Source organism: Megasphaera sp. AM44-1BH, assembly GCF_003467125.1.
In the GTDB taxonomy this organism is placed as follows: domain Bacteria; phylum Bacillota; class Negativicutes; order Veillonellales; family Megasphaeraceae; genus Megasphaera.
In genome coordinates this window covers 1-42807 of record NZ_QSFA01000020.1, presented here as the reverse complement: position 1 = coordinate 42807, position 42807 = coordinate 1, and the positions used below count along the sequence as shown (strand labels likewise).

The window sequence follows — 42807 nt, the reverse complement described above, 5'->3', positions numbered from 1 at the left end:
CGCAAAGAGATTTAGCAGTTGTAAAACAGCTGCAAAAAACGTAAAATAAAAGATATAGAAAAACGTTTATCGTAAAGGAGGTGCCTGAAACCATGTACAATACCAGCGTATCGGTTCCACCGCCAAATACAAAAAGCACAGAAGATTATATGCGGATGATCAAAATCAATCCTTTTTCTCTGCAGCATATTCCCAATCCTACGGAAGAAATGAAATTGACGGCCCTGCGCGAAAACGGACTGGTCCTTGAATTTATCGATCATCCGACAAAAGAAATGAAACTAGTCGCTTTAAAAAATACCGCCAAAGCCATTCAGTTCATTCCCGATGCTCCCAAAGAGTTACTGGAACAGGCAGTGCACAAAAGCTGGACAAATCTGGCTTACATCAAACACCCACCGGAATGGCTCATTATGGAAGCCATCAGTCAATCGGGATGGGCCATCCAGTATGCAGAAAATCCCAGCGAAGAGCTGCAGATGGCTGCCATAGAGCAGAATTACGATGCCATCCGGTATATCAAACATCCGACGCCCCGCGTCCAGGCGGCCGCGGCGGCCATCAACTACACGGCCCTGCGCTATATAGACAAGCCTTCCTTTGAAGCCCAGTGTATTGCCATCGCCAATAACGAGCAGGCCATCCGTTTATTCGTCGATACGGATACAGAAACGCTGCTGACGTTTTTGAAAATCAATATTCTGGTCATCCGCTATCTGCCACGCAACCGGCTCGTCAGTAACGATGACCTGAAACGCGTCCTGAAAGAAACCTTATCGCGGGACGATGTCCCCGAAAAGTATGTACGGGACTTTATTGACTGCCGCCGTATCGAGACAGATTACGGCTGGAGTCCTGTAGACAAATTGTTATTTGTATATCGCTATGGAAGCCGGAAGGCCAAGCAGATTACCGTCGATGAGAAATTGAAGATCCAGTAAAAGTCACACCACATGCTTTAGGAGATACACCGTTTCTTCTTTACCATTTGCTGGTCATCGTTTATTATATTAGTATGTAGTAGGATATCATTTGTTACATCATATATTATTGTTTTATTAGATTTTATAAAGATAGGATGGAAATTTCATGAATTACAATGACACACTGCAAAGTGTAAAACTCGTTTTGGCCGCTCAGGCCGTTCCGCTTCTCATTGGTGAAACGGGGATTGGTAAAACCGCTCTGGCAACCGATCTGGCTGCAGAAAATGGATGGACACTCATCGATATCGATGGCAATATTTTAAAAGAAGGGGAAATCGGCGGCCTGCCTACCGTAGAAAACCGCACGACCGTCTACGCAATCCACCACAAACTGCGGGAAATCGATGAAGCTCTGGCTGCCGGTAAAACGGTCCTTCTCTTCATTGATGAAATCAACCGCTGTGAACATGCTGTACAGCAGGAATTGATGAACCTCATACTCAATCATGAAATCAACGGCTACCACCTGGATGAAAGCGTACGCATCATCGCTGCCATGAATCCGACCGATACCTACGATTATCAGACCGTAGAAATGGATGACGCCCAAAAGAACCGTTTCGTCTGGTTATATATGGAACCGGATTATATGCAATGGCTGGACTGGGCTGCCGCCAAAGGAATCGAACCACGGGTCATGGAATTTATTTCTACATTCCCAGACTACCTGTCCCAGCGCAATGAAGACGATATCAATGCCACACCGCGCAGTTACGAACGGATTTCCGATATTTACCGCATCTATGCCAAACATCCCGAATCCTATTCAAAAAACGTCTTTTTCAATGTAATCCGTGGTAATGTCGGAAAAGTCATTGCTGAAGAATTCGTCAATTTCATCCAGTCTGACGCACAGCCACTCGTATCCTATGCCGATGTATTTGCCGGTCCGTCTATGACAGCAGAAACAATCAGCAAAATCGAAAACGAATCCCATACCCGTCTGTATCTGGCTGCCAAAAATATCCTGCGTCAGCTCGACAGCAAACTCGCAGAAGGTGCCATCGATCCCGACCAGGCCATCGAACGGCTGGTGACATTCCTGCACTACTATCCGGTCGATCTCATGATAGGCGTAATGAAAGATATCCGCAACAATACGAAAGAAGTCGGAAAATACGCCCTCAAAAATGACCACTTTATTGATGCTTATTTTAAAACCTACGAAGCAATCGGGTGATTGTATTGGATAAACAACTCCGTACTGAGGCTATACTCCTCGACCAAAAACTCAATCTCTGGGCCGATAATGAAATGCGCCTTTCCGATAAAGCCTGTCGCGCAGAGGATCTGCCGGCAGACTTTGTCCGGGAATTCTTTGAATTTGTCAGCAAAATCAGCCTGAAACTCCTGGATGACAAAGATAATTTTTATGGATATTTCTTCTTCCAGATGGGAAAAGAAATCCGCCTTAACATCGGTTCTGCCACGGCGACGAATTTCAAGGGAGCAAAGTATGTCATGTATTTCAATCCCTTCATTTTCCTTCCCCTGACGATTGACCAGATGGGAAACTGCATCCGCCATGAAATCCTGCACATCGTCTTCCAGCACCTGCAGCGTGCCAAAGACCTGCAGGACCATTATAGCAAGCTGGCCCTGAACCTGGCCATGGATATCGTCGTCAACACCTATCTGCGTCCCATGCCCGATGACGCCGCTACGCTGGACTGGGTCAATCTGCAATACCACCTGTACTTGACACCGTTTGGTACATTGGAAGACTACGTACAGGAAATCCAGGAAGCCATCGACAAACGGGAAAAGACGACGACGGTTACCGATGAAGATAATACAGCTGATACGGATATCCTGACAAAATTCGATCCCCTGCGCACCCATGACGTCTGGAACGAATCGGATACGATAGACGCCCAGCTCCTGGGACGATTTACGGAAAAGTACGTCGATGCCGCAAGCCGGGGCAATCTTTCAGATCATATCGCCAATGCCATAGCCCAGATCAAGGACAGCAACCATACCCTTCCCTGGCATTTCTATCTGAAGAAATTGGCCGGTACCGTAGCCAGCGGCAACAAGAAAACGACGGCCCGCCGCAATCGCCGCCAGCCCGAACGGCTGGATCTGCGGGGGCAGCTGCGCAATTACAAGGCCAAAATCTATATTGCCCTCGATATCAGCGGCAGCATCAGTGACGACGAATTTAAACAGGCCATGGAAGAAGTCTTCCAGATTGTACGGGAATATAAGACAGAAATCACGATTATCCAATGTGATGATCACATCCGCAAAGTATACACCGTCCGGACAATCAAAGACCTGCAGGCACGTCCTGCCGGCCGGGGCGGCACCTGCTACGCACCGGTCATCGAATATGCCAATAAGCATAAAATAGACCTTCTTCTCTATTTTACCGATGGCAAAGGTGAAGACAAGCTGCGTACCGTTCCATCAGGCTACAAAATCCTCTGGCTCATTGGCGGCAACGGGGATGACCTGTCTCTCGACAACCCCTATGGCATTGTCAAACGGCTTCATCCGCTGGAAGAAGAAAACTCGGCTGCCGAATTCTTCTTTGTCGAAAAAGGCGGATATTCCATGAATAATCAGGAAGGAATCAGCCTGAATTTCTAGATGGAGATCTTTATACAGTTTGTGAAATTTATCCCAATTAGCGCATTTTGACATATACCGTTTATTATGTGCTGTATTTTCGAACGCGTTCGTAAATGCATATTTTGAATATAAAAGGTAATTGTGTATTCTGTTTAGGAAATGTTGGAGAATAAATATGAGTATTTGGTATAGAATTCCTTCAATTTTTACTTGCAAATCCATGTGAAAAAATGTACTATATACACATAGAGATTGTGAAATTTAGAACTCAACTTTTTCATCGGGAAAAGCGGCTCCCCTCACAATCCCCAAGCAACAGGATATAAATAGTGTTCATGTGGCAGATATTACATCTACTAACAGATATACTATTTTATTTGTATTCAGAAAGGGTGGTTTTTCAATGAAAAATGTAGTCATCGTAAGTGCAGCTCGTACTCCTATCGGCAGCTTCAACGGCCAGTTCAAAGACGTAACAGCTGTTCAGCTCGGTATCGTTGCTGTCAAAGCTGCTATCGAACGTGCTAAAGTTCCTGTAGATCAGATTGATGAAGTTATCATGGGTCATGTTCTGACAGCCGGCTGCGGCGAAAACACAGCCCGTCAGGTAGCTCTCCATTCCGGTATTCCTCAGGAAGTTCCTGCATTTACTATCAATAAACTGTGCGGGTCCGGTCTTCGTGCTGTATCCCTCGGCGCTCAGCAGATCGAACTCGGCGACGCTGACTGCGTAATCGTCGGCGGTATGGAATCCATGTCCAATGCTCCGTATGTTATCGCAAAAGCACGCCGCGGCTATCGTATGGGCAATGGCGTCCTCGAAGATACGATGCTCCGTGACGGCCTGGTTTGCACAGAAAATGGCTACCACATGGGCGTAACGGCAGAAAACATCGCATCCCGCTTTGGCGTAACCCGTCAGCAGCAGGATGAATGCGCTTACAATTCCCAGATGCGTGCTGCCAAAGCTCAGGCTGAAGGCAAATTCGACGCTCAGATTGTTCCTGTAACGATTCACAACCGCAAAAAAGGCGATATCGTCATCACGAAAGATGAACATATCCGTCCGGAAACCACAATGGAAGGCCTTGCTAAATTAAAACCGGCTTTCACAAAAGACGGCACAGTTACAGCTGGTAACGCTTCCGGTATCAACGATGCTGCCTGCGCACTGGTTCTCATGAGCAAGAAAAAAGCCGAAGAACTCGGTATCAAACCGATTGCTGAAATCCTTGACTGGGCTTCCGCAGGTGTTGAACCGGCTATCATGGGTACTGGTCCTATCCCGGCCTGCCATAAACTGTTCAAGAAGACCGGCCTCAAAATGGAAGACTTCGAACTGGTTGAACTGAACGAAGCTTTCGCAGCTCAGGCTGTATATTGCTGCCAGCAGCTCGGCGCTGACATGAGCAAAACAAACATCTATGGTTCCGGTATCTCCCTCGGTCATCCCGTAGGCTGCTCCGGTGCCCGTATCCTCACGACTCTGCTCTATGCATTGGCAGAACCGGGCCGCAATGGTTCCCGTTATGGCCTCGCTTCCCTGTGCATCGGCGGTGGCCAGGGTACAGCCGTAGCAATCAAAATGTGCGACTAATTCCGACTAGATGGTCTTAAAAAAGACAGTCACTTTATAGTGGCTGTCTTTTTTTCGAAAATTTTTTACTAAAAATGCCAAAAACGTCCAGGTTATACATTTCAAAAAATTATTATATCATTCTATTTTTTTATCGAAAAACCATTTAATTTTCATAGCAAACATGCTACAATGTACTAGCTTTAAAAAACGGGCTATTTTTTACAATACTATGACAATGGGGACGGCCTGATACGACACGCCCCCAGCCCTAAGAAAGAAGGACTGATAATGAAAACTTCACGTCGTAAAATGTCTTTGGTCCAGCTGACTTTTGTAGCAGCGGCCAACATGCTCGGTGCCGGTATCATCATGCTGCCGACGAAACTTGCCGAAGTAGGCACGATTTCGATTATTTCCTGGATTATTACTTCTCTCGGCTCTTTAGCCCTGGCACTGACCTTCGCCCGATGTGGTATGTTCTCTACCAAGCCGGGTGGCATGGGAGGCTATGCCGAGTATCGGTTCGGATGTCTTGGACATTTCATGACAAGTTATTCCTATTCCGTCTCTATTGTCATTGCAAACGTAGCCATTGCTATTTCAGCAGTCGGTTATGGCGCCGGTTTCTTCGGCGCTGAACTGACGCCGTTGCAGACATGTCTATATACCATAGCACTTCTTTGGATCGCTGCTGCACTCAACTTCAGCGGTTCACGCTACTCCGGCAAATTAAGCACCATAACTATCTGGGGAGCCATCATTCCTGTTTTGGGCATTTCCCTCATCGGCTGGTACTGGTTCGATCCCCAGCTGTGGGTCAGCTCGTGGAATCCGAACCAATTTGGTCTGGGAGACGCTATTGGCAATTCTATCGCCCTCACCCTCTGGTCATTCCTGGGATTTGAATCGGCAGCTGTCAATATGGATGCCGTAGAAAACCCGCAGCGTGCCGTCCCCATTGCGACGTTTGTCAGCACCGTTGCCGTTGCCATCATCTACGTAGCATCGACCAACGTCATTGCCGGTGTCGTTCCCAACAACGATATTCTCAATTCAAGCGCTCCGTTCGGCCTGGCTTTCGCCACCATGCTCGGTTCTACAGCAGGAAAAGCTGTCATGGGCCTCATGGTCTTCTCCTGTGCCGGTTCTCTTCTTTCCTGGCAGTTCACACTGGCCCGGGTCTTTAAAACAAGCGCCCAGCGCGGTCTGTTCCCGAAGGTATTTGCCAAGGTCACCGATGCCGATGTTCCTCTCAAAGGCATGATGCTCATCCTGGTCATGCAGAGCTTCTTATCTCTTATGACCATCAGCCCGACCCTGGCCGAACAATTTGAAAACCTCGCAAACCTGGCTGTCGTTACCAACGTTATTCCCTACATTCTCTGTTCTGCAGCCCTCAAATCCATTCTGGACACAGAAGGTATCTCCAATGCCCAGTGCAACCGGAATACGGCTTATTTCTTTGCCGGCGTTTCTATCATCTACTGCTTCTATGCCATGACCACACTGGATCTGCCCACCTTCCTCGGTGGCTGTGCCGCTGTCTTCATCGGCTGGATGACCTACGTCGTGCGTTTTGTCGTTATGAAGCAGCCATTTATGCATGAACAGCGGGTAAAAAGCTGAATATCTGTATGTACAAAAAAGCTGTCCAACAAAGGGCAGCTTTTTTGTATTTGTCTGCAATATGTGATTGGCAATAAGATGAGTCCCTATGCCTGGCTCCGGTGCAACCGGTTCCAGATAAGTGGAATGAGATTGCTGCAAGCCACGGCAGCTATGATAGAAATCGTTTCTCCAGCAAGAGGGACAAGCAGCGTCAGAATACTATTTTCCGATAGTGGCGTATGACCTACGACAAACCGGATATAGGGAGAAGCCGGCATATTGAGGGCCAGCCAGGCCAGACTCATACAGAGAATCCGTATGAGCTGAACGATACGGTCACCCGTTTTGGGAAATCGTTCTTTTGCAGGATAAAAATATAGTGCGAACGAAGCCAGAACAAAGGCGATGAGCAGGAAAACGCAAAGCCCGAGGAGAATAAAGACGCCAATGAGCGGCCCATCCAGATTCGTCGTGTCCAGTACAGGAAAGAAGCACATCGTCATAAACGAAAGGGGGACAGGCAGCGCATACAGCACCGGGTCGAGAAATTCCGACCAGGCATATTTCCTGCGCCGTTTTTTCCAGAAATCAAAGCCCCAGGCCAGCAGATTTTGTACAAGGATCGTTACGATCATCCAGCACGCATACAGAATGACCCGGCTATAGTAATTCTGCCATAGACTCGTACCTATCAGGCTGTCAAAAAAGCCTGTAATCAGCATAAGTCCTGTCAGGGCGCCATAAAAATACATCCCCGGGGAGGCATACAAGGTATATCCCTGATTTTTCACCTGGCGATGACGTTGTAACAATGGCACCGTCAAAGAACCCAGGGAAAAGACAAGAAAAGATAAAACCGTAAGAAATCCTTTATCAGAAACAAACGCCCCAAAAGGGACAGGAATCAGCCAGACGCACTGCCAGGCCAGATGAAGCCCATAGGGACGCCACGATGGGTTATTCATTTACACACTCTCTTTTCTGCAGGTATCATGAAACCGGCTCAGGACATAGGCTCCCAGCATAGTTGCACACAGTTCACCATACATGATACCGATAAAAACAATATCACGGCCGACTGTAGGCCATTCCCAGAAAGAAGATGTCTTCCATATCTGCCCCATAAAGGCACTAAATGCCCCTCCGACAGCTACCAGTACCAGCCAGGCAATGACAAAGCTTGTACGGCTGATACGGGCCTGTTTCAGGCCAAACGTCGCTTCTTTCGTGCCCACATAAGCCAGGGGAATCAGAAAGGACAGAGCCAGATGGGATATGAGCGCAACAGCCGCACTGGACCCGCTGTGAATCGTATAGGATCCAATGGGAATGGGAATAATAAAAAAGCTCATAAATACGCATTGACGGAAAATATCGCGCCACCAGCTCATGCTATCTGCCTCCTGAAAGAAAAGTCATTTACAGTTTAGTATACCAAATTTCAAAAAGAATGCCTAGAGTTGAATCTTATGGTATAATAAATAAACACATGTAAAAGAGACATACATTATTTTTTTGAATAGAGAAAGGTATACTCCCATGAAAACATTCCAGACACTCGGCATCACGCCGGAATTGACCAATCTTCTTCATATGCAGGGCATCAACGAACCGACGGCCATCCAGGCCCAGTCCATTCCTGCCATATTCAAAGGCCGCGACATTCTGGCCCAGGCCCAGACCGGTACAGGCAAAACGCTGGCTTTCCTCCTGCCGGCCCTGCAGCAGATCCGCACCGATTTATCGCGTGAACAGGTCCTGATCGTCGCACCGACCCGCGAACTGGCCAAGCAGATTGCCGACGTCGCCTCTTCACTGGCACCGGCTCTGTCTGTGGATGTCCTCAGCCTGATAGGCGGCAAAACAATCGAAAATCAGCTTCAGAAGCTCCATCGCCACCCTCATATTATTATTGGTACCCCCGGACGGCTTCTCGACCACTGTGGCCGCAATTCCCTCGATTTATCCCATGTCCGCCGGGTGATTGTCGATGAAGCCGACCAGATGCTCCAGTCGGGATTTCTCGAAGACATCGATACGCTGATTGCCATGACACCGGCCAGCAGGCAGCTGCTTTTCTTCTCTGCCACGATTCCCGATAAAATCCGCAGTCTGGCAAAAAAGCATATGACTCATCCACTGGTCCTCAATATCCTTGAAGGCGATACGATTGCGCTGGAAACGATTGAACAACGGATTTATATGGTACAGGAAGACAAGAAACTGGACCTTCTCTGCCAGATGCTGACCGACATGAATCCCTATCTGGCTATTGTCTTTTGTAATACAAAGGACCGCACGTCCTGGTTGGCCGGGGAACTCATTGCCCGGGGATTCAATATTGGTGAACTCCATGGCGATATGAGCCAGGGGCGGCGCAGCCAGGTACTGCGCGATTTCGCCAGGGCCCGCACCCAGATTCTGGTCGCAACTGATATCGCCGCCCGGGGCATCGACATCGAAGGCATCACTCACGTCTTCAGTTACGATGTACCCCACGACGTCGATTACTATATTCACCGCATCGGCCGTACAGGCCGTGCCGGCAGTGAAGGGCTGGCTATCATGTATGCTACCGCTGCCGACGAAAACTGGGTACGTCGTATTGAACACACCATAAAAGCGACAATCACCAAATACGCAGCCAATGGCCAGATACGGATCAAATCGAAAAACGAGGCGCCAAAGAAAAAGAAAGTATATAAAGACAAGCTCCCGGCCAGCACCTATCAGGCTACGAAGGGAAAACGCCACAAAACGCTCCATAAAGGTGGCGACAACCGGCGGCGCCGGAAAAAACAGTAAACCAGTAGTAAGTAAAAAACGGAATCATCCCTGCAAGACATCACACCTTGCAGAGATGATTCCGTTTTTTTCTAACAGGTTCCGCACGTTTCTGCCCCGTCATCATTCGTAAGGCCCAGTTGCCTGAGCATTACCATATCTTCGGCAATCGTCGTTCCCGATGTGGTAAGCATATTTCCCGTAATCGATGCAGAAGCGCCGCTCAAAAGAGCCGTTGCTCCATTTTCAGGCAACAACTTTCTGCCTGCTGCCAGACGGATATTGGCTTCCGGATTGATAAACCGGAAAAATGCAATCGTGCGCAGCACATCTTTCCCATCCAGCTGGGGACGGTTTTCCAGCGGTGTACCAGGAATCGGCATCAAGGCATTGACAGGAATAGACTGGATGCCTAATTCAGCCAGACTGATGGCCATATCAAGACGATCTTCCCATGTTTCTCCCATACCGATGATTCCGCCGGAACAAACGCATAAACCTTCCTTCTGGGCCAGGCGGATCGTCCGGATACGGTCATCATACGTATGAGTCGTGCAAATCTGGGGGAAAAACCGCCGTGACGTCTCGATATTATGGTGATAACTGGTCACTCCCGTTTCATGAAGCCGGTGCAGCTGCTTAGCCGAAAGCAGGCCGTGAGACGCGCATAAACCGATATGAAGAGTGCGATGCATTGTACGGTACACATCGAGAGCCCGTTCGAAATCCTCCCCTGCCAGGGCCCGTCCTGATGTCACAATAGCAAACCGGTTGGCACCAGCATCCTGATTGGCTCTGGCATTGGCAAGGATTTCTTCTTTAGGCAGAAACCCGTATTCCTCACAATCAGTATGATGACAAGCCGCCTGGGCACAATACTTGCAGTCCTCTCCACAACGGCCACTGCGGCCATTGATAATCGTGCAGAAATCGATATGATTCCCGCAAAAATGTTTCTGCAATACACCGGCCCCGTGCTGCAATTCTTCAAGAGGCGCCTGAAGAAATACTTGTAAATCATCACCCCGCTTGAACCGATAGCCGGCTAATACCTTTTCCGTTATTTCTGCAATACTATACTCCATTGTCTGCTTTTCCTTCCCATTATTATCAGACTGATATGACAACCTCTATTATACCCCCTTGCACTCTATACGTCAACTTATTATATACAACTTATTGGTTAACAATATGAAAATGCTATCACTTTTTGCTATTCGTTGCTATATATACGGAAAATCATCCGTTTCCTCGACAAAATATCCGACATTGCTATAGCCTGCATGGAACAAGCAACAAAGCTCCATCCAATGTGATTGAAAACAAACACATTGGTTGGAGCTTTGCTAAACACAAATGCACACACAGGAGCGGTGACTGCCAAAATGCCTTTCTACTGCTGAAGAATGTCTTCTTTTTTTTGTAGCAGTTCCGGATGACGCACCATATAACCTGTCAAATTCTTCCACGCCGTGCATTCATCTACATAGGGAATCGGTCCTTCACAAAGTTCATCTTCTTTATGATGATTTCCCAAAGGCTGGTAAAATTCATTTTCAAAAGTTCCATATGCATCTGGTCTGAGCCAATGATATGGCGTAACTAAATGGTCGATAGGTTCCGTAAGCGATGAAAATAAAGAATAATATGTAAAGCCTTTTGGCGCAATCAGCTCAATGACAGTAGGCATGATATTCATATGGCCGCCTATAGTATTTCCAGCAAAAATATGCTGATCCAAGTCTTTATGATACATCATGAAAACCGGACAATGCTGTTCCCGTATGGAACAATCCCGATTCATAATAGAGGTATGTTGCAGTGGCGTCATATTAATAGCATGATCAGCTGTAACAATAAAAAGGCTATCCGGATAGGCAGCGCGCATACGATCAATAAAAGTACCAATGGCCTGATCAGAAAGCCAGAACGTACCTAAATTTTCCTGCAAACTCTTATTATGCTTGATATCATCAGGCGCATCGGGCATAACACTTTCTGTATTATATCCATACTTTCTCAGATTGATTTTAAACGGCCCGTGATACGATGTGGTATACACAAAATGAAATTCCGGCTTCCCAGAATCAGTCTGTTGAATCAATTCAGCTGCTTTATCTAAAAACACATTATCATAGACCCCTACCCACGTTTTAGGAGCTTTCGGGCCACAGAAGTCAGTAGCTGTCATTACCCTGTCAAAACCACAAGCTGGTGCAAATTGATTAAAATTACCATACGTCACGTTTCCACCATACCAATAAGTAGAAGTATATCCTAATTTTTTTAATTGTAGCGGAAATGCGGTAGGCACCGTTCCCTTCCAAAATGTTTCTTTTTCATTCAGTTCCAGTCCTGCATCAAAAATCCCCGACATGAGACTTACAATAGAAGGTCTGGAAATAATCCCTGATGAAAGAGAATTAGACAAAACAGCCGTATGAACATCATTCATTAATCTTTTGCCGCCTGATGTCAGATTCAAACAAGCATAAGCAGGATCAAACAACTGCTGTAAATAACTTTCACCAACAATTAAAAAAATATGAGATGGTTTTTTTATCCTCGGACCGTTTGCAATATGTCTGAATGCATACACAGGATTATGGTATGACATAATATCGTTTGTGCCAGCAGGTAATACAGACTGCAATGACTGTAAATCTTCTTCATCGCTATGGGTATATGCATCATTCAATTTATGTTTCTTAACTTGTTCCAAGGCAACTAAATCATCGACAGTTGCTTTAGCAAAAAAAATATCTTTTTTTACAATACTCGGTATAGTATCCCATTCTGGCTTGTCGTCATGCGAAAGCGTACCGCCATATCGAAACCAGTAAAATCCAAGGATAATACCCACACATACCAGTATATTAAATAGATACATACCTATAGAAGATGTGAAAACAGGATATGGAATACTTGGCAAGGATAAAAAACTTATTATCCAGTACTTAACAATCCACCAATACGGAATCCCTGCCAGTATAAACAGGAGGCCATGATCCTGATGAAAGAAAACATCAACAAGATTATGCTTTTCTGCTTTAGCACCTAAACGGACTATCTGATTATACGTATCATGAAAATGATTATAAAATATCATTTTTCCCACAAAAGCAGCATATAATACCAGTGCATACACTAATCCTGCATATAATAAGATATCATTTTCTAACGCATGGTAAGAAGTGATGAACAAACCTGGAATGGAAACCAGAACCAAAGGCAGCAAAAAAACATAGGCATTAAAATCCATGCCCCACCAGAATCCATATCGAAAACAATGCCATACTACCTTCCAACGACCTTTTAAGCTGGGATAGGGAGAATACACCTTTATAAAAATGGCCCGGAATATGGCACATAAAATAGGAAAAACTAAAAATAATTTGATATCCTGCTGCATAGATAAAAAGAATTGTTCAAACACAATGACACCTCATATACAACGATACATAGAGTTACATATATATAAAAAATAAACCAACTTATCAATTTATATCATAATACTTTTTATACCAGACAGCAAATTCCCCTAATCCTTCTTCAATCGTCGTTTCCGGTTTAAAATCAAAGTCTCGCTGCAGATCTGTGACGTCTGCGTAGGTCTGATATACATCTCCCGGCTGCATGGGCAGGTATTCTTTTTCTGCAGTCTGGCCCAGTGCATGTTCCAGTACTTCAATAAAATGCATGAGTTGTTCCGGTTTATGGTTGCCAATATTATATACTTTGTACAAGTCTCCCAGTTCATTGGCTTTAGGTGGATTGCAAAGCATGTGCTCAATCCCCGTTACGATATCATCGACATAGGTAAAGTCCCGGTACATGTCTCCATGATTGTAAATCTGGATAGGTTCGCCTTTACGGATTTTATTGGCAAATTTGAAATAGGCCATGTCTGGCCGTCCATAAGGGCCATACACAGTGAAGAAGCGGAGTCCCGTCGCAGGAATGCCATAGAGATGACTATACGTATAGGCCATGAGTTCGTCTGATTTCTTGGTTGCCGCATAGAGGCTGATAGGATGGTCTACATTATCGCTCGTGGAAAAAGGCGTTTTCTGCTGATTACCATATACAGAAGAACTGGAAGCAAACAGCAAATGCTCAACCGGATGATGACGGCAGGCTTCAAGAATATTAAAAAATCCAATGATATTGGAATCAATATACGAACGGGGATGGTCGATACTGTAGCGTACTCCCGCCTGGGCAGCCAGATTGACGACAATATCCGGCTGGAATGTTTCAAACTGTTCATTCACCGTATCCGCATCAGCCAGGTCTCCTTTGACAAAGGTAAAAGACGGATAATCTTCTAATATATGCAGACGGCTTTCTTTCAGACTGACATCGTAATAGTCATTGAGATTATCCAATCCCAGTACAGTCGTCCTCATATCCAGCAGACGTTTTGCCAGATGAAATCCAATAAAACCGGCAGCACCGGTAATCAATATTTTTTTCGATGTATCAAATGGTTTATATGTTGCCATGGTAATACACTCCTTGACTAGATTAATCCCGGGTAAATAAATCCCTTGTATAGACCTTATCTTTTACATCTGCTAATTCATCAGACCAGCGGTTTGTAAGGATAATATCACTTAGTTTCTTGAACTCATTCAAATCACGGATAACACGAGAGTGGAAAAATTCGTCGTCTTTCAACGTCGGTTCATAGACGACGACCTCGATGCCTTTCGCCTTGATGCGTTTCATGACACCCTGTATAGCGGAAGCGCGGAAATTATCGGAATGGCTCTTCATAGTCAGCCGATAGACGCCGACGATACGGGGATTTTTGGCAATAATCATATCAGCGATATGATCTTTCCGTGTGCGGTTGGCCGCAACAATAGCAGAAATCAGATTCTGCGGTACATCCTGATAGTTGGCCAGAAGCTGCTTTGTATCCTTTGGCAGGCAGTATCCGCCGTATCCGAAAGAAGGATTATTATAAAAATCTCCGATGCGTGGATCAAGGCAGACACCATCAATGATATCTTTTGTACTAAGTCCTCTCATTTCGGCATACGAATCGAGTTCATTGAAATAGGCAACACGCAATGCCAGATACGTATTGGCAAAGAGTTTGATGGCTTCCGCTTCGGTCGATCCGGTAAATAGCATAGGAATATCTTTTTTTATGGCTCCTTCTGCCAAAAGATTGGCAAAAACATGAGCTCGTTCCGACCGTTCGCCTACGACGATACGTGATGGATGGAGGTTATCATACAAGGCCTTGCCTTCCCGCAGAAATTCCGGAGAAAACATGATATTGTCTGTATGGTAAACTTCTTTGATGTGCTGTGTATATCCAACAGGAACTGTCGATTTGATGACCATGACCGCTTCCGGATTGATATCCAGTACTTCTTCAATAACAGATTCGACGGATGAGGTATCAAAAAAATTTTTATCCGGATCATAGTTGGTCGGCGTCGAAATAATGACAAAACCAGCTCCGGCAAAAGACTCTTCGGGGCGGAGTGTCGCCTTGAAATGGATGTCACTGCGCTGTAAAAACCGGGAAATATCATCATCAATGATGGGCGATATTCCCTGATTCAGCATATCTACTTTTTCAGGAACGATATCCAGTGCTACTACTTCATTATGCTGTGCCAGAAGCATACTATTGGAAAGCCCAACATATCCTGTCCCGGCAATCGCTATTTTCATTTCATTACCTTCTTTAAATAATTTTTTTATAATTTATATCGAATTCTCAAAACACTGTACCAGAATAGACATTGAATCCGCTTCCACGTTTTCCCTTTTTCACCATAAACTTCGGCTAATTTCTTAAAACTGTGATAATATGAAGGCTTCTTTGGTGGCATAGGATTTGGCATACTTTCCCAAAAAGAAATATCCAAATAATGGCGCCATAATTCATCATCCGAATCTAGGACCAATTCCCACGGCTTGTCACGGCCTGAATAATGAATCAAGATTCCTTGGACACTGAAATCTTTATCTTTATGATGGAATAAATATGGAATAGGCTTCATGTTACCATCAATGACAAGATTCAGCAAGTCCTGCGTCTGCCCCTTAAATCGTCGCGGATCAGCACCTTGATAACTGAAAACTTTTTCTGTGATTTTTTCCCGAATCCATTCATTGACATCAATCCACATAAGTCCATCAGAGAAGTAGACGTCCTGCTTCATTTTGAGGAAAGCAACGCGGTCCGGCGTATGGTAAGTCAGTGCCCCGATGGCTTTACCCTCTAAATCGGTCGTCAAGAATTGTTTCAGACTACCGACACAAATCATATCGGAATCGAGATATAAATAATGATCCGTATAATGCCGCAGAATCCAAGGCATGACGATACGGATATACGTAACCCGTGAAAAACGAGCGACTTTAATATGGAAATTTTGATAAATACTCATGTCCATGACGTAGAGATAAATATTACAACCATACTTTTTCGCCGTTTTTTCCAAGTTATCCTTATTTTCTGGGCTATAACTATCAACAAAAACGTGAAAATAAAAAGCGATGTCCTTATTCGTTTCCAGGATTGATGTGATTTCAGCTCCTAAAGGCTTAAAAAATAGATCGTTGATATTAAAACCGATATGCATGGGCGACCGTTCGTCATCAGTCGGTAAGTACTTAAAATCGTGTTTTTCCGTATATAATTTTGCATGTTCAAAATAATCTGTCGTAAATTGATTTGCCATAATTCCTTTCCCCCATTAAATAATTTGTATCTTCTTTTTCCGCAATATATATTCAAAACGGATACGCCGGAAGAAATCTAAGTACTGGTCAATAAATTTTTTCTGTGAATACGCCATAGACCGCAGTCGATACCTGTCATTATCAGACCGTACAAAATGGAAAAATTCACGGGCTAGCTTCTTATTAAGCCGTTCGATATAAAACGTATCGGTCATATGTTCTTCTCGAATCAGATCATCACGCAATTTTTCCGTACAGATACAGATATCAAGTAACCGTTTATACCCACCACGAGCTATACTAGTCGGATTTTTATAATAATAGTATAAGCATTTGTCCGTAATCATCATACGCTTACTGCGATAGAGATACCGGCCTGAGACATAATTATCCTCCGAATGGCAGCGTTCCGGCGATATGATTCCCATAACGATATGCCGACGATACACAGCATTCCAGACAACTTTACACAAGAACTCGGTGAAATATAATTCAAAGACGTGGACTCCCGTAATCAATTGATTGGCAGTATGCTTATCTCGCGGCAAGATAGAATCTTCCGTTTGTCCATCAGAACTAACGACAGAACAACGAGCTATATCTAATTGATGTGCTTCTATCAAACGGACTAACGTCTCATACATGCTGGGATGGAGCCAATCATCACTATCAACGAAAGCAATATACTCCCCTTTGGCAAATAAAAGTCCATTATTCCGGGCACCGCTCAAGCCTTCATTTTCCTGATGAACGGCTATAATCCGGTTGTCAATCTTCGTATATTCATCGCAGATGGCTCCACAACCATCTGGTGAACCATCATCAACTAAAATGATTTGTAAATTTTTATACGTTTGATTCCGAATCGAATCGACGCACCGTCGCAAATAAGGTTCGACCTTATACACAGGAACGATAACTGATAATAACCCCTTTTCTTCCATCTATCTTCTACCCACCTTATTCAGTGTTTACTCAAACCATAACTCCCCAGCAATCCAACTTATTACTAGTTTCAATACTGCCAGATATGTCAGCACTATGTTTTTTCCCTTCAATTCCAGAATTGTCATTACCTGACGAACGTATCATAGTTATTATCGGGTACTCTAAAATCAAATGCTGACAACACAATCACGCCGCCAATGTATCGCTGGGTTAACTTGCAATTTGATTCCAGCTATACTTTCTAATATGCCAGTCTTCTTAAACGTGGATGATACAACTGTGTAAAAATTCGGAAAGAAACCGAAGCATTCCGTAATCAAACCTGCAATATAACAATTTATGATATATAAAAACAACACATCAGGCATCATCATACAATCGTAAGCTACATCCTGTAACAAACCAAAGGGTTTTTACTGCGGCTGACATTCCCCATGTGTAATCAAAAAAGCCTACAACGATAAAACCAACCCAAGCACAAAAACCCATTAAGATATATGGGCTATCCCATCTCCTGAACATCCAAAGAGAATAGACCATGAATGTTATTAAACCAATAAACCCCAAAATCCCGCTGTCTACAGCTGTCTGGACATAGATATTATGGAAGTGACCGAGTCCCTGCGTATCCGCTGCAGTGCGATAACTTTGGAGATAGACCTTTCCGCCTTGTAAGATTCCATAACCGATAACAGGTTTTTCTTGTACCATGACTACCGCGCTTTTCCAAGCTTCAACACGGTCGCCATTTGACCGATCCGTTGTTATATTCACAATAGAAGTTGCACGTTGATGTAATTGAGGAGTTGCTACTATTGCACCGCCTATACAAATAAGAATCGTCACTAATGCAAAAAATTTTTTAGGGCTCCATTTCGCACCTTGATAGAGCACAAATGGCATAACAGATAAAATTCCCACCCAGGAACTTCTCGTTCCACTAGCAATTGCCCCAAAGACAATGCACACGGCACAGAATAACATCCAATTTTTATGCCGTATATCTTTTCTCCGTGAAATCCAAAAGATAATACTAGCTGGGAAAATCGTAGCAACTATGCTGGCATGGCGAAGCCAACCATCTCCGAGTCCTTGTGCCCGAGGGGCCTGTGTGATAACCCGCTCAGCAAGTGTTACAAGTCCATCTATAGCCATAAAAGCAATAAAGAAAATTAAAGCCTTCTTGATAGCCTCATTATCAATCTTTAAAAAGACCAACATAATTAGTACAAGAAACCGTAGCACAAAATAATCAATGTATTTAGCAATTGAATATTCAGGATTCAAACTAAAAATTGCAGAAGGCAATATCATTAGTGCAAAAAATACATAAACTAAAAAATATCTTTTAATTTGTTTCGATAAAAATAATTTTTCACCAGAACGATATCTCTGACAGGTGTCAATAATAAAAAACACGATAGCAAATGCATAGAATACATTTCCGACAGCAATAGTAAGACGCTGTACACATATTGCCAAAGTAAGCATGATAAGGCATAAATGATTGAATTTTACTTTATGTATAGGACCGATTATCTTCTTCCCCCAAATTAAAAATGTTAAATTATTTAACGCCATTAACCTTCACTCTTTCACCCTAAAATCTTTTTCCAAAGGCCCGCCCATTCCATACGTAAATTCTGTCTTACAATGGATTTTCCTTTCATATCTGCACCAGGCTTTGGCATTGGACTATTTTTAAAAGTGGTCCAAGGTAAATAATCATAATAGAACTGATTAAAAGGTCCGTTCAAAGAAAATTCCCAAGGTTTATATCTTCCAGCCCAATGAAAAACAGCCGGATTCTTTATTGCTTCTAAAGCCCTTGTTCTAAGCGAGGTACGACATAATACTTTTAAAGGCATCATAAACACAGGTGGAATAACGTTCCATCTAAGTGGAATATTTTTCCAATTATTCATAAACACTTTATTCAATCCATCTTGATCATGATGACGAAAAGAATGTTTAGTTACATTATCAATGACTAAACTCCCATATTTTTTTTGCCGCCACTGTTGCAAATCAATGACAAGAACCCCCGAATTAAAATAAGGAGTTCCTTCTGGCAATCCTAAAGTCTCAAACTTTTGCCGTCTCATCCGTTTAGATTTCAAAATACCAAAATCACAAACTGCACCTATCGGTTTCCCTTCCAGGGAAAGGGCCCATAGCTTCTCCACATCATCCAGCACAACTAAATCTGTATCAAAATAAATAACCTTTGTTATTGTTTCTGGAAGCACTTGATCAATAGTAAGCCGCAAATACGCAGCTTTACTAATATGATCACTCGTAAAACCTTTAATGTCATCACTATTTACAGAGATAAACTGAACTTCTCCTTTTAAATTATGTACAGTCTGTGCAATTCGATTTTGATTTTCTGGTAAAATATCATCACTCAAAATATAAAAATGAATCTTTTCTGGACGTGCTGTATTTTTCAAGACAGAAGCACATGCTACCGCTAAATGCTGTGCGTATTTATTATCTGATGCAAATACAATAGAAATTTTATTCATCTTTTCTTTCCTTTATTTCGCATTTGTAATTCGTATAATTTGACGTATTTCAACATAGTATAAAATCCATGCTGTACACACGAAATAATTCCCATCCAGCCATCTAAAAAAGCACCTTTGATAAGTAAGGCACGCAAAGTCCCTAAACTTGCATGTAAAAAGGCAGTTCCCAAAGTTACTCTTTTTCCTTGTTGATATCGTTCCTCCGCCCAAATCGTTGTATAATAATCAGCTTTCATTAACCATTGATGCCAACTATTATAGGTGTAATGTTCAATGTTTCCCTGCAATGTTTTTCTGTCCAATGGGCATTCTGGATGTTCATGTACTTTGCTTACCCACTTTACCTGGGTACGTGGAAACATCCGATATACTGTATCCGGCGCAAAAATACCATGATGGAAATGGTATCCATTAAATACCATGTTTCTTTTCATTCCATATTGTGCTCCCTTATCACCATTCTCAAGAATCTGATGGATGGCTGCAATGAGTTCATCGTTAAGCCGTTCGTCTGCATCAAGATAGAGGACCCAGTCTGCTTCTGTCTGTTCCAGAGCGAAATTGCGCTGTGCGGCAAAATCATCATCCCAGGCACGGAAAGCAACATTCGCTCCCTGCGCCTTTGCCAGCTCTACCGTACGGTCCGTACTTCCTGAATCAATGACAATCACCTCGTCCGTGCACTTTTTAGCATTCTGGACGACATCGACAATATTTATTTCTTCATTTTTTGTCAGAATCAATATAGCTAATGAATTCACAGTGAATTCCTTTCTGTGTGCAACCTGTATAAATGGGCATATAATCACATAATATTGTACCATATCGTGCCCCTAAAGTCATGGTCTGACAGAAAAAAGAGAGGCTGCCGTAGAGACAGTCTCTCTTTCATATGCATGGAAGCTTACATCTTGCCAATGTCTTTCAACAGTTGTTCGCATTTTGCCCGTACTTCCGGTGTGGCATCGACGAGGGGCAGACGGAACGGGCCGGCAGGATAGCCGAGCATGTTCATCATTGTCTTGATGGGAACGGGGCTGACGGTGCAGAAAATCCCTTTCATGAATGGCAGGTATTTCTGATGCAGTTTGGCTGCTTTCTGGACATCGCCATCTTTATGGGCCTGGATCATTTCATCCATTTCTTTGCCAATGACATGTGCTGCTACGGATACGACACCTTCGCCGCCTACGGCAACGATGGGCAGTGTCAGGTTGTCATCGCCGCTATAGAGATGGAACCCTTCCGGTGCATTGGCAGCTACATACCCGGCATAATCAAGGTCGCCGCTGGCATCCTTCAGGCCAATGATGTTCGGGAAATCGTGGGCCAGCTTGCATACTGTCGGCGGTTCAATTTTGCCACCTGTACGCCCCGGTACGTTGTAAATGAAGATAGGCAGTTTCGTCGATTTGGCAATAGCCGCAAAATGGGCATAGCAGCCTTCCTGATTCGGTTTATTATAATACGGCACGATGCAGAGAATGGCATCGACACCTGTTTCTTCTGCTTTTTTTGCCAGTGCAATAGACTGGGCCGTATTATTCGTTCCGACGTTGCCCATGACCAGCGTCTTGTCTTTCAGGGCATTGGCTGTCATCTTGAAGAGTTTCAGTTTTTCGTCTTCCGTCATGACGGCGCCTTCGCCAGTCGTCGCCGCTACCAGGATACCAGCGCCTTCATCGGCATATTTTTTTGCCAGATCGACAAAGGCTTCATAGTTGACAGAACCATCTTCATGAAACGGCGTAATCATCGCCGTAATAATATTAGGAAAAGTTAACATATACATTCATCTCCCAGTTCATTGATTTACTTAATCATATCATGGGCCAGCATGTATTCAGCAATCTGCAAGGCATTGAGTGCGGCCCCTTTACGGATCTGGTCGCCGGAAACCCAGAGGTTGATGGCCTTCGGATTATACAGGTCTTTACGAATACGGCCGACGTAGCAGTCATATTTTTCCGATGTATAGAGAGGCATAGGATATTCCATTTCTGCCGGATTATCCTGCACCTGTGCACCAGGGAATGCATTGATGGCTTTACGTACGGCTTCTACATCCAGTTCGTCTGCCGTTTCGACCATGATGGATTCAGCATGGCTGCGGAATACCGGTACGCGGACGGTCGTCGCCGTAATAGCAATGCTGTCATCGTGGAGCATCTTGTGGGTTTCGTTGACCATTTTCATTTCTTCTTTGGTGTAATCGTTGTCCAAGAACTTATCAATCTGCGGAATCAGATTGAAGGCGATAGGATAGTGCTTGGGCAGGCTCTTGCTCGGCAGGATCTTCGGCTGCATTTCTTCCCCTTTAAGATATGCTTCCGTTTCTTCCTTGAGTTCATCGATTCCTTCCTTGCCAGCTCCCGAAACAGCCTGATAGGTGCTGACCACGATTTTCTTGATTGGCGACAGATCGTGGATTGGTTTCAGTGCCATGAGCATGATAATCGTCGAGCAGTTCGGGTTGGCAATGATGTTTTTATGCCAGGCAATATCTTCCGGATTGACTTCCGGTACAACGAGAGGTACTTCTGGATCCATGCGGAACGTGCTGGAGTTGTCGATGACGACACATCCCCGTTTTGCCGCTTCCGGCCCCAGTTCTTTACTAATCGAGCCACCGGCAAACAAACCGATATCGACACCATCAAAAGATTCCGGCTTGGCTTCTTCAATCGTATATTCCTGGCCATTTACGGTCATTTTTTTCCCTGCTGAACGGTACGAAGCCAGTAACTTCAGCTGGCTGTATGGAAAATTCCGTTCTTCAATGAGACGGATAAATTCCTGTCCTACGGCACCTGTGGCGCCCAAAATAGCTACTACCGGTTTCTTTGTCATTCTGAATTCCCCCTATTATGCCGGTTCTCGCATGGTTTTATAAGAAATTTTCCAGACCGAATGTCAGGCCCGGATGAGAACCGACTTTCTTTACAGCCAGGATTACGCCTGGCATGAACGATTTGCGGTCGATTGAATCATGACGGATTGTCAGGTATTCCCCGTAACCGCCAAAGAGTACCTGCTGATGAGCCACATAGCCGGGCAGGCGGACGCTGTGGATGGGGATGCCATCTACTTTGGTACCGCGGGCCCCTTCGAGGCTTTCATGGGTCTTGTCCGGTGCCGGTTCGATGCCGGCTTCTTTCCGGGCTGCGGCAATCATATTAGCTGTCATGATAGACGTGCCCGATGGTGCATCCAGCTTATTGTTATGGTGCATTTCGATGATTTCGACATCCGGCAGATATTTTGCGACTTCCGTGGAAATTTTCATCATGAGGACAGCGCCGAGACCAAAATTAGGAGCAATAAAAATGCATGTTCCCTTAGCCAGTGCCAGTTTCCCCAGTTCGTCCCGCTGGTCAGCCGTAAGGCCTGTCGTACCGACTACCATGTTGACACCATGTTCAATGACCGTTTTAGCATTATCAAATATAGCCCGGGGCGATGTAAAATCAACGACAACATCGGGCTTTACGTCATCAATCGTCTTTCCCAGATTGTCACGGACAGGCATATGCAGCGTGCCGATCCCAGCAATATCACCCAGGTCTTCCCCGATATGTGTAATGCTGACACCGCCTGCCAGTTCCAGATCTTTATCTTCATACACGGCTTTTACTACCTGGCTACCCATGCGGCCATCTGCACCGTTTACGAGTACCTTCAGCATACTATCACACTCCCTAATGCAGTCACGGTAAGGATTTATGTATCCCCTTACCCTGCTAATATATAAAAATAATATACCTTATATTCATCTTAGTCAAGGTAAACGCCTGTATACATAACATATTATGTATACATAAATCGTCCGATTTGTCATAGTATATCTCTATATCAGTCATTACTGCTGGCTGCAGGCCGGCTTATGCTCCCGTACCTGAGAGATCAGCTGCCGTGCTGCCGTGATACTGGCCGGGCTTGTATCGTCACCGGCAAACATGCGGGCAATTTCCCGGATATGGTCTTCTTCGCTCAGAGCCCGGACCTGGGTGACCGTACGGCTATCTTTTTCTTTCTTATAAATGAAATAATGGTGATCCGCGCTGGCGGCCGTCTGTGGCAGATGAGTAATGCAGAGCACCTGACCGCGGCTGCTGAGTTTACGTATTTCCGCGGCTACCTGCAATCCCGTCTGTCCACTGATCCCGACGTCGATTTCGTCAAAAATCATCGTCCGTCCTTCGACTGAATCGGGACCGTTAGCCTTTAGTGCCAAAGCAATACGGGATACTTCCCCGCCGGAGGCAATTTTAGCCAGAGGCTGCATGGATTCCCCTTTATTAGCAGAAAAATACAGCTCAATAGCTGCTGCCCCTTCTGGCGTAATATCCTTCATGGGTTCCATGTGAAAAGCAATACGGCTGTTGACGAGGCCCAGACGGAACAAAGTATCTTCCATCTTCTGCCGGAACACCTTGTCGGCAGCCGTGCGCAGTTCCATGAGTTGTCCCGCTTTCTGGCGGAGGGCACGGCTTTCCTGATGTATCTGCTTTTCCAGTTCTGCCAGCGTATTTTCCGACTGGTCCAGACGGCTGAAATCAGCTTTCGCTTTTTTCAGGAAGGTCATAATATCGGAAATCGTAAACCCGTATTTCCGTTTTAGTTTTTCGATAGAAGCCAGACGGGACTGCATCCGGTCCAGAGCGTTTTCATCAAAGGTAAACGTATCGGCATAACGCGCTACGCTGTCATGGATATCTTCCAGCTCATACGAAAGTGTCTCGACACGCGCAGCCAGTCTGGCAAAAGACGGCTCATACGCCGATGCCTTTTCCAGGCTGCGATGGACTTCATCAATTTGTTCCGTCATGCCTTTCTGCCTGTCCCCTCCTTCGAAGGCATAGAGCGCCGTCCGGAGCGTATCCTTGATATGTTCCGAGTGAGACGCCTTATTGATGGCTTCTTCCAACTCTTCATCTTCTTTTTCTTTGAGCTGTGCCCCTTCGATTTCCTTAATCTGGAAATCGAGGATACTCAGGAGGCGTGCCTTTTCCCCTTCATCTTTCTGCAGCTTCTGCGCTTCCCGGCACAGGCCATGCCAATGGGAGTACATATTGTCATACTCCTGACGCACCTGTTTCAATTCCGGTGTCAGGGAATCGAGAATCGTCACATGGTATGCCGGATCAAAAATGAGCTGATTGTCAAACTGGCCGTGGATATCGAGGAGAAAAGCCGAAATGGTGCGCACGACGCTGGTTGGTACCAGTGTGCCATTGACCAATATAGACCCGCGGCCGCTCTTGTGGAATTTACGGGAAATAATAAGCTGCCCGTCTTCCCATTCAATGTGATTCGCCTCTAATACCTGCTTCATAGCGCCGGTTTTATCTAAAAAAAAGAACGCACCCTCAACGAGGAATGCGTCTGTCCCCTGGCGGACAAAGGACGCAGAAGCCCGTTTGCCGCAGAGCATGCCGATGGCATCGAGAAGGATAGACTTCCCGGCCCCTGTTTCCCCTGTCAGGATGGTCACACCATCGGCAAAGCTGATGTGCAGGTCTTCAATCAGGGCGAAATTATGGATATGCAGTGACTGGAGCATCATCCATCATTCCTTCATGAGCGTTACGATGACTTTCGTAATCTTGGGAACGCTTTCTGTACTGTTCGTAATGATCAGGATGGTATCGTCGCCAGCGATGGTGCCGATGACATTTTCCCATTTTGCCAGGTCGATAGCAGCAGCTACCATATTGGCCGACCCCGGCATAGTGTGGATGACGATCTGGTTCAGTGCAGAATCGACACGGACGATAGAATCCTGGAACAGGCGGGCCATACGGTTTTTGGACATGAGCATATTCTGTTCCTGGCTCAGGGCGTAGCGGTAATGGCCGTCACTGGTCGGAACTTTGATGAGCATCAGTTCTTTGATATCCCGGGATACTGTAGCCTGTGTTACTTCAATTCCTTCTTCCTGAAGGGCCTTGGCCAGTTCTTCCTGTGTTTCAATCGGACGGGACTGCACAATTTCTTTTATCTTCGTGTAGCGGAATCTCTTCATAATTACCCTCTTTTCTGTACAATATATAGTTGCGGCGGACAATGTATCTGGTTCAGCGGCTGCCACATAGAGACATCGTAGTCTTTCTGGGGCACTGTCTGCAGATAGGTGCGGACGGCGTTCGCTTCGGCGGCCCCCGCATCCGTGCCGGGATACGCTGCTAACATAATTATCCCATTTTTCGCAATTTTATGCAAGCCTATTTTTATAGCTTTTACAGTTATTTCACCCGTCGTATGAAGGGCGTGGTCTCCCGAGGGCAGATAGCCTAAGTTAAATACGATCAGATCCACTATGTCCGGCACCTGTTCCAGTAGCTGGTCATGGGAGCCCTGCAACAGATGTACCCGGTCCGAAAGAAGCTGCTTATCACGGAGACGCTGCCTGGTCGCCGCAATAGCACTATCCTGAATGTCAAAGGCATACAGGGACGCGTCCCGGGCCATGCGCTCTGCCAGAAACGCCGTATCGTGCCCATTGCCACAGGTCATATCGACGAGAACCCTGGCCATGGGGACATACGGTTCCAGCAGCATATGCGACACATTGACAGCATTTTTCAATGGATACCATTCCATATCAATCATTTCCCATCATTTTTGTAAACAGATTTTTATAAAAATAGTTTTTGCTGAACCGGACCAGCTTCAGCGTTTTATCCGATTCATGAATCTGAAGCATCATGTGTTTGGTAAATTCCTGATCCATCATGCCATCGACGGATATGCGGATACCGTTGCGGCTGTTGGCGACAGACAGGGAGATCCGGTCTTTGTGATGCAGCACCAGTGGCACTTTTAGGAGCAGATGGGGACAAATGGGCGTCACCATGAGGCAGCGCACTTCCGGGGATACAATAGGACCGCCGGCCGAGAAGGTATAGCCTGTCGATCCCGTCGGTGTCGATACGATAAGTCCGTCACCGGGGAATTGCTGGACAAAGTGGTCGTTGATGCTCATATCGACACGGATGAGCTTGCCTACGTTGCCATGGCCGATGACGATATCATTGAGAGCATCGGGCAGTACCTGGACTGTCCCGTCTTCGTAATCCAGTTCGGAATGGAGCATCATCCGTTCTTCGAGAAAATAATGTCCGTCCAGTATGTCGTGAAACCGCTGTTCCAGATTCCGTGTTTCCACTTCATAAAGGAAACCCAGCGAACCCAGGTTGACGCCGCAGATAGGGATCCCGCTGTCAGCAAATTGGTTGGCCAGTTTGAGAATCGTTCCGTCGCCACCGAGAACCATAGCAATATCGATATTATCAAAGAGTGTCATCCGGGGACGCAGATGTGCGGCATCGATATGATGATAAAAATCCTGTGTACTCTGTGCCACGTAGGCCGGCAGAAAATACGGCAGATTATGGTGTTCACACAATCCGATGAGTTTGCGCACTACATGAGTGCTTTCTTTTTTGACCAGATTCGGAAAAATACCGATACGCATAGAATCACCTACATTTCATGAGACAGACGGACCACCTCATCAATGATATCGTCCGTGATGTCATCGTGGCATATTTCTTCTTTACGGCTGTATAACAGATATTCAATATTGCCATCGGCTCCCTTGATAGGAGAAAAAGTCAGCATGAGCGGAGATATGCCAAAACCGGCAATGCCGCTGATAACCTGGCGGAGCACAGCGCGATGTACTTCTACATCGCGGACAATGCCGCCTTTTCCCACATGCTCCCGTCCGGCTTCAAACTGCGGCTTGATCAGTGTAACCATGCTGCCGCCCATACGCAGCAGCTGGGAAGCTGCCGGCATGATTTTGAGCAAGGAAATAAACGACACATCGACAGAAATAAAATCGACGGGAGCCCCGATATCCGCCACGGTTACATTGCGGATATTGGTCCGTTCCATGTTAATCACCCTGTCATCGGTACGCAGTTTCCAGGCCAGCTGGCCATAGCCCACATCGACGGCATAGACGCGGGCGGCACCATTTTGCAGGGCACAGTCTGTAAATCCGCCCGTAGAGGCGCCAATGTCCATCATGGTCACACCGGTCAGGTCAATAGGAAATACTTCCATCGCTTTTTCCAGTTTCAGACCGCCCCGGCCGACATAGGGGATGGGATTGCCTTTGACAATAATATCCACATCGGGAGACAATTTAGTCCCCGCCTTATCCTGACGCTGGCCATCGACAAATACCAGGCCGGCCATAATCGTTGCCTTGGCCTTTTCTCTGCTTTCCGAAAGGCCCCGTTCTACGAGCAGGACATCCAATCGTTCCTTATGCTGCATGCTCCCGCCTCCTCAGCTGACCCGTGTCAGCATATATGTCACCAGATCGCGCAGGAACCAGGCGTCGTCGCCCAGCAGCTGTACTGCTTTGACAGCTTCCGCAGCGGCCTGTTCTGCCATACGCCGGGCTTCTGGCAGAGAAAAAATCGTGACATACGTTGCCTTATTATTTCTGGCATCGCTGCCGACAGGCTTGCCCAGTGTCTGTTCATCGCCTGTAAAGTCCAGAATATCGTCAGTAATCTGAAATGTCAGTCCCATCTGGAGGGCATAGGTATCAAAAATACGCCGTTGCTTTTCTGTAGCGTCTCCCAGAATGGCTGCCAGATTGATGGCCGCTTCAAAGATAACACCTGTTTTCATGCGGTGCAGAAGCTTCAGCCCGTCAAGGCCGATAGACTTATTCCCTTCACTTTCCAGGTCAAAAGCCTGACCGCCGACCATACCGGCCGGTCCGGCTGCTCTGGCAAACACAGCGATGCACTGGCGCAGCTTATCTGCGTCCAGCCCGGTCTGGCGTGCCATGAGTTCAAAGGCAAAGGTCAGGAGACCGTCCCCGGCCAGGGTTGCCAGTCCCGCTCCATATACGACATGATTGGTCGGTTTGCCCCGCCGCAGATCATCGTTATCCATACAGGGCAGATCATCATGAATCAGGGAATACGTATGGACGCATTCAAGTGCGCAGGCTACGTCGAGATATGGCTCCGGGTCTTTTCCCAGTGCTTCCAGCGTAGCCAGGAACAAAACAGGGCGCAGCCGTTTCCCACCGGCAAGGAGGCTGTAATTCATGGATTCGTATAGACGGGAAAACTGGGGTACATTCGTCTGAAGCAACGTCGTCAGGCGCTGATCGACCATCCGTTTTTTATCCTGTAAATAATCCTGTATCGTCATAAGTCGAGAGTCCCCTCCTCTGTCAGCGTATCTGTATCCGGCCCTTTCTGCATGTCTGCCAGGACCTGAGCCCGCTGCCGGGCATATTCCAGCGCACTTTCGCAGGACTGGGACACTTTGATCGCTTTTTCAAACAATTCCAGTGACTGGGCCAGTGTCAGATCCGGTGATTCCAGATTCTGGACCAGTTTTTCCAGTGTTGCATAATTCGTTTCAAAGTTTTTTAGTTTTGCGTTTGTCGCTGCCATGGATCGTTACCTCTTTTATTTCCGTTAGAATGGTTCCTTCCAGAAGTTGTATCGTCAGCGGCCGTTCCTGCCGGAGCAATTTCATATCCGTCAGGACATGACCGTCCTGCTCCAGCTGTCCGTACCCTTTCCGTACGAGCAAAGCCGGATTCATGGCACTGAGCGATGCTTTCAGTGCCTGCAGCCGTCCCGTCTCCCGGGTCAGCTTCAGATCCAGATGCTGCCGGGCCAGACGGATCAGCTGGGAAACAGATTCATCCTTCATCGTCAGGAAGTCATCGTAGCGCCGGGTCTGTAGCGCCGCTACGGTCCTTCCCAGTTCCCGTTCCAGGCGATTCAGCCGCTGGATAACAGACTGATACGCCTGATCTGCCATAGCCGCCAGGTCCATCTGGATTTCTTCAAAATCGGGAAATGCCAACTCCGCCGCATGGGTCGGGGTCGCAGCCCGGACGTCAGCAGCATAGTCGGCCAGAGTCGTATCGGTTTCATGACCGATTGCCGTAATGACCGGCACCTGCGCATCGTAAATGGCCTGTACGACCTGGGGGCTGTTGAAGCACCACAGGTCTTCCATGGAGCCGCCACCACGGGCCAGGATGAGCACGTCGAGAGACGGATCCCTGCCGGCTTTCTCCAGCGTCCTGGCAATGACCGTTTCGGCACCCGTCCCCTGTACGGGAACGGGAAACAGGCGGATTTCCACATAGGGATTGCGTTCTGCCGCTATTTTATGGATATCGTGCAGGACTGCGCCTGTTGCCGAAGTGAGGACACCAACAGTCCAGGGAAACCGGGGAATGGATTTTTTGTGCTCCGGCGCAAAATACCCTTTTTCATAGAGTTCTTTCTTAATCTTTTCGTATTGCTGCTGTAGCGTGCCTACGCCGCGGGCAAAGAGCTTTTCTATGATAAAAGACACGGTACCGCCTTTTTCATAGACATTGACAGCCCCTATGACCACGACCTGATCTCCTTCCCGCACGCCGTCCATGGAATGACCCACACGGCTTCGGAACAGAATGGCCCGGATAGAACACGTTTCGTCATGGAGATTCATATAGTAATGGCCGTTCGACGCCCGTTTCAGACCGATGATACTGCCTTCCATAGCAATACTCTGCAGGCGGTAATCGCTCTGCAGATCGTCTTTGATGCGCCGTACGACCTCTGTTACCGATGCATATTTCATAAGTGGCCCCTTTCCTTCCAGAATGCCCAGAATGCGGCACCAGAGGCATTATCGGCACTGTACCCGTCGGGGGCCAGGATGACCTGGACATGGTGCCGGCCCGCATAACGCAGCAGCTGGCTGCGGAGAAATCCGTTGCTCATGACGCCACCTACGGCAACCAGCTTGTCCATGCCGCTGGCAAGTCCTGCATCGAGCAGCTCCTGAAGGCCGTTCCATACGGTCCTGAGGGTCCAGCAGCTCATGGCACAGCAATCGGCTGTACCGCTGGCTATCTGACGCTGGGCCTGCGATTCCGGACCGGAATAGCTAATTTCACCATCGCGGCAGAAGACACGGCTCCCTTTGATGTCCATGGATCCTTTCCGGGCCATTGCATCGAGATGCACGCCTGCGGGAAAGGGAAATCCCAGGGCGACACCGACGCGGTCAATAAATTGTCCGGCACTGATGTCACTGGTCCCGCCGATACGGGAAATAGAAAGGCCCTCCTCGTCGGCAACAGCATGCAATAAGTCCGTCGTCCCGCCGGACAGGTGGAGTCCCGTAAACGGAGCTTCCGGTACAGTCCCCAGCGGTCTCAGGGCTGCCAGGAGATGGTTTTCCTGATGACTGATAGGGTACAATGGCACCTGCAGCATCGCTGCCAGGCTCCGGGCACACCCCAATCCGGCAAGGAATGCCGGCATATAACTGTCTTCCCGGCGCCGGGGCTGATCGGTCACTCCGATGGCACCAATGCGGTTGCCCTTGAGCGCCGGACGCAGCCGTTCCATGAGTTCCGGCAGATTACGCGTATGCTGGTAGACCATATGGGACTGGGAGAGACCGCGGCCGCCACTGGGTACAGTCAGAATACGCCGTTCATCCTGTACGACACGGCCATCGTCACCGAGAAGGCAGACTGACGTAGTATAGCAGCTTGTGTCGATTCCCAGATAGAGATTCATACTCTCTTACTTCCTTTGACGCACATAGGCACCTAAAATACCATTGACGAACCGGGATGACTTATGGCCGCTGAATTCCTTGGCCAGTTCAATGGCTTCATTGAGAACGACGGCATCGGCCATACGGGCATCTTTCGGATAAATGAGCTCACACAGTGCCAGACGCATGACATTCTTGTCCGCCCGGTTCATCTGGGAGACGTCCCAGCCTTTGGCCAGAGACTGGATAATCTGGTCAAATTCGTCCATATGTTCTGTCGTCGTCGTAACCAGGTAATTGCAATATTCCTCTTCATCCTGTACGGCCGGATTATGTTCCTCGTCTGTACCATTCACAGAATTGAGGATTTCTTTTTCCTGATACTGGATATCGTCTTTTCCATGAAATTCTCTGGAAAATAAAATTTCTATCGCCATCTGGCGTGCTTTATGTCTGCTCACGCGGACCTCCTATCCGGATTATTCCTTCAATACAACATCATCGACTGTCACATGGACTTCCAGTGTCTGAGGAGCTGCCATTTCCTGCAGTACTGCCGCTGCATGCTCCTGGACAGTCCGTGCCAGTACACACAAATCATCACCGTAATATCCATATACGTGGATATCGGCAGTCAGTACACCCTTCGTGCTGGCGTACGGCCACACTGCGGCCTTTGGCGGGAATCTGATCAGAGAGTTCCTGCAGCGCCAGTGACACGACCTGGACATATACGGAATCATTGACAAAAAATTCAACGTCTTTTGTTTCGCCAGTCATTGTCCTGCCTCCTTGTCTGCCGGGAAGACAATCCCCGCTATCAGAATATGGACGGCATCGACCTGGCAGCCCGTATCGCGTTCTACCGCCTCTTTGACCGCTTTCTGCACCTTGAGGGCTATATCGGGGATACGGTATCCGCTTTCCACGATGAGGCGCAGCGTGATTTCCACCGCATTGCCACTGATATGGGTTTCGGCTCCCTGGGATAAACTGCCCCGTCCCAGGCGGCGGGCTGCCGATTCGGCCAGTGTCGCATCCAGGGCATGGACATGGGGCACGAGGGCTGCCGTCCGGGCGGCAATAGACGAAATAGCCTTGTCACTGATATGAATACTGCCCAGAGCATTCGTTTTTGTCGTTTCCATATGCGTCACCTGACTATAAAAAAGAGGCTGGCGCAAGAAGACTTTCACTTCTCACGACAGCCCCTTGCCATGACAACTTATGCTCTGCCGATATAGTTCCCTGTACGGGTATCGATCTGGAGAACTTCGCCTTCATTGATGAAGAGAGGTACCTTGACGACATAGCCGGTTTCGAGAGTAGCCGGTTTGCTGCCGCCTGTAGCCGTATCACCGCGCAGGCCTGGATCGGTCTTGACGACCTTCAGTTCGACTGCGGCCGGAAGATCGATACCGATGACTTTGCCTTTGAACATCATGACGGAAACGTTCATTTCTTCTTTCAGGAAATTAACAGCGTCGCCGAGGCTTTCTTTGTTCAGTTCGATCTGTTCATACGTTTCATTATCCATGAAACAGTACATGCCTTCGTTTTCATAGAGATACTGCATCTGACGGCGGTCTACATGGCCTTCCTGTACTTTTTCACCGGCATTCCATGTACGTTCGACAACCGAACCGGTTTCCAGATTCTTGATTTTGGCACGGACAAAGGCAGCGCCTTTACCGGGCTTTACATGCTGGAATTCAACAACCTGCCATACCTGGCCGTCAATTTCAATCGTTACACCTGGTCTGAAATCATTACTTGTAATCATCTGTTAACTCCTCCTACTATAACTCCATCAAATCTTTTGGCGTTTTGGTTAAGATTTCACAGCCATTGGCTGTCACGGCAACGGAATCTTCGATGCGGACCCCATATTTGCCTTCTATGTACAGCCCCGGTTCTACCGTGACTATCATATTTTCTTTCAGGACACCGGTACTGCGCGGTGACAGGACCGGTTCTTCATGGATTTCAAGCCCCGTCCCATGTCCCAGGGAATGGGTGAAATACTGTGATACATGACGGGCAGCGAAATAATTGCGGACGACGAAATCGACATCCTTCCGGCTGGCACCGGCACGGACGGCGGCAACGCCTTCTTTCTGGGCAGCGAGAATCATATTATAGAAATCCCGCTGGTCCCGGCTCGCTTTACCAACAACGACGGTCCTGGTAATGTCGGAATGATACCCTTCCCAGACGGCCCCGAAATCAAAGGTAATAAAATCTCCTTTTTCGATGACTTTGGGACTGGCTGTGCCATGAGGCATAGAGGAACGGACACCGGATGCAACAATCGTCGTGAACGATTTTTCTTCCGATCCGGCAAGCAGCATATTGCTTTCCAACCGGGCTGCCAGTTCTTTTTCCGTCACTCCCGGCTTGATATACGGCAGAAGGTCGGCGAATGCCTGGCCGGCAATGGCACTGGCTTTCCGCGTAGCCGTCAGTTCGAACGGTTCTTTGACAGCACGCAGGACGTTGAGGTTGTACCCTTCAAAGTCACATTCTGTCTGCTGTGCAATCTGTTCAAACATCATATGAGTCAGAAAATTGCTTTCATATACGACAGCCTGGGCACCGCCTTCATACAGGCTCCGGGCTATGCATTCTGCCAGCCGGCCCTGGTGATTCCCGATGGCATACCAGGTGCCGGACTGACCAGCTGCCTGTTCCGTATACCGCGAATCGGTCCAGAGAACGGCCGTCGTGCCGGTCACGACCAGCGCACCTTCTCCACCGGTAAAGCCACTGAAGTACCGAAGATTCTCTGGCTGCATAATGATGACACCGTCTGCCGTATGTTCCTGAAGGAACTGGCGCAGCCGGTCTATTCTTTCTCCAATCATGCTATCACCTGATTTTTTCAGTCTACACCTTATCATATCATATAACAGAGGCGTTGAAAAGGAAAAATTCTCATTCAATCCGTTTCAGCTAACCGGAATACGGCATCCCGTTCCGTTTCTGTAAGGGAGCGCCACGTGCCCGGCGTCAGTGTCTCATCGAGAGAGAGACTTCCGATGCGCACGCGGTGCAAGGCTTCCACCGTAAGTCCTACAGCGGCACACATGCGCTTTACCTGATGGAATTTCCCTTCCTGTACGGTGATGGTCAGTTCCCCTTCTCCTGAGCAGACCGCCTTTGCCGGCAGGCACACCAGCCCATCGTCGAGGACCAGGCCGGCGGCAAACCGTTCCCCTATATCTCCGGGAACAGAACCTGCCACACGGGCTATGTAGACCTTGGGGACGTGTTTTTTAGGCGATGTAATGCGATGAGCCCATTGCCCGTCATTGGTGAGGAGAAGCAGCCCCGTCGTATCTTTGTCGAGGCGTCCTACGGGAAACAGCCCGGCACCAGAAAACTGGCGGGGCAGCAGGTCGATGACCGTACGGGCATGAGGGTCTTCTGTCGCCGACAGGATACCTTCCGGCTTATACAGCATGAGATAATAAAATTTCTCATAAGATACAGGCTCTCCTTTGACGGTCACCGTATCACGGCCGGGCTGTACTTTCAGGCTGCTGTCCCGGCAGGATATGCCATTGACGGCTACGGCACCGGACCGGCACAGCTCCCTGATTTCTTTTCTGGTTCCTCATCCCGTATGGCCCAGTAATTTATCGAGACGTATTGTATCTGCCATGCCATCACCTACATGACATTGTGCTGCCGGCCGTACCATTGCGGCTCATACCCTTTCATCCCTTCCAGATGCTGGGTACAATTCATGAGCGTCATGACACTGCGGCTGCCGTAATATTCGATAATCGTAAACGCCGTATTATACTGCTGGAAGCACCAGAGCTTGCGGAAATCCAGTTCCAGCAGGCCAAACAACAGGCAGCGGATGGCTGCACCATGGGAGACGATCATGACCGAATCCCCGTCTGCATGATGGCTGAGCAGTTCCTTCGTCTTCTTTGTAATGCGGTCCCGGACTTCAAGGAACGATTCGCCGCCCCGAGCCCGCATCTTGCCTTCCGATGCATAAAAGGCTTCGATTTCTCCCGGCCATTCTTTGGTGATTTCGTCATACGTATGGCGTTCCCATACACCAAAGCTGATTTCCCGCAATTCCGGATATTGCTGCACCGGCAGATGATGTGGTTCTGCAATGATTTCGGCCGTCGTATAGGCACGCGACAGCGTACTGGTATAAATTGCATCAAAATGAATATCTTTCATAAAATGGCTCAGGCGCCGGGCCTGTTCTATTCCCGTAGCATTGAGGGGCACGTCCGATGCGCCCTGGAACCACTGCTGGGAATTGCCATCGGTTTCACCGTGACGGACGAGATAAAGCTTGATCATGTATCTATATTCCTTTCCTGTAATCAATATATAGCGGCACAGAAGCCGAGTAACAGCAATTCGCTGCATTCCGTAACGGCACCATAGGTGTCACCGGTTACGCCGCCGAGATGCCGCACAATATAGGTATTGAGTATCAGACTGGCTGCCATGGCAATGCCGAGGAAGGCCAGGTACAAGAATCCTCCCACCAGGGCCGGCGGCAGGGCTGCCAGAAATCCCAGAGCCAGCGTATACGGCGGGGCATAGGCAGCAAAGGCCTTTCCCAAGCCTTCCGGACGGGCATAGGGAAATTCCAGTACGCTCACCAATGTGCCATAACGGGCCGCCGCCGGTATGCCAAGGAGTGCCGCATAGGCTGCCGGTCCTTCTATGTTTGCCAGAAAACAAATTTTCAGCAATGCCAGAAAGAAGAACGCCATGACACCATTGGAACCGACCCGGCTGTCTTTCAGTATTTCCAGCATCCGTTCCCGGCTGCGTCCGGAAAAGAGGCCATCGGCCGTATCCATGAATCCGTCGGCATGGAGTCCCCCTGTAATGAGAAACCAGGCAATGATGACGCATACGGCCCGGTAAAACCCGGAGAGGGCCATTCCCGTGACGAACCAGCACAGGCACAGGCACAGGCCGATGCAGCATCCTACCAGGGGAAAGCAGCGCAGCGATGCGCCAAAGGCCTCATTCGTCCAGATCAGATGCCGGGCCAGCTGTATGCGCGTGAGGAACTGGAGAGCGATGAGAAAACTCGTCATGGCTATTCCTCCCGGACTGGCAGCGTAACCTGCCGGCTTTTGATTTCTATAGTAATGCCACACACACTCAGGTAGACTTCATCGGCAGCGGCAGCCGTACGCTGGTTCAGAAAGCCGATGAGATCACGGTACTGGCGGCTCACTTTCGCCATGGGGACGATGCCCGACCCCAGTTCATTGGTAACAATGACAAAGGTCCCGCCAGGGCGCTGCCCTGCCGTCCGGAGCACCTTGTCCCATTCTTCTTCCGCTTCTTTCAGGATATGGGAGAAATCATCTCCGTCCCGCTGCAGCAGGAAATTGGAAAAATACAGGGTCAGACAATCGAGCAGGATGTGATCCGCCTGCTGCAAAATAGACGCAATGCGGTCTCTCAGTCCCGACGGGACTTCAAAGGTCTGCCACGATGCCGGACGGCGGCTGCGGTGCCGGGCTACCCGGTCAGCCATCTCGTCATCCAGGACCTGGGCTGTTGCAATATACCCATGGCGTCCAGGACACGCCTCCAGATACTGCTCAGCAAACTGACTCTTGCCACTGCGGGCGCCTCCCGTAACTAAAACAATGCGGGCCATTCTCCTTCCCCCTTTCCAGCACGATAGACATATTATACTACTGAACAGATGCCTCTGCCAACACGCTTCCGCCCGAAAAGCCCCGACCTTCCGCATATGCACAGGGCTTTTTTTGGGGAAAGAAAAAATTTTGTACGTTTTTTGTAAAAGATGCTTGACAATACGCGCAGAATTGAGTATACTAAACGAGTCGCATGGGGGTATAGCTCAGTTGGTTAGAGCGTCACGTTGACATCGTGAAGGTCGTTGATTCGAATTCAACTATTCCCACCAATGAAACCAGGACCGCCGGAATCCGGCGGTCTTTTTATATACGTATATGAGGAAATCCGATTATGACCAGTCCGCACATTACGTCCGTTTACGGCAGTGCCGAAGCGGAATATACCATAAAGAAATCACGGTTTCTCGCCCATCTTAAAGAAGTATCCAGCGAAGAAGAAGCCTCTGCTTTTATTGAATCCCGACGCAAAGAATTCTGGGATGCCCGGCACAATTGTTACGCCTATCAGATTGGTCCTAGTGGTGCCATCCAGAAATCCAGTGACGACGGCGAACCTTCGGGAACGGCCGGACGGCCGATGCTGGAAGTATTGAAAAAAAACGGGATTACCAACACCGTAGTTGTCGTCACCCGGTATTTTGGCGGCATCAAACTTGGCGCCAGCGGCCTCATACGGGCCTACAGCCATAGTGTTTCCCTGGGCCTTGCGGCCGCATCCATTGCCGATTATCTTCCTTATCAGGTCATAAAAGTTTCTGTTCCCTACTCCTTTGTGAGTACCATAGAACGGCTGGCACCAGCGCATGCCATACGCATTGCAGACCGAAACTTTGCCGCCGATGTGACGTTTACCCTTGAAATACCGGAAGAACAGACTGATACGGCAATCCAGGCCATTACGAACGCGACTAATGGCATAGCTGTCTGCACGGCAGAAAAGACACGGGTCATCCCCGTCGTACGAACGTAACAAAACCGGCAAAAAAAGCCCCTGGATGTGCACATCTTCCCTCGTGCACATTCAGGGGCTTTTTGCCGGTTCATATATTTTCTTCTATTTTCTTCTGCACCCGTTTTTTCTAAAACTGCAATCTGTAAACTATCTTTTTCTGTCCTAATCTTTAGGCACCCAGGTACGGTTATTCTGAGCCTGCTCTTCTTCCCGGGCCAGCTGCTGGGACTGCAGTTCTGCTTCATACTGTTCCCGGGCAGCCTGTTCGGCCTGTTCCAGCTCTTCTTTTACTTTCGGATCTATTTTGGCATTTTTATCCTTGACCGTTTTCTGTTTTTCTGCTTCCAGAGCCTTGCGGGCTGCTTCCTGCTGGGCTGCCAGACGATCCAGTTCTTTCTGGCGCAGTCCCTGCCGCACGTCACTTTCCAGGCTCACATCGGGCTGGGCATGGACATCGACATAGACTTCAAACAGCCGGTTCCACGGGAATGTGACATTGACCGTACGGGGATCGATGCCGAGATAGGTCTGGGCATACCGCTGAAGCTGCTCTTTCGTGCGGCTCTGCATTTCACTCATGACCGTCGGATAGTATTTCTGCTCCGTATTGGCCTCTACCTTCTGCTGGAGCCGGTAAATATAATCCCGGACATTCGCCTGATACGCCCAGTTGTCCAGATACTGGGTCGTCAGCATACGCTGATGGGCATCGGGAGTCATATACCGGGCCAGAAGCCCCTGGGATATGCCATAGCCGACAGAGTTGCTGGCTGTATTCCATCCATTATACGCTGCCAGCTGATACATCATCTTATCCTGATACAGCCCATATATCAGGGTATTGTCCGATCCATTAGAAAAAGCCATATCGACGAGGCTGACAGGAATATTCTGGGCTATCGCCTTTTCTATCTGCGTAAGGAATGTCCGCGTCGAATCGAGCATGATGGGGAAATTTTCAAAATTGCCCGATTCCCGCGTCGATGTCGTAAGAGGCGTATTGACGGCCAGCAGCAGGTCCGGTTTTTCCTTGTCCGTTATCGTTCCGCCGATAGCTTCGATATGGGCAGCAATGGTCTTGCCAATGGCCTGCCCATCATAACTCGGTACGGTCTTTTCCCCTCCGCCGAGAGGATAAATGACCGTCACCTTGGGATGATAGTTGTTGAAGTCATTATTCGCCCGCGTAATGAGCAGCAGGCCCAGCTGATCGGCCCCGGGGAACGACCCGAAACTGGTCTTAGGGATGTCAGCACCTGCCTGTTCCAGATACTTCGACTCTAACGACGACTGGGTACGGACAGAATTATCATCATGGCCCAGGCTGTAATAGGTGAATATGCCTTTCCTGGCATCATTGATCAGGCGGTAATTGATGGCCATATTCTTCTTGCGGCGGCTGAACCAGTCCTGCAGATACTCCGCCGGGACGCGGCGCATAATGCTGAACCAGTCATTTCGTTCCTGTGGTGTCAGGCCTTCTTCATCCATTTTAGCCTGAAGCGATGCCAGTTCATAAATATCACTGCCAGCCTTGAGATAGTAATCCGGTTCGACGCCCTTGCCACCTGCCCAGGGACTGCGCATGACCGTACTAAAGGCATAAATCGGCACCTTATTAAATTTGCTGTGCAGATTTTCCACCTTTTCCAGACGGGCCAGCAGGGTATCCATGGAGAGGTTATGTTTGCGCGAATCGACCAGTCCCCCATAGACCAGGGAATCCACTGACAGTACCATGGCATCGGCTTTGCCGGCATTTTCTTCTACCCATTCCATCAGCTTATCGGGAGAACCCTGGAAGTTAGATCCGGACAAATACCGGTCTGGCGGCGTTATCACTGTATATCCGGCATCTTCGGCCGTACTGACCGTATAGGCAAAGTCAACGGGACGATTATCCTGCGGCACATATAAAATCGTTTTAGCCAGGGCTGCCGGGCCGGAACACAGGCACAGGGATACGACAACGGCGCCTAAGACCTTACGAAAACTATTCAACACTATCACCTCTGAAGACGCAGAAATAGAAAAAATTATCAGTTTATTATACCAGATTTACGGTCTGCCATGCAAATAATTTCAGAAACGTCGTCGCGTCGTCTCTTTAAGGCTTTGGTTATTGCAAATAAGGTGAAACACAAGTATAATACTTATAAGTATTATACTTGTGTTTCACCTTATTTCGTGGAGGTTATCATGATTGGCAGAAAACAGGAATTAGACCTTTTAGAAAAATTGTATACGTCTCCTTCTTTTCAATTCTTGATTATGTATGGTCGCCGCCGCGTCGGAAAAACGACAATTCTGCAAAAATTTGCCCAGACCCATGATTGTATTTTCTTCCCAGCCCAGGAAAAGAATGATGCCCTCAATCGGGAAGATTTTTCACGAACGGTCCAGGAATATTATACGGATGATTATATTGCTCCATTTCCTGACTGGGAAAAAGCCCTGTCGTTCATAGATAAACACTCCGGGCCAGACAGACGTACCGTGCTGATTATTGACGAATTCCCTTTTCTCGCTGAGCAGAATCCTTCCATAAAAAGTATATTCCAGCACACCATCGATCATAGCTGGCAAAATAAAAATATTTTTCTCATTTTCTGTGGCTCCAGTGTTAGTTTCATGATCAATGAAATCATGGGATACAAAAGTCCCTTGTATGGCAGGATTACATCCCATCTGGAAGTCAGACCATTTGATTATCTGGAAAGCGCTGCTTTTTTTCCTGACTATTCTCAGGAAGAGAAATTACTGGCTTATGGCATTCTCGGAGGAATTCCCCGCTATCTCAGGGCATTCAATCCCTCTCAGAGTATTACGGAAAATATTGCCGGACACATTTTATCGGAAAATTCCTATCTCCATGATGAACCCCAGCTGCTTTTACGCATGAAACTACGGGAGCCGGGCATATACAACAGCATCCTTGAGGCCATCGCCAATGGAGCTAATAAGGTTACCGCCATTTCTGACCGTATCCACGAAGACCGCAGCAAATGCACAAAATATCTGCAAGTACTGCAAAATATCCGCCTCGTAAAAAAAATAATCCCCTGTGGCCAGCCCAGCACCAGTAAAAAGGGAATATATACGATAGCTGACCATTATTATCGGTTTTGGTATCGTTATACGTTCTCGCAAAAAAGTTACTATTTTCTCTTAGGAGAACGAAAAGCTGCCCAGGAAATCATGGACAGAATTTCCGATTATATGGGACCTGTATTTGAAGAAATCTGTACGGAATATCTCCGGCGTCAGGCTAAAAATCACGCACTCCCTTTTATCCCGGCAGCTATCGGCAAATGGTGGGGCACCAATCCCATCCGCAAGCAACAAGATGATATAGATATTCTGGCATTGGATAAAACGGGAAAGGAAGGTCTGTTCTGCGAGTGTAAATTCCGGAACCGCCCTATGCCCATGGAAGAATATGATGATTTAGTACAGGCTGCCGCAGCCTTTCCCAACGTAACACAAAAACACTTCTGTTTTTTCAGCAAAGGAGGTTATACCCATCCCGTCATCGACCGTGCCAATCGTGAAGGAGCCAGGCTGCTGGGGATAAAAGAGTTATTTGAAATACAATAGCGAAGTGATTTCAGAAACGCTGTCCCCTCTTGCGCCGCTTGACCCGGGGCAGATTCCAGTGATAGCGGATGGCAAGGAGACGGACACCAACGGTCACGGCAAAGCAAATGATGGACGCCACATCAGCCGGCTGGCCCAGGGGAATATATAGGACATAGAGGACGATAGCACCGATAAAGGAAGCCGTGGCATAGACGTCCTGAATCAGTGTCGCCGGAATGCGTCCGGCCAGGACATCGCGGATGATGCCGCCACCGACGGCCGTAATCAGTCCCAGGGCGATGCACAGGACCCAGTAATCAGAAAACATATAGCAGCCCAGCAGCGTACCCGTAACGGTAAATGATCCAAGGCCGATGGCATCACATATGAGATACAGGTTAATAGACGCATGCATGAGGCGGTGGCGGCGGTGCGTATCCATATAGCGCAGGAAAAAAATAGTCAGCCCTATAGTCGCGATGATAAGCCAGAAATACATGCTATTCTGGAAAAAGGCCGGAGGGATCCGTCCCAGGATAAGATCGCGCACGATTCCGCCGCCGACAGCGGTCGCTGCAGCCAGAACAAAAATGCCAAATATATCCATGCGCCGCAATACGGCAACCAGTGCCCCCGACAGGGCAAAGGCCACGGTCCCCAGAATATCGAAAAGCTGCCACCAGAGTGATTGCATTATACTCCACCATCCTGTACAATAAAATCAGTTTATCTGATAGTAACCTATCATGAATACCAAAAAGAATCAAGGACATCATTATGACAAAAGATGAATTTTATATGGGCAAAGCCCTGGAAGAAGCCAAAACGGCCTTTGCTGTCGGTGAAATCCCTATCGGCGCCGTGATTATTTATCAAAAGAAAGCCATTGCCCGTGCCTACAACCTGCGGGAAAGCCTGCCCTGTGCCACAGCCCATGCCGAACTGCTGGCCATCGAAAAGGCCTGCCGCGTCCTGGGCCGGTGGCGCCTGTCGGGCTGCACGCTTTACGTTACCTGCGAACCCTGCCCTATGTGTGCCGGAGCCATCGTCAACAGCCGCCTGGACCGGGTCGTCTACGGCTGCGCTGACCCCAAGGCCGGCGCCGTCCGTTCCTTGTTCCAGCTGGCCGACAGTCCTCTCCTCAATCACCGGGCAGCCGTAACCGCCGGCGTCCGGGCCGATGAATGTGCCGCACTCCTGAAAGATTTTTTCCGCAGGAAACGGGATAAATAACGACCTGCGCCAGAAGAAAAAAGGCTACAACAAAGTGAGCTGAAAAACTCTGAACTGCTCCCCGTCAAGAGGACAATAAAAAATATAAGATTTTTTT

The 42807-nt window shown here is 47.7% G+C and carries 43 protein-coding genes, 1 tRNA gene and 1 pseudogene; 10 read left to right on the top strand and 35 right to left on the bottom strand.

Annotated elements, in window-relative coordinates; translation table 11 throughout:
• The first annotated feature begins 92 nt into the window (after positions 1-92).
• The 5 genes from DW949_RS11455 (at position 93) to potE (ending at position 6768) form a co-directional block, all read left to right on the top strand.
• Positions 93-941 (top strand): DUF4116 domain-containing protein, encoded by an 849-nt coding sequence (locus DW949_RS11455; protein WP_199595893.1) that lies wholly within the window; start codon positions 93-95, stop codon positions 939-941.
• A gap of 148 nt (positions 942-1089) precedes the next feature.
• On the top strand, positions 1090-2166 hold the full coding sequence (locus DW949_RS11450; RefSeq protein ID WP_118023346.1) for an ATP-binding protein: 1077 nt from the start codon (positions 1090-1092) through the stop codon (positions 2164-2166).
• A 5-nt stretch (positions 2167-2171) separates the two neighbouring features.
• The gene (locus DW949_RS11445; protein ID WP_118023349.1) at positions 2172-3581 is read left to right on the top strand and encodes a VWA-like domain-containing protein; all 1410 of its coding nucleotides are present in this window, start codon (positions 2172-2174) and stop codon (positions 3579-3581) included.
• Positions 3582-3966: 385 nt separating this feature from the next.
• Positions 3967-5160, top strand: coding sequence for an acetyl-CoA C-acetyltransferase (locus DW949_RS11440; RefSeq protein ID WP_118023345.1), 1194 nt, complete (start codon positions 3967-3969; stop codon positions 5158-5160).
• Positions 5161-5430: 270 nt separating this feature from the next.
• Positions 5431-6768 (top strand): putrescine-ornithine antiporter, encoded by a 1338-nt coding sequence (gene potE / locus DW949_RS11435; RefSeq protein ID WP_118023344.1) that lies wholly within the window; start codon positions 5431-5433, stop codon positions 6766-6768.
• Positions 6769-6854: 86 nt separating this feature from the next.
• Here potE and DW949_RS11430 read toward each other — a convergent pair whose 3' ends face one another.
• Both DW949_RS11430 and DW949_RS11425 read right to left on the bottom strand, forming a co-directional pair.
• Positions 6855-7715, bottom strand: a complete 861-nt coding sequence (locus DW949_RS11430; protein WP_118023343.1) for a hypothetical protein — start codon at positions 7713-7715, stop codon at positions 6855-6857.
• Positions 7716-8141, bottom strand: a complete 426-nt coding sequence (locus DW949_RS11425) for a hypothetical protein (protein ID WP_118023342.1) — start codon at positions 8139-8141, stop codon at positions 7716-7718. It lies immediately after the preceding gene.
• A 148-nt stretch (positions 8142-8289) separates the two neighbouring features.
• Between DW949_RS11425 and DW949_RS11420 the strand changes: the two genes are divergently transcribed.
• Positions 8290-9555, top strand: a complete 1266-nt coding sequence (locus DW949_RS11420) for a DEAD/DEAH box helicase (RefSeq protein WP_118023341.1) — start codon at positions 8290-8292, stop codon at positions 9553-9555.
• Between the two features lie 71 nt (positions 9556-9626).
• Here DW949_RS11420 and bioB read toward each other — a convergent pair whose 3' ends face one another.
• The 31 genes and pseudogenes from bioB to cobU form a co-directional block, all read right to left on the bottom strand.
• Positions 9627-10619 (bottom strand): biotin synthase BioB, encoded by a 993-nt coding sequence (gene bioB / locus DW949_RS11415; protein WP_118023340.1) that lies wholly within the window; start codon positions 10617-10619, stop codon positions 9627-9629.
• 308 nt (positions 10620-10927) lie between these two features.
• Positions 10928-12970, bottom strand: a complete 2043-nt coding sequence (locus DW949_RS11410) for an LTA synthase family protein (RefSeq protein ID WP_118023339.1) — start codon at positions 12968-12970, stop codon at positions 10928-10930.
• A 61-nt stretch (positions 12971-13031) separates the two neighbouring features.
• Positions 13032-14039, bottom strand: a complete 1008-nt coding sequence (locus DW949_RS11405; protein WP_118023338.1) for an NAD-dependent epimerase — start codon at positions 14037-14039, stop codon at positions 13032-13034.
• 22 nt (positions 14040-14061) lie between these two features.
• Complete coding sequence (locus DW949_RS11400) at positions 14062-15228, bottom strand: nucleotide sugar dehydrogenase (RefSeq protein WP_118023337.1); 1167 nt, start codon at positions 15226-15228, stop codon at positions 14062-14064.
• A gap of 26 nt (positions 15229-15254) precedes the next feature.
• Complete coding sequence (locus DW949_RS11395) at positions 15255-16244, bottom strand: glycosyltransferase (RefSeq protein WP_118023336.1); 990 nt, start codon at positions 16242-16244, stop codon at positions 15255-15257.
• A 15-nt stretch (positions 16245-16259) separates the two neighbouring features.
• Positions 16260-17189, bottom strand: coding sequence for a glycosyltransferase (locus DW949_RS11390; protein ID WP_118023335.1), 930 nt, complete (start codon positions 17187-17189; stop codon positions 16260-16262).
• Between the two features lie 364 nt (positions 17190-17553).
• A complete protein-coding gene (locus DW949_RS11385; protein WP_199595892.1) occupies positions 17554-18774 on the bottom strand; it encodes an O-antigen ligase in 1221 nt (406 codons plus the stop codon).
• 14 nt (positions 18775-18788) lie between these two features.
• Positions 18789-19721, bottom strand: a complete 933-nt coding sequence (locus tag DW949_RS11380) for a glycosyltransferase family 8 protein (protein WP_118023334.1) — start codon at positions 19719-19721, stop codon at positions 18789-18791.
• Positions 19718-20485 (bottom strand): glycosyltransferase family 2 protein, encoded by a 768-nt coding sequence (locus tag DW949_RS11375; protein WP_118023347.1) that lies wholly within the window; start codon positions 20483-20485, stop codon positions 19718-19720. The genes DW949_RS11380 and DW949_RS11375 overlap by 4 nt, the downstream gene beginning before the upstream one ends.
• Positions 20486-20628: 143 nt before the next feature.
• Entirely contained in the window at positions 20629-21510 is an 882-nt protein-coding gene (gene dapA, locus DW949_RS11370; RefSeq protein WP_118023333.1) for a 4-hydroxy-tetrahydrodipicolinate synthase, read from the bottom strand.
• Positions 21511-21536: 26 nt separating this feature from the next.
• Positions 21537-22574 (bottom strand): aspartate-semialdehyde dehydrogenase, encoded by a 1038-nt coding sequence (locus tag DW949_RS11365; RefSeq protein WP_118023332.1) that lies wholly within the window; start codon positions 22572-22574, stop codon positions 21537-21539.
• 37 nt (positions 22575-22611) lie between these two features.
• Positions 22612-23409: a 4-hydroxy-tetrahydrodipicolinate reductase gene (gene dapB, locus DW949_RS11360; protein ID WP_118023331.1), complete on the bottom strand. Its 798-nt coding sequence runs from the start codon at positions 23407-23409 to the stop codon at positions 22612-22614.
• A 174-nt stretch (positions 23410-23583) separates the two neighbouring features.
• Positions 23584-25290, bottom strand: a complete 1707-nt coding sequence (gene recN, locus DW949_RS11355) for a DNA repair protein RecN (RefSeq protein ID WP_370448751.1) — start codon at positions 25288-25290, stop codon at positions 23584-23586.
• 3 nt (positions 25291-25293) lie between these two features.
• Positions 25294-25749, bottom strand: coding sequence for an arginine repressor (gene argR / locus DW949_RS11350; RefSeq protein WP_059076013.1), 456 nt, complete (start codon positions 25747-25749; stop codon positions 25294-25296).
• 2 nt (positions 25750-25751) lie between these two features.
• Positions 25752-26327, bottom strand: a complete 576-nt coding sequence (locus DW949_RS11345) for a class I SAM-dependent methyltransferase (protein WP_118023329.1) — start codon at positions 26325-26327, stop codon at positions 25752-25754.
• A 1-nt stretch (position 26328) separates the two neighbouring features.
• Positions 26329-27201 carry an NAD(+)/NADH kinase gene (locus tag DW949_RS11340; RefSeq protein WP_118023328.1) on the bottom strand — a complete coding sequence of 291 codons (873 nt, stop codon included), beginning with the start codon at positions 27199-27201 and terminating at the stop codon, positions 26329-26331.
• An 8-nt stretch (positions 27202-27209) separates the two neighbouring features.
• Complete coding sequence (locus tag DW949_RS11335) at positions 27210-28013, bottom strand: TlyA family RNA methyltransferase (protein ID WP_118023327.1); 804 nt, start codon at positions 28011-28013, stop codon at positions 27210-27212.
• A gap of 12 nt (positions 28014-28025) precedes the next feature.
• Positions 28026-28910, bottom strand: coding sequence for a polyprenyl synthetase family protein (locus DW949_RS11330; protein ID WP_118023326.1), 885 nt, complete (start codon positions 28908-28910; stop codon positions 28026-28028).
• Complete coding sequence (gene xseB / locus DW949_RS11325; RefSeq protein ID WP_118023325.1) at positions 28907-29158, bottom strand: exodeoxyribonuclease VII small subunit; 252 nt, start codon at positions 29156-29158, stop codon at positions 28907-28909. The genes DW949_RS11330 and xseB overlap by 4 nt, the downstream gene beginning before the upstream one ends.
• The gene (gene xseA, locus DW949_RS11320) at positions 29124-30350 is read right to left on the bottom strand and encodes an exodeoxyribonuclease VII large subunit (protein WP_118023324.1); all 1227 of its coding nucleotides are present in this window, start codon (positions 30348-30350) and stop codon (positions 29124-29126) included. The genes xseB and xseA overlap by 35 nt, the downstream gene beginning before the upstream one ends.
• A complete protein-coding gene (locus DW949_RS11315; RefSeq protein WP_118023323.1) occupies positions 30347-31300 on the bottom strand; it encodes a peptidase in 954 nt (317 codons plus the stop codon). Before DW949_RS11315 ends, xseA begins: the two co-directional genes overlap by 4 nt.
• A gap of 6 nt (positions 31301-31306) precedes the next feature.
• A complete protein-coding gene (gene nusB / locus DW949_RS11310; RefSeq protein WP_118023322.1) occupies positions 31307-31741 on the bottom strand; it encodes a transcription antitermination factor NusB in 435 nt (144 codons plus the stop codon).
• Positions 31742-31880: 139 nt separating this feature from the next.
• Positions 31881-32060: a hypothetical protein gene (locus tag DW949_RS11305; RefSeq protein ID WP_118023321.1), complete on the bottom strand. Its 180-nt coding sequence runs from the start codon at positions 32058-32060 to the stop codon at positions 31881-31883.
• Positions 32057-32428 carry an Asp23/Gls24 family envelope stress response protein gene (locus tag DW949_RS11300; RefSeq protein ID WP_118023320.1) on the bottom strand — a complete coding sequence of 124 codons (372 nt, stop codon included), beginning with the start codon at positions 32426-32428 and terminating at the stop codon, positions 32057-32059. The genes DW949_RS11305 and DW949_RS11300 overlap by 4 nt, the downstream gene beginning before the upstream one ends.
• 77 nt (positions 32429-32505) lie before the next feature.
• On the bottom strand, positions 32506-33063 hold the full coding sequence (efp, locus tag DW949_RS11295; RefSeq protein WP_118023319.1) for an elongation factor P: 558 nt from the start codon (positions 33061-33063) through the stop codon (positions 32506-32508).
• Positions 33064-33079: 16 nt separating this feature from the next.
• Entirely contained in the window at positions 33080-34144 is a 1065-nt protein-coding gene (locus tag DW949_RS11290) for a Xaa-Pro peptidase family protein (protein WP_118023318.1), read from the bottom strand.
• Positions 34145-34218: 74 nt separating this feature from the next.
• On the bottom strand, positions 34219-34743 hold the full coding sequence (locus DW949_RS11285; RefSeq protein WP_370448750.1) for a 16S rRNA pseudouridine(516) synthase: 525 nt from the start codon (positions 34741-34743) through the stop codon (positions 34219-34221).
• Positions 34744-34812: 69 nt separating this feature from the next.
• Positions 34813-34881: pseudogene (locus DW949_RS13995) on the bottom strand (hypothetical protein); the annotation flags it as partial.
• A gap of 71 nt (positions 34882-34952) precedes the next feature.
• On the bottom strand, positions 34953-35612 hold the full coding sequence (locus tag DW949_RS11280) for a histidine phosphatase family protein (protein ID WP_118023317.1): 660 nt from the start codon (positions 35610-35612) through the stop codon (positions 34953-34955).
• 23 nt (positions 35613-35635) lie between these two features.
• Complete coding sequence (gene cobS / locus DW949_RS11275; RefSeq protein ID WP_118023316.1) at positions 35636-36367, bottom strand: adenosylcobinamide-GDP ribazoletransferase; 732 nt, start codon at positions 36365-36367, stop codon at positions 35636-35638.
• A gap of 2 nt (positions 36368-36369) precedes the next feature.
• Positions 36370-36942 (bottom strand): bifunctional adenosylcobinamide kinase/adenosylcobinamide-phosphate guanylyltransferase, encoded by a 573-nt coding sequence (gene cobU, locus DW949_RS11270; RefSeq protein WP_118023315.1) that lies wholly within the window; start codon positions 36940-36942, stop codon positions 36370-36372.
• Positions 36943-37138: 196 nt separating this feature from the next.
• Here cobU and DW949_RS11265 point away from each other — a divergent pair.
• Both DW949_RS11265 and DW949_RS11260 read left to right on the top strand, forming a co-directional pair.
• A tRNA-Val gene (locus DW949_RS11265) sits at positions 37139-37215 on the top strand.
• A 62-nt stretch (positions 37216-37277) separates the two neighbouring features.
• Entirely contained in the window at positions 37278-37916 is a 639-nt protein-coding gene (locus DW949_RS11260; protein WP_118023314.1) for a YigZ family protein, read from the top strand.
• Positions 37917-38060: 144 nt separating this feature from the next.
• On the opposite strand, the gene DW949_RS11255 is transcribed toward DW949_RS11260, so the two are convergent.
• A complete protein-coding gene (locus DW949_RS11255) occupies positions 38061-39899 on the bottom strand; it encodes a DUF4127 family protein (RefSeq protein ID WP_118023313.1) in 1839 nt (612 codons plus the stop codon).
• Between the two features lie 198 nt (positions 39900-40097).
• On the opposite strand from DW949_RS11255, the gene DW949_RS11250 reads away from it, so the two are divergent.
• Entirely contained in the window at positions 40098-41495 is a 1398-nt protein-coding gene (locus tag DW949_RS11250) for an ATP-binding protein (RefSeq protein ID WP_118023312.1), read from the top strand.
• Between the two features lie 10 nt (positions 41496-41505).
• Here DW949_RS11250 and DW949_RS11245 read toward each other — a convergent pair whose 3' ends face one another.
• Complete coding sequence (locus tag DW949_RS11245; protein WP_118023311.1) at positions 41506-42171, bottom strand: trimeric intracellular cation channel family protein; 666 nt, start codon at positions 42169-42171, stop codon at positions 41506-41508.
• An 83-nt stretch (positions 42172-42254) separates the two neighbouring features.
• On the opposite strand from DW949_RS11245, the gene tadA reads away from it, so the two are divergent.
• Entirely contained in the window at positions 42255-42710 is a 456-nt protein-coding gene (gene tadA / locus DW949_RS11240; RefSeq protein WP_118023310.1) for a tRNA adenosine(34) deaminase TadA, read from the top strand.
• Positions 42711-42807: the final 97 nt, after the last annotated feature.

Coding starts and splice junctions, on each gene's coding strand:
- DW949_RS11455 (WP_199595893.1), top strand. CDS start 93: ATGTACAATACCAGCGTATCGGTTCCACCGCCAAATACAAAAAGCACA.
- DW949_RS11450 (WP_118023346.1), top strand. CDS start 1,090: ATGAATTACAATGACACACTGCAAAGTGTAAAACTCGTTTTGGCCGCT.
- DW949_RS11440 (WP_118023345.1), top strand. CDS start 3,967: ATGAAAAATGTAGTCATCGTAAGTGCAGCTCGTACTCCTATCGGCAGC.
- potE (WP_118023344.1), top strand. CDS start 5,431: ATGAAAACTTCACGTCGTAAAATGTCTTTGGTCCAGCTGACTTTTGTA.
- DW949_RS11430 (WP_118023343.1), bottom strand. CDS start 7,715: ATGAATAACCCATCGTGGCGTCCCTATGGGCTTCATCTGGCCTGGCAG.
- DW949_RS11425 (WP_118023342.1), bottom strand. CDS start 8,141: ATGAGCTGGTGGCGCGATATTTTCCGTCAATGCGTATTTATGAGCTTT.
- DW949_RS11420 (WP_118023341.1), top strand. CDS start 8,290: ATGAAAACATTCCAGACACTCGGCATCACGCCGGAATTGACCAATCTT.
- bioB (WP_118023340.1), bottom strand. CDS start 10,619: ATGGAGTATAGTATTGCAGAAATAACGGAAAAGGTATTAGCCGGCTAT.
- DW949_RS11405 (WP_118023338.1), bottom strand. CDS start 14,039: ATGGCAACATATAAACCATTTGATACATCGAAAAAAATATTGATTACC.
- DW949_RS11400 (WP_118023337.1), bottom strand. CDS start 15,228: ATGAAAATAGCGATTGCCGGGACAGGATATGTTGGGCTTTCCAATAGT.
- DW949_RS11395 (WP_118023336.1), bottom strand. CDS start 16,244: ATGGCAAATCAATTTACGACAGATTATTTTGAACATGCAAAATTATAT.
- DW949_RS11390 (WP_118023335.1), bottom strand. CDS start 17,189: ATGGAAGAAAAGGGGTTATTATCAGTTATCGTTCCTGTGTATAAGGTC.
- DW949_RS11385 (WP_199595892.1), bottom strand. CDS start 18,774: ATGGCGTTAAATAATTTAACATTTTTAATTTGGGGGAAGAAGATAATC.
- DW949_RS11380 (WP_118023334.1), bottom strand. CDS start 19,721: ATGAATAAAATTTCTATTGTATTTGCATCAGATAATAAATACGCACAG.
- dapA (WP_118023333.1), bottom strand. CDS start 21,510: ATGTTAACTTTTCCTAATATTATTACGGCGATGATTACGCCGTTTCAT.
- DW949_RS11365 (WP_118023332.1), bottom strand. CDS start 22,574: ATGACAAAGAAACCGGTAGTAGCTATTTTGGGCGCCACAGGTGCCGTA.
- dapB (WP_118023331.1), bottom strand. CDS start 23,409: ATGCTGAAGGTACTCGTAAACGGTGCAGATGGCCGCATGGGTAGCCAG.
- recN (WP_370448751.1), bottom strand. CDS start 25,290: ATGATGCTCCAGTCACTGCATATCCATAATTTCGCCCTGATTGAAGAC.
- argR (WP_059076013.1), bottom strand. CDS start 25,749: ATGAAGAGATTCCGCTACACGAAGATAAAAGAAATTGTGCAGTCCCGT.
- DW949_RS11345 (WP_118023329.1), bottom strand. CDS start 26,327: ATGGAATGGTATCCATTGAAAAATGCTGTCAATGTGTCGCATATGCTG.
- DW949_RS11340 (WP_118023328.1), bottom strand. CDS start 27,201: ATGCGTATCGGTATTTTTCCGAATCTGGTCAAAAAAGAAAGCACTCAT.
- DW949_RS11335 (WP_118023327.1), bottom strand. CDS start 28,013: ATGCAGCATAAGGAACGATTGGATGTCCTGCTCGTAGAACGGGGCCTT.
- DW949_RS11330 (WP_118023326.1), bottom strand. CDS start 28,910: ATGACGATACAGGATTATTTACAGGATAAAAAACGGATGGTCGATCAG.
- xseB (WP_118023325.1), bottom strand. CDS start 29,158: ATGGCAGCGACAAACGCAAAACTAAAAAACTTTGAAACGAATTATGCA.
- xseA (WP_118023324.1), bottom strand. CDS start 30,350: ATGAAATATGCATCGGTAACAGAGGTCGTACGGCGCATCAAAGACGAT.
- DW949_RS11315 (WP_118023323.1), bottom strand. CDS start 31,300: ATGAATCTCTATCTGGGAATCGACACAAGCTGCTATACTACGTCAGTC.
- DW949_RS11305 (WP_118023321.1), bottom strand. CDS start 32,060: ATGACTGGCGAAACAAAAGACGTTGAATTTTTTGTCAATGATTCCGTA.
- DW949_RS11300 (WP_118023320.1), bottom strand. CDS start 32,428: ATGGAAACGACAAAAACGAATGCTCTGGGCAGTATTCATATCAGTGAC.
- efp (WP_118023319.1), bottom strand. CDS start 33,063: ATGATTACAAGTAATGATTTCAGACCAGGTGTAACGATTGAAATTGAC.
- DW949_RS11290 (WP_118023318.1), bottom strand. CDS start 34,144: ATGATTGGAGAAAGAATAGACCGGCTGCGCCAGTTCCTTCAGGAACAT.
- DW949_RS11285 (WP_370448750.1), bottom strand. CDS start 34,743: ATGCTGTATAAGCCGGAAGGTATCCTGTCGGCGACAGAAGACCCTCAT.
- DW949_RS11280 (WP_118023317.1), bottom strand. CDS start 35,612: ATGATCAAGCTTTATCTCGTCCGTCACGGTGAAACCGATGGCAATTCC.
- cobS (WP_118023316.1), bottom strand. CDS start 36,367: ATGACGAGTTTTCTCATCGCTCTCCAGTTCCTCACGCGCATACAGCTG.
- cobU (WP_118023315.1), bottom strand. CDS start 36,942: ATGGCCCGCATTGTTTTAGTTACGGGAGGCGCCCGCAGTGGCAAGAGT.
- DW949_RS11260 (WP_118023314.1), top strand. CDS start 37,278: ATGACCAGTCCGCACATTACGTCCGTTTACGGCAGTGCCGAAGCGGAA.
- DW949_RS11250 (WP_118023312.1), top strand. CDS start 40,098: ATGATTGGCAGAAAACAGGAATTAGACCTTTTAGAAAAATTGTATACG.
- DW949_RS11245 (WP_118023311.1), bottom strand. CDS start 42,171: ATGCAATCACTCTGGTGGCAGCTTTTCGATATTCTGGGGACCGTGGCC.
- tadA (WP_118023310.1), top strand. CDS start 42,255: ATGACAAAAGATGAATTTTATATGGGCAAAGCCCTGGAAGAAGCCAAA.